We start from the raw sequence: 57095 nt of genomic DNA, 5'->3' as shown, positions 1-57095 counted from the left end.
GTTCGAGCCACTACTCGTCGAACCCCATCCCGATTTCCCCGGAAAGTTTCGCATCATCGATGGCGATCGCCGGTGGACGAATTCGCGGGCCTTGGTAGAACAGGGGAAAGAAGAATTCCGCCAGCTTCCCATCGAGGTTACCGACCGCACACTGAGTGACGAGGATCGGCTTCGCGCGTGGATCTATATCCATCGGCAGCGCAAGGAATGGGACGCCAAAGAGAAGGAAATGGTGGCCTACCGCCTTGTCGACCTGATGGGACGCGCCAGCGCCGCGAACATACTCGGAATCACCGTTCGGGAACTGGACAAACTGGTCGATATTTTCGAGCTGTCGGAGAAGTTCACCAGCCTTCGCGACCCAAGCGCCGCCATCACCTGGGCGCGTGAGATGATGGGCGTCAGCAAGAAGCTGTTCACTCCCAGCATCGTCGACGCCGTCGTCAAGAAGGTGAACGACAAGCGCATAACCAACTCCAAGGACCTGCGCAAACTACGATCGATCCTCCCCGATCCGGTGGCACGCGCGCATTTCCTCAGCGACGCGGGGGATCTCGATTCTGCAATGTTGCGTCTGGGACCCACCGAGAAGAAGCCAAAGGGCGGATTGTCCGGGGATCTGGAGGCCGCGGTTGAAGCGATGAAGGGGGTACCCTGGACCACGTTGCAGGATCTCAAGGGCGACCCCGACATCCTGAAAAAGATCGATGACGCCGAGGCGCTCCTTCGATCATTGCGCAAGGCGCTTTCGTGAGTCCCGATCAATCTGCAACACGCGTTACGCGGCGCCTATAGGAGGTCCGATGATCATCGGCAACGTACTGTTTCTCGAAGAGTCGCTCGACCGGTACCTGCGCGCACAGGAGGGCGCAGTCGGCAACCACGTCCGCCAGAAAGTCAGCAGGGTGGACTTGATCAAGTCTGACGCGGAGATCGTGCACGCCCTTTTGCCCGAGGCTCGTGTCGCCCCGCTAAAGGTGGACTTCGACAATCCACAAAAGGACGCGCAGGAGGCACGCGTGCGGGTCCACGACATGTTTGACGGGATGGTGGAGATCGACGGAGTTCGTGCAACTCGTAGCTTCGCGTTCTCCGGCGACCCTGGCCTGTTTAGGTTGCGGACCAATCCATACTCAACCACCCTGCCTCATGGCGAAATCAGCAACCGGCGGGTCATTATCGGCATGTCAGGTCGGAACGACGCCGAGACGTTGAAGCGGGAGATCGATCGCCAGGAGCAGCTCTTGCGCGAATATGTGGAAACCTCGACAAAGCAGATCGAGGCGTACAACGACAAGCTTGGGGCGCTGCTTGGCGAAGCCGTCGCCAGCAGGCGCCAGCAGCTTGCCAGCCTCGAAGATCTCAAGAACCGCATTTAGGTTTAGGGCGGGAAAGCGGGTTTCCATTCATGCCGCCTGGCGGGTCGCATGATCAGCCGCCCCTACCACAACGCCGGGACCGTCATCCGTGCTGGCGGCGAGATCGGCTTCGAGATCGGCCAACTGCTCCCGCTTCAGTTCAAGCTCGGCCTCGAAGGCGAAAGTTTCGCCAATACGTGGCTGATAGGAGGCTACACGCCGGCGGGCATCCTCCAGCCGACAGCGATAATTATCCTGCTCGCCCTCGAAGTTCGACAGAGCATGCTCGAGGCGAGCAATCGCGCCGAGCGGCGTGACCGTGACGGCAAGGTCGATCTCGTAGTCGGCGCCGGAGCGCATCAGCACCGTGGTGTAGCGATACCCGTCCCGGCCGAAGCGCTCGCCTGAGAACTCCAGGTCGAAGCCGCCAATCGCGGCTATGACGACCTCGCCCTCTTGGCTGAGCTGAACAAGGGTGAGGATCTCCTTCATCAAGGCGCGGCCGGCGAGCTTGCGTTCGGTGAAGGAGGTTCCGGTGACGGTCATTGTGAAGGCATCGCCAGCGGTCGACACCAGACGCGCGATGTCCGTTCCGATTTCGGCGATGCGCCGGCTCGAAAGCTCGATCTCGCGCTCCGCGTCGCGGACCTGGCGGCGGATGGCGTGCTGGTCGTCGATATGGGCGGCATGGAGCCGGTCGAGACGGGCGATCTCGGCCTCAAGCCCTGCCTTTTGCATCAGGCGCTGATCGCCCGATGCGATGGCCTTGGCCATGGCGAACTGGTTGGCCTGCCCCTCGCCCATATCCTCGAGGCGGCGAATGGACGTGTCGCCCGATAGAGCCGCCGCGATGAACCGGGCCTTGCGCTCATTGTTCTGCCACATGGTGGCGTCGAGTGAACCGAGCGTCGCATAGGCATAGAGTCCGATTTCGTCGTGCTGATTGCCCTGGCGGATGATGCGGCCTTCGCGCTGCTCGATCTGGGAGGGGAGCCAGGGAACGTCGAGATGGTGCAGCGCCTTCAGCCGCGCCTGCACATTGACGCCGGTGCCCATGGTTTCGGACGACCCGATCAGGATGCGGACCTTGCCGGCATTGAACTCGTTGAACAGCCGCTGCTTGGCCTCCGACTTCTTGAAGTCCTGCATGAAGGCGATTTCCGACGGCGGCACACCGAGGCGGACGAGCTCGTCGCGGATCCAGCGATAGGCCGAGAAGCCGCGGGAGGCTTCGACATTGATGGTGCCGAGATCGGAGAAGATGAGCTGGCCGGCGCCGGACTTGTCGAAGGGCTTGCCGTCCTTGCGGACATATTCGTTCTCGGCCGTCTCCTGCCAGATGCGGAAGGTGTTTCGGACAAGCGCGTTGAGCTTGTTGTCATCCTCATTGTCCATGGCCGGCATGACCAGGCGCAGGTCGATCGCGGCATGGCGGCCATCGGTGATGACCGAGAGCAGGATATCGTCGCCGGGCTGCGCCGGACCCTCGCGCTCTTCGATGGCCTTGATACGATCATCGAGGTGACGCTGATAGGCCTTGAAGGCAGTGGTCGGCTCCGCCGTGATGATCTGCCGCTTGCCGCCGGCGATCTCCGGAACTTTCACATATTTCCGCAGGTCGGCGGGCTGCACCACGTCCGCGAAGGACCGGAACATGGCGATCAGCTCGGGGACGTTGACGAACTGGGCAAAGCGCGTGACCGGCTTGTATTTGCCGGACGGCTGCAGCTCGAGTTCCGTCGAGGTGTCGCCGAAGGTGGACGCCCAGGCGTCGAACTCGTGCAGTCCGCGCGCTGCGAGAGCAGCATTGTCCATCAGCCGCTGCACGGTGAACATTTCGCCGAGCGTGTTGGTAATCGGCGTGCCGGAAGCGAGCACGAGCGTCCTGCCCGGATTTCTCGTCTCGACGAATCGGGATTTCACGTAGAGGTCCCAGGCCCGCTGCGAGCCGCTGGGATCGACGCCCTTCAGCGTCGACATGTTGGTGGCGAAGCTGAGCTTCCTGAACTCCTGCGCCTCATCGACGATGATCTGGTCGATGCCGATCTCGGAGATGGTGAGCAGATCGTCCTTGCGGCTCGACAGCGCCTCCAGCCGCTCCTTGTGCCCCTCCTTCATGCGCTCGATGCGCTTTCGGGAAAGCCGGTCCTCGCGGTCGACCTTGGTCAGCAACTCCTCGTAAGCCTCGAGCTCGTCCTGAATCATTTGCTGCTCGAAAGCCGAGGGAATCGAAATGAAGCGGAACGCCGAATGGGTGATGATGATCGCGTCCCAATTTGCGGTTGCCGCCCGCGACAGAAAGCGATGGCGCTTCTCCTTGACGAAATTGGTCTCGTCGGCGACCAGAATCCGGGCATTTGGATAGAGCGCCAGAAACTCGCGGGCCGCCTGCGCCAGGCAGTGGCCGGGAACGACCAGCATGGCTTTGTTGATCAGCCCGAGGCGGCGTTGCTCCATGATCGCCGCCGCGATCGAGAGCGTTTTGCCGGCGCCAACGGCGTGGGCGACATAGGTCGAGCCAGCCGAGATGATGCGCCAGATCGCCCGTTTCTGGTGCCCATAAAGAGAAAAGGCGCCGGAGGCGCCTGGAAGCAGGAGATGGTCGCCGTTGAATTTTCGCGGCGCGATGTTGTTGAAGGTGTCGTTGTAGAGCCGCGCCAATCGGTCAGTGCGATCCGGATCGCTCCAGATCCATTTCTGGAACGCCGTCTTGATCTTCTGCAGCTTTTCCTTGGCCGCTTCGGTCTCGACGGTATTGAGGACGCGCCGTTCGGTGTCGCCGTCCTTCACCGTGTCGAAGATCTGCGGGATGGAGGAATTGAGCGCGTCGGACAGCAGCTGCCCGGCATCGCGACGATGCGTGCCCCATTCGGTCGTGCCGGCGGCGCTCCAGCCGAGTTGGCGCGCACTGACCGTCCAGCATGCAAGTTCGGGCGTGTGATGGATGCTGATGTCGGCATCCATCGTCTGTTTGACAAATGTGACAATGTCGGTCGCCGGAATCCAGGGTGCGCCGAGGCGGGCGGTGATGTCGGAGGGCCTGAGATCGGCGGGCTGGACGCCCTTGAGCGCTTCGACATTGCGGGCAAAGGCTGGATCGAGCGCAGCGGCGGCCTCGGCGGCAGCGAGCTTGGAGCGAACGGCGCCGGAGAGATACGCATCGGCGGTTTGCCAGGAACCGGACGTCGGATCCCGGAAGATCGCCTGCCCCAACTCGTCAACGACATCGGCGACATCGCGATGCAGCAATTCCGCGATGTGATCGGCGTCGACATGGCCACGTTCGTTGAGCACGACGGCGAGGGCATCGGCGGCCGACGTGATGATCGGCGGCGGCGGCGGCGCGATGACGCGCTCGGTGAAGATCGGGCCGGACCGGGCGGTATTGGTCTCGAGGTCGTAGTCCTCGATGGATGCTACCAGCCAGCAGTCGGGGTCGTCGAGGAAGGGCTGGAGATTGGGACGGCGATGCGTCTCCCGCACTTCGCCGGTTTCTGAGTCTTCGGTGGTCGAGACGGTGGTGAAGTTGATCGGCCCGAATTCACGCACGAAGTTCGACCAGGCAATGCGCAGCTTGACCTGCGCCGGCTTCCACTGCCGGTCGAATTCCTGGAGTTTCAGCACCTCGCGCACGGCGTCGCGGATCGGGATCAGCTTGCGAATGATGCGGGCCTGCTTGTCGGAGACGCCGTCCCCTCCCCGTCCCTTCCTGACGGTGATGGTCACGGCCTCGCCGTCGACCATTTGCATCAGGGCGGCGTTCTTGCCTATGAAATAGCTGCCTTCACGAGCGGTCGCGCCGTTCGGCATAGTCGCAGTTGATGCCGGGTCGTCGCCACTGTCGTCTACGTCGGGACCGCAGTCTTCCGGCTTGCCGTCATAGATGGCTTCTGGAAGCGCCTGGATCGCGGTCGCGAGCGCGGCGTCGAGATCGACGTCCGGGCGCGGTAGGCAGGTATAGGTCTCGTCGGTACCGTAGATGCCGCGCCGCAGCGCATGTTCGCCAAGAACCATATCGGGGTGCTCGGCGAACCAGCGATTGACCCGGATACCCCCGTCGTCCTCGCTCAGTGGTCGCACCTCCGCCAGATCGAGCCAGCCTTGATCGCCCGCCACCTCTCCGTCCTTGCGCTTGCGGAAGAAGAGGACGTCGACGATGACATCGGTTCCGGCATCGGCACGGAAGCTGCCCCCTGGCAAACGTATGGCGCCGACAAGATCGGCCGCAGCCGCGATCGTCCCGCGTGCACGGCCATCGGCCTTGTCCATGGTGCCGCTCGAGGTCACGAAGGCGGCCAGCCCGCCGGGCTTCAACGCCCGAACCGCCTTCACGATGAAATAGTCATGCAGGCGCAGGCCGAGCGCGCGCAACGCGCGGTCGCTGCGCACGGTGCGGTCGGAGAAGGGAGGATTGCCGATCGCCAGGTCGAAATGCGCCGGCAGATCGACCCGCGCGAAATCCTGATTGAGTATTTTGGCGCGCGGCTGCAGCAGACGGGCGATCCGGGAGGTAACCGGATCGATCTCGACGCCCGTGAGATGGGTGACGGGATGTAGCGCCGCCGGCATCAGCGCCGGAAACAGTCCGGTGCCGACACCGGGCTCGAGCACACGGCCGCCGCGAAAGCCGAGCCGCTGCAGGCCCGACCAGATGGCCCGGACGATATATTCGGGGGTGAAGTGCGCATACTGGGTGCAGCGGGCGAGCGACGCGTAGTCGCCGCCGTCGATCGCGTCCTCGAGGTCGGCGCCGATGTCCGCCCAGCCCTCGCGAAACTCAAGCTCGCCTGGGAGACGAAACACGCCGTTGGCGAGCTCGGAAGCGCCGAAGCCGGTGAACCGGATCAGCGCGGCCTGCTCGTCGACCGAGGCCGGACGCTGCTCATCGACGATCGAGGCGGCGAGCCGGATCGCCGCGATGTTGTCGCGGGCGCGCTCCCGCCAGGATTTGGCGAGACCGCGCGTGCCGGCGAGATGGAAGTTCTCGCCATTGGGCGCCCGGCGCAAGAGTTGAGCATCCGCCGTGGCGGGCACGGCAGGCGTGGGAGAATGCGGGGCCGGGTCGTCATCGTCCGGATCGTTGGCCGCACTGTCGGAAAAGGCGGTCACGCCAAGGCCGAGACCTGAGGAAAGTGCGGTATTGCCGAACAGGTCGAGCGTGAAGGGGTCGTCGTGGGACACGGGATATCTCCTGGGATTATGGCGAGCGCGATCACGCGACCCGCGTGTGCGGCCGCGCGAAACGCTGACGGGGTTGTGGGATGGGCTAGCGGGCGATCAGCGACAGCGAGACGTCCGTCTCGGTCAGTTGCACGCGCAGATGCGTGCAGCGCGTGTTCCGGTCGAACAGCGGGATCAGTCTTTCAGCGTCGAGGAACTCGATGCCGTCGTCACCACCAAAATGCCGGTTCTTGTAGTGCCACCAGTCGGGATTGCCGACCGGGTGGCATTCATCCGAATAGATCACGAGGGCGCGCTCACCCTCGGCGAGCTTGCCGTTGGAGAGGAGATAGACGCCCTGATCGCCGACCAGCCAAAGTCCCGGCTTTTCATCCTTACCGGGCTTGATGCCGTAGTAGGGATTGCGAAATCCCCCATTGACGGCGGCATCGGCGATGCCGCGCTCGATGACCTTGCGAACGCCGAGAATAGGAAATGTGAACATGACAGCCTCCGATCAGGCTGCAATCGCGGCGGGCAGGTAGCGGAGATGGACCGGCAGCTTGGCGCTGATCTCGGGGGCGGTCAGATCGTCCAGAAGCTTCAGGACCGTCCCTTGGCCGCCGCCATAGACCAGCACGGTTCGCTTGTCCTGGTCGGCCTCGGGCCACCGCTCACCCGCATAACCGCGATAGTCGGCATGGGTCGTGCTCCAGATATGGTCGAGCCGCTCCGCGCGCGTCATGGCACGGACGGGGCGGGATTCCCGCTCGATGATCACATCGCGCATGCGCTCGGCCGAACCCTTGGCCGACATATCGCAATAGGCGTGGAAGTAGCGTGGCCGCCCATCGATCGAGAGTGCGAAGAAGACGCTGGTGATCGAGCCGGTCATGAACTCGCGCATTGCGAACATGTCGCCGCGAATCCAGAGCGGCGGCAGGATCTCGAACATGTAGTCGTGCTCGGCCCGGCCGATCTCGAACCACTCGCCGTCATAGAGGCGGCCGGTGAGGCGTGCCTTGCTCATCGGCGCCGGGCCATGGCGATCGAACATATGGAACATCTGTTGGCGCGTGGCGACGCCCTCGAAGACCTTGCGGAAGGAAGTTTGGGTGATCATGGCGGCTCCTGTCGTCCGTCGGCATCAAGCGCGATCCTGTCCATCCGACCGGATCATCACCTTCATGCCTTCTCATCACCCATTCCCGCGGCCGCCTCTCCGGTCCGGCGGGTCAAGGGCCGGCGCCAGCCGGGCGCAGCTTCCCTTGACGCGACGGCCGGGCATGCGGCAGCGATTCCGCTCTGATATCCCCTTCCACTCCCGGGTTTCCTTTCCCCTGTCCTTTCAGATCGCTGTTCCAGTCCTGCGTGGATGGCCGCAGCCGCTCGTACCGGCACCCAGTCTCACGCACGATCTCCTGCAAACGACGGGCATAGATCTCGCCCTGCCGATCGTTGTCGGTGGCTGCGGCCATCAATATGTCGGGGTTCGAGGCGATCGACCGGATCGCGTTATCGCTGACGGGCGACCACCCGCCCCCGGTGCTGACGTAGAGGGTGTCGGCACGCATGCCCTCGAGTGCGGCAAGGCTCATGGCGTCGATCGCCGCCTCGGTGACGCAGAGCCGAAGCGCAGCCTCGTTGCCGAGACGGAACAGTTGCTTGCTGCCGCCGGTGGAGAAGCCGCGCCACTGGGGGCCGCGTTCTTCCCAACCGATCAGTTGCCTGGTTTGGTCGACATGCGCCGTCCAGATGCTGCCGCTCGGCCCCTCGCGCAGCAGGCCTTGTGCGATAGCGGCCTGCAGAATGGATACTGGGATCGCACGCTCATCTGCCAGATATCGCCAGGCGCGAGACCCGATGGTTGGAGGTCGTCGGCGCCGCCATCGGTCGGTGATCGAAAGTGGAATGCCTGTGCGCTTCGGGCAATTCCAGGACGGCGTGGCCGGAACATAGCCGACGAGACTGCGAACCGCCTCGACGGCCGCCGGAAAGGCGATACCGGCCAGGTGACCGGCGAGGGTGAAGACGTCGCCCTTGGCATCCGAGAGTGGATCGAACCAGCCCCTGCCATTGTGGATGACGATGATGATCTCGCCTGCCCCGCGCCGGTACTTCACGGCGCGTGTGGTGCTCTCCTTGACGTCCACCGTCCAGCCCTCGCGCTCGAGCACGGCGGCGCAGGGCACCTTGTCTCGCAATGTCTCGATTTCATGCTGCTCCATGGGTCAATCCCGCCGGCGCCGCGGGGCGTCCGGCCCTTTCCTTGTCCAGATCTGTTTGTCTACCTTTCCGGCAGGCCTCGAGGTCGGCCGCGAAGCCGGAAGGCCGCAGGGGCGCACCGGCTTGCCGGGGCGGCGCAGCCTCCCTTGCGGGCTTCCCGGCGCAAGCGGCAAAACCTCGTCCCAATAAGGGCTCGTGGCGTCCCGCCACCAGCAGGGAAAGGACGATGCGACGCGCAACCCGGCCTTCAGACGGCCGGGCGCTTGGCGCGCGAGGAAGGCCGGCTCAATGAGCCGGCCGACCGCCCTGGTAGGGATCGTATTCGAAGAGCGGCTCGATTTCGGCGTCGTCGAGTTCGTCGGCGGGCATGACGCCGTTATCCTGACTCTGTGTTCTGTCTTACCGCTGTGACGTTCGCAGCACACGATCAACGTTGACGACATTCCCCTTCGCTTGAGGTGAGGCGATGCGATTTTCCCGCCGGGACGGGCTCGAGCCCGTCCCGGCGGGAAAATCGCGGCCGAGGAGAACAGGATGCCCCAGCTCTTCTTCACGGATCTTTCGACGCTGCGGCAGTCTGTTACGGTTGATGGCGTCGTCCACAGGCTGTCGGTGGATGAAGTCGCAGCCGCCGAGAAGCTGAACCTCGTGGACGGCATGCCGTTCATTCTTGGCGATGACGACAGCTACGATCACGACCTGAACCGGTTCTTTCGAGCTTGCCCCACGTTGGGGGTTCGTTCGCCCAACAGCTTGCGCGCCTATGGTTGGGATATCCTGATCTGGATGCGCTTTCTTGCCGAGCGCCGAGACAACAGAGCCCTCTGGGCGGCTGATCGGCACGATGTCGCAGCCTTCCATGCGGCGCGACGTCTGGCGCTTCCTCCGGCGCGCATCTCGGCCGCGAGCTGGAACCGGTCGGTAGCAGCGCTCGACAAGCTTTACCGATGGGCTCTTGAAGAGGGAATGATCGCCAAATCGCCTTTCACCTATCGGCAATCATGGCGACGGACGAACGGCGGCGGGGCCATAGCGGTCGCTGCCAATGTTGCCACCGAGCGCGGCGCACGGACACGCGATATCCGGTTCCTTTCCCTGGATCGGTATCTCCTGTTTCGCGAGATCGGCTTGCGTGGTCGTCTTCCAGACGGGAGCGAGGATCCCACCTGGCAGGGCCGCAACAGCGAGCGCAATGCGTTGTTCGCCGAATTGCTCGTCACGACGGGCCTGCGGCTCCAGGAAGCGGCAAGTCTGCTCTGGATCGAGTTCCCGAGGACGGAGCCGGTCGGTGCATTGAGGAGCCGATCTTTCCGACTGGCGCCGGCCATTGCCAAGGGTAGCAAGGGGCGCGAGATCCGCTTGCCCGAGCGCGTGCTGAAGCGTCTGCATGAATACGCGGCGTTGGAACGGACCAATGTCCTCATGCGCCTTTCGCAACCGCGCAATAGGTCAATCGAACATCCGATCCGTGTCGTCAGCCACGATCGGGGAAGGCTCCTTCTGGAAAAGGACACAGTTCGAGCCAGAGTCGACGTGCTGGCGCCGCGCGAACGCAGCCGCTTGGTATGGGCGGAAACATCCGAACCATTGTGTCTTTGGCTGGCGGAAGGGGCGCGGCCCATGCCCCCGGCCGCTTGGGAGGTGGTCTTCCGGAGGGCAAGCGTACGGTGCAGGCGGTTCGGGATCGACCTCGACGTCACTCCGCACATGATGCGCCACACCTTTGCGGTTCATATGCTGTCGCTGCTCGTGCGTGAACAGATCGGATGGGTACTCGACGAACGCCGATCCCATATCGGCGCGGCGCACCGCCGCTTGATTGGCGATCCTCTTCTGAAGTTGCAGCGTTTGCTGGGCCATAGCCGCATCGAAAGCACTCACATCTACCTGGATTGCATGGAAGAAAGCCAGGAAATGATCGACGCTGCGGTCGAGGCCTGGGAACTGCGCGTTAATGCTGGTGGACCCCTGTGATGAAACGCGGTCGTCGTGCCACCTTCCCAGTTGGAATCGAATTGTTCGACACTCAAGAGGAAAATCCGCAAAATCCGCTCGTCTTCGTCCTTCGGACGGAAGATGCCGGGAGGATCGACGTCAATCTGTCTTCCTGGCCGCTGACGGCGCTGACCCATGAGGTTGCGCCATTCCTGCAGGAGTATCTCCACCGGATGGGGCCGGCACCACTCTGGAAAACCGCAGGCACCTTTATCCGCCGTCTGCGGCGGTTCTGGCTGTTCCTGGAAGGGGCGTCGGTAAAACCTCGTCGTCTCGACGACTTAACTCCGGCGGTAATCAATGCCTATGAGGACTGGCTGGAGCAGAACGGCGGCGAGCGACCCAATCAGCGCAATGTGCTCGGTGCTCTGATCGGGGTGCTGCGCGTCGCCGCCGAGCTCAATCCTGAAAGGCTTCCGCCCGAAACACTGTTGCGCCTGAAATACATCGGTCACGGCGAGCACGGCGTCTCAAAGCCGCGCGATGCCTACAGTGGGAGGATTGCCTCGACGTTGCTGCAGGCAGCGATGCGCCAGATCATCGAGGCTCGCGACCGGATAGCGACGGGCGAGGCTCTGCCTCCCCCACTTCTGGATGTAGGCCGTGATCCAGAATTGCGCCGTCGCTATGACCTAGTGGTCGAACAGATTGTGACGGCGGGAGTAGTCGCCGGGGAAGGCGCGCTGTTCGACAATCTGCGCTACCACGCTCATAGATGCGGGCTCGAGCCGCCTCCGGTCGAGGAACTGCATGCCGGCTTCCATCTGACCCGGTACGATGTCGTCGGCTTCCTCGTCTGGCTGTCCTTGACGACCGGCATGGAGATCGAAGCGCTGCGTGGGCTTGAGGCTGACTGCTTGCGCAATCCCAACCGGGGTTATGTCGAGATCGAGTATCGAAAGCGGCGCGCGCATCATGCCCAGTGGAAGCGCTTGCGTGTCCGCGATGGCGGACGGGAGACGCCCGGAGCCGTCCTGCGGCTGGCGATCAAGCTGACGGAAAAGGCTCGGCAGCACACTGGATCGAGCAAGCTCTGGATCACCTGGAAGCCGGGGCGCCTGTCGTCGCCGAAAAAGCTGGGGACCTGCGTGGCCGCGTTTGTCGAGAAGTACGGAATCGTCGATGACGCCGGAAAATCGCTGGCGCTCAATCTCTCCAGGCTGCGCAAGACCCAGAAGGCTGACTGGTATAAGCGGACCGGAGGGCAGTTGGAGAACTTTGCCGTCGGCCACACGGTAGCGGTGGCGGCCAACCATTATGCCGACATCCCCGCCCTTCGGCATCTGCATGAGCAGACGATAGTCGAGGCACTGACCGACGCGATGGCGCCGGCTCTGCGACCTTGGATCGTTGTGCCCGCGGATGAAGCCCGGCTGCGAACCTCAGCCGACGCGACCGGGCTGCCGGTGCCGTCGGAAAAGATCGGCCCGCTCCTGGACGGAGAGCAGGATCTTTGGCTGGCGGCGTGCAGCAACTTCCGCGTCAGCCCTTTCGGTCGGGAAGGCGAAGCCTGTCCGACGCCGTTCTGGGGGTGCCTGGAATGCTCCAACGCGGTCATTACCGCACGGAAACTACCGGCGCTGATCGCGTTCCAGGCGTTCATGGACGAGCTGCGGGAGGCGTTGCCTTCTGGCGACTGGAACGAGAAATTCGATCGGCCATACCGCAGGATCACGGAGCAAATTCTGCCGATGTTCCCGTCCTCCGTCGTCGGAGGCGCACGGGTTGAGGCGGCAGAATCCTCGGCGCGGTTGCTCTATCTTCCGCCGGAGGCTTACGGCTCATGACCACTACCTCTCCTTTGAACGATGAGCGTGCCGTCTCACGCCTCAGGGTCGATGACGACATCGTTTTGGCTTCGATGCCTCTCAGGGATGGTACCGACCGAGCGGCGCTCTCGCGGTTCGGCGATGATGTCTGGGATATGGCGCCGGCGATGTTCAACATGGCCAGAAAGGCCTTTCGAACGGTCGACTTCGGCGTGATCCCCTGCGCGGCAGAGCGGTTGCTTGCGAAGGAATACATCTATGCCTGGATGAATGAACGGCGCGCCGACGGTGAGCCGCGGTTGCGGCCAGTCTCCGGCCATACTGCGCTTGCGACGCTGCGCCGGTTCCTGGACTTCGTGCGCTCGCGGATCGGCAAGCTCGATCTGGCAAACGTCGATCAGGATTTGATCGATGCATACGCGACCCATCACCGGGCGCGGCCGATCACGCCGGGGCGCGTGGGTGTGTGCCTCAGGCCCATCGTCCAGCTTCATCGCCTGGCGCCCTATCTGACGTGCGGTGGCATCACCTTCACCCCGTGGCGCGGCCGACCGGTCTATCGGGCAACCGGCCAGGGAACGCGCTGTTCGGAAAACCGGACCGCGCGCATCCCGGAGCCGGTCATCGGCGCAATGCTGCGATGGGCCTTGAAATATGTCGAGCACCTCTGCGACGACATCTTCACTGCCCGGGCTGAAGCCGATGCACTGAACAGCCGGTTCGCAGCACGCTCGCGCGCCCGCCACACGCGGCCCGCGGTAATGCTGGCCTCCTGGATCGACAAGCGTCGCGAGGAAGGAAGAGGCATTCCTGTCTGGGAAAGACCTCTTTCGATCGGGGGGCTGACCGGCAGATTGTCGCGGGGCGGCAGGTTTGATGGCGAGGTCATCAATCTGAAGCTCCTGACGATGCAATGCGGGCTGCATCTCACCACCGTCCACAAAGATCCGGCCCTGTTGTCGATGGTTCATGATGCTGTCGACGAGCTTGGGTTCGAGGTGGGCGGGATGGACACGCCGATCTCCCCGGATCCCGACACGGGGCGACCGTGGCGGGAGCGCTTCGATGCCATCAGCCTGGCGCGGGAAGAACGGCACCTGCAGACGGCCGCCTATATCGTGTGTTGCTATCTGACGGGCATGCGCGACGGTGAGGTGCAGTCGCTGCGATCCGGCTGCCTGAAACGGAATCTCGACCGGGACGGGCGAACAGAAAGGCTGGCGATCGAGGGCGTGACCTGGAAGGATCGCGGCGCTCGCGGCGAACAGGTCGAATGGATCACCATCGAGGCCGCCGTCCAGGCGATCCGGGTTGCCGAGCGTCTTTCGGAACGATTCCGCCGGAATGCGGGGACAGAGCGGCTATGGCTTGCCCTTGACGACCGCGAGACGAACAATGCCGAGACGCCGATACTCATCGCCAAGAAGATCAACCAATTCCGAGAACATCTCGATGAGCGATATGGCGCGGACGATAGTCCTGTGATCCCCCGAGTGGGAGAAGACGTCTGGCGCTTCAACACCCGTCAGTTCAGGCGAACGCTGGCCTGGTACATCGCGAACCGGCCCTTCGGGGTTGTCGCCGGCAAAATCCAGTACAAGCACGCCTCCGTGGCCATGTTCAACGGCTATGCCGGCTCGTCCGCATCCGGCTTCAGGCAGGAGGTCGAACAGGAACTGGCGCTCGGACAACTCGACGACATCATCGACTACTTCGAAAACCATCGACGCGGTCACGGTCCAGGCGGACCCGCCGGTAAGCGCGTCGGCGTGGAACTGGAGCGGGTCGGCCGCGAACTCGGCCCGCTTCCGGGGCAACTGGCCGATCGCAAGCGCCTGAAGGCGATGCTGGCGCATCTGGCGCGCACGCTGCATGTCGGATATCTGAACGACTGCTTCTTCGACCCATTGACGGCGCTCTGCCTGCGGGAGTCTGAGAAACCTTCAGCCTCGGTGCCGGTCCTGTCGCGATGCGCGCCCGACCGATGTCCCAACGCCTGCCTCGTCGAGCGACATCTCCCGCCATGGGAAGCCTCCATTGCACAGGCGGAGGATCTTCTCGCCGACAAGCGTCTCTCCCCGCTGCAACGCGAAGCGCTGCGCCTGGACAACGACAGAAAACGCAGGCTCATCGCGCCGTTGAAGGAACGCACATCATGAAGCCGGTCAGTGCAGCCACGGAACAGGCGCTTCGTGAGGCGATGGCGCGCCTCCTTTATGGGTGCCCCCGCGTGGCTGATGGCAGGCTGACGGTTGTGAATCTGGCCATCGAGGCAGGTGTCAGTCGCGCGACCGCGAACCGCGCTTCCGAGGTGCTGGAAGCCTTCCGCCATGCAGTTGCCGAGTCGAGAGCCCGGCGCAACGCGACGGATCGGCCGGCGGGGACGGCCCGGGCCGAACAGGAGCGGCGCGCCGTCGAAACCGTGCTCGCCCAGCATCGTCAAGTCCGCGCGCTGTGCCAGCTTATGGAACGGCGGCGCGATAACCGCACCGCCGACGTCATACCGATCATCGGCAGGAAACGCCCTTGACGCCGATTGTGCTCACCCGGCGCAGCAGGAGAGTTTGGCGATGTCCTTGCCGAACGAAAGTGCTGCGAGCTTCAGCCCCTCGACCGTGGTGAGGTAAGGAAAGATCGTGTCCGCGAGGTCATCGACGGTGAGACCCTGGCGGATCGCGAGAGCCGCGGTCTGAATGCTGTCGGCACCTTCCGGCGCGAGGATGTGGGCGCCGAGCAAACGACCGCCAGCAGCATCGGCCACGAGCTTGATAAGCCCACGAGTGTCGCGGGCGGCGAGTGCGCGCGGCACCTGATCGAGACCGATCGTCGAAACGCGGATCTCATGCCCCGCCGCACGCGCCGCCGCCTCGGTGAGACCTACGCTTGCGACCTGCGGATCGGTGAAGACGATAGCGGGCATGGCGCTGTTATCGTAGCGCAGGCTGTCGCCATTGAGGGCGTTCTTGGCGGCGAGCTTGGCGCCATAGGCGGCCATGTAGACGAACTGGTCGCGGCCGGTGACGTCGCCGGCGGCATAGACGCCAGCCTTGGTCGTGCGCATGCGGTCGTCGACCACGATGCCGCCCTTCGCCGAGACGGTGATCCCGTGCTCGGCCAGCCCAAGGCCTTCGATGTTGGGCGTGCGGCCCGTGGTGATCAGCACCTGATCGGCGTCGATCTGGACATCGTGACCGTCACGCGTGACGGTCAGTGACGCTCGGCCCTCGGTTTTGCGGATCGCGCGGTAAGCGATGCCGGAGATAACGGTGATGCCTTCATCCTCGAAATACCCCGTGAGCGCCGCGCCGATCTCGGGCTCGGCCTCGGGGAGCAGTCGGGACCGGCAGACGAGGGTCACCTTGACGCCGGCACGGGCGAACATCTGGGCGAGCTCCGCGCCGATATAACCGCCGCCGATCACCAGCAGCGATCGCGGCAGTTCCTCGAGGTCGAGCGCCGTCGTACTGGTGAGATACGGTACGGTCTCGAGGCCAGGAATAGCAGGAACTGCCGGCCGCGCGCCGGTTGCGATAATGATCTTGCCAGCGGCAATACGCGCGCCGTCAACTTCGACACCGCCGTCGAGGAGGCGAGCCGGCCCGTCGCGATAGGCGATACCATTGTACGCGGGGAGCAGGTCCGCGTATTTGGCCTGGCGCAGCCCAGACACGAGCGTGTCCTTCTGACGAACGGTTCCGCGCCAGTCTGTCAGTTCGGCTTCAGCAGTAATGCCGGCAAAACGTGCCGCCACGCGAGCGTTATGAAGCGTCTCGGCCGCGCGGATCAGGGTCTTCGACGGCACGCAGCCGACATTGACGCAGGTGCCGCCGATGGTGCCACTGCCGATGAGCGCCACCTGTGCGCCCTGATCGGCGGCCGTGATCGAGGCCGAGAAGCCGGCCGAGCCGGCGCCGATGACGACGAGATCGTAAGCGCCTCCATTGCGACCGTTTGTGCGCAAGGGTCGGTTGGCGACCACCAGGCTCTTCGACGCCACATCGAGACCAGCGAGGCTCGGCCCGAACAGAGCACGGCCGGCTTCCAGTCCTTCCTCGATCGACAGCCGGAAACCTGGCTCGTCGGTGGAACGTTCGTCGCGCCAGGCGGAAAGATGCTCGTCCGAGCAGAAAAAAGCGGTCGTCGCGCAGAGCGAGCTCGCGGCGCAGCCGCCTTCATAACGGACGCTCTGCCACATGACGGCCGACTGTGGCTCGACGTCGGCGAGTGCCCGCCCTCGGTCCTGCGTGGTGATCCGGATCAGTGCGCCGCAATGGCCGCAGGGCGAGGCGATCGCGGTGTCGCGATCGGTCATGGCACCGATGCCCAGCGCGTCGACCGCGCACATTGCATTCAGCGTGCGTCCGTCCAGAGTGACCCGATGGCCGGTGTTATGATCGCTGAACGGATAGGCGCCGACGATCAGCTCGCCATCGAGAACGACGAGGTCGCGCCGGCGGAGCTCGTCGAGCAGTGGCCGGATGACCATCTCACTGAGTTTTGTACGCTCCGCAAGCGCGCTTATGGTCGGGGCACCCCCGTGGTCGGCGTAGAGTCGGAGCAACGCAACACGCACCCTGTCGGTGGCGGGATCGTAACCGCTCCAGCGATTGAGCACGTGGTCGGACCCGACCATCGCCTGCAGAGCGTTCTTGACCACAGGCGACGTGACCGCCGACCAATCCGGAAACGTTACGCCCGGTCGAACGGCAAAGCTCGCCAGTGTCGCGGGCTGAGAAACGGCCGGGTTGTCCCGGGAGGAGGTTGCACAGCAATCGTTCATGGCTTCACGCCTTCCTTGCGAATCTTCGTCTCATAGGCCGTGGCTCTTGCCCGGCGATGATGGGGCCCCCACGCGCCGAAGCCGAAGCCCGCGACGATCAGGGGAAGCACCACTGCACCCACACCTGTCAGCCACGTGCCAAGACCCGCCAGAGACAGGCCGACGGCGAGGAGCGGCGCCGCGCAGCAGATCGCGGCGAGGACGGCGCCAACGGCACCTGCGCGGATTACGGCGCGATCAGTCATCTAGCTGCCTTGCTGCGTCGGGTGGGCCGGATAACCAGCATTCATGCTGGCGGCTGCGATGGCATCGGTGCTCGTCTTAGCGTCGTCGAAGGTCACGGTCGCGGACTTCGCCTCGAAGGAGACGGTCACCTTCGCGACACCGGGGATTGCCGCCATCGTGGTCTTCACGATGTAGGGGCACGAGGCGCAGGTCATGTTGTCGACGGCAAACGTCACAGTGCGTTCGGCGGCGAAGGCGGCAGGCGCAGTCATCACCGACGCGATCAAAGTGAAAGCGCTCAAACTCTTCCTCATGGGGTAGTCTCCTCTTGGTGTCAGGCGGAAAGCAGCAGCGGCGCGACGTAGTCGAAGGCGAAAGCAGCGGCGACGAGTACGGTCGCGAACCAGAGCGCGATCTGAACGAGGCGGCTGGGGACGGCGCGCGTGCAGGCAGCCCCATCGGCACAGGCCTGTCGCGGCTTCCAGTAGACAAGGTAGAAGCCGTAGCCGAGCATGCCCGCCGTTGCGGCGACAAACAGTGGCTTGTAGGGCGCAAGCGCCGTCAGATTGCCGATCCAGGCGCCGCCGATGCCGAGGCTGAACAGGACGAGCGGAATGATGCAACAGGACGAGGCGGCGATGGCGCCGAGTATGCCGCCGACGGCGACCAGGCGCTGTCGCCCGGCCTCGCTTCGCTCTGGCGTCGTCAGGTTTGCCGCAGTCGGTGCAACGTCTGCTGGTCCGTGTCGGGATGCATTCATGTTCGACCTCGCTCTTCTTGTCGAAAACCTATCCAGGCGCTAATGTGCGGTCTGTAGCAACTACAGGGTCAAGGGGTATTTTTGGATGCGCGATCACGCTGGCGTGAAAGGCCTCAAGCGCGCCGAACTCGCACAGCGCACAGGGTGCAATCTGGAGACGGTCCGCTATTACGAGAAGGTCGGCCTCCTGCCGGAGCCGCCGCGCACGGCGAGCGGCTATCGCAGCTACGACAGCACCCACGAGCGACGGCTTCGCTTCGTCTTGCGGGCGCGCGAGCTCGGCTTCTCCCTCGATGAAGTCCGTGAACTGCTGCGCCTCGTCGACGAGCGCGACCAGCCCTGCGCCGAGGCAAGCGCCGTTGCCGCCGCGCATCTCGACGACGTGCGTGAAAAGATCGCCGACCTGAAACGCATGGAGCGAGTGCTGAAGGACGTGGTGGCCCAATGCACAGAAGGCAATCGGCGGGAATGTCCGCTGATCGAGACGCTGTTCCGGGAGCCGGCGAGCTCAGCGAAATGCCAGTGAGACAGCTTGACTGTTCAGATAAACGCCGTATTCGTCGTCGACCTTGAAGAGAATAACCGGCACCATCAGGGTGCGGGCGAGGTTCCAGGCATGGTTCTGTGCGAGTGAAAGATCGTGCGACATTGAAGGGCTCCGTCCATGGGCGGGGCCGATCCCCGCTCTGGTGCCCGTCGGGTCCGGGGCCCGGCCGCAATCACCGCGCAGGCGAAGCCGCAGCGGCCGCACGCTCGCGTAGCGGACCCCTTGTGGGTTGATTGGAGGAGGACGGACCTGGACCAGGAAGCCAGCACAGCAAGCGGGGGCGGACCTGCGCGTGGATGGATCCGCACCCAGTCGCATCCTTCCCGGTAGCAGAGAGCCATTGCAGAGACCGGGCTTGACGTGCCCTCAGTATTGTCGCGGCGACCCGCCTCTTCGTGTCATGGCTCAGGATCCGAATGAACTCGATGACGAAGTTCGTGATCGACAATCGACCGGACGACGTCGATATCCATCTCGGCCGACGGTTCTATCCGCGCCACCTCGGCAGCTACCTTTGCCCAGTGGAGGAACTGGCCGTCTTCGATCGCGCGGGATGTTGCGGCAAGCCGTTGTGCCTCATAATAGGCAGTCGGGCCGTGGAGACGGACGAGGCGCCTGGCGTCTTCCCGCCATCGGCGACGGATCGCACGCCGCCTCTCTACCCACGCCAAAATCGCCCTCAGCATCTCAGAAGCACTCCCCCCAACTGCACGAATGCCCCTGCCCGCGTCAGGGATGGACGCCCGGAGGGTGAAGACCCGCACCGCGGGGCTTCAGCTTCGCCGACAGTCCGGTTCCGGAGGAAGACGCCCCACCCCTCGAAAGATTTTGAAGTTCACGCTATCCTTACCGGATGTGCAATGCCTATGAGCAACACGTTCGCTGGGTTGAATACTGCCAGATGATGCAGGCGTTGGAGCTGGAGATACCAACGCAACAGACAGAACTCGATCTGCCCCAGGCGGACGATATCAGGATCAACGATATGGGACCGGTCATGCGTGCGGCCGGCGACATGATCGAACTCGTCCAGATGAACTTCAGCTTCCCGCCATCGGGGCCCAGGGGTGGGCCGGTCTTCAATTTTAGATCGGAAGGGCGAGACTTCGCCGACAGCAAGCGCTGCCTGATCCCGGCATCGGGATTCTACGAATTCACCGGCAAGAAGTACCCCAAAACCAAACATCGCTTCAGCCTGATCGGAGCCCCCTTCATGGCCATCGCCGGGCTATGGCGTGAGGCCCAGGGCAATCACCCAGCCTCCTTCACGATGCTGACGACGAGTCCAGGGCCGGACGTCGCGCCCTACCATGATCGTCAGGTGGTCGTGCTCCAGCCAGATAACTGGGCGGACTGGCTCCGTTTAACCAAGCCGCAGGGCGAACTGCTCAAGCCCACCGGCCGAGGCCTTCCCTGCAATTGCAGTTAATTTGAGAATCCCGCAGCCCATATTCTCATGATTAAATGGTCAACCCGAACCAAACCGGCGCATTCTTTCGGTTAACTGCTAAGCGACAGCAGGGGAACAACTTCGACATTGTCGATCAGTCGTGTGTTGCCGAGCCAGGCGGCCACCAGCAGACGCGCGGGACAGTAAAGTGCGTTCAAAGGCCGAAGATCGGCGTCTGCTCGCAATTCCAGATATTCCACCTCCCGGTAGCCTGCCGAAAGGATGGCAGCGCGCGCCTCAGCCAGTGTCAGGCTGACCGGCGCTCCGTTGGCGATCTGTCCGGCTGCTGTGTGCAGAATCGACGCGAGCTTCGGTGCAGCCAGTCGCTCCGCCAGTGAGAGCCGGACGTTGCGCGAAGAGAGCGCCAGCCCGTCTTCTTCGCGGACTGTCGGACAGCCGATGACGGTGATCGGAATGTCCAGATCCCGCGCCATGCGGCGAACCACATGAAGCTGCTGGAAATCCTTCTCGCCGAAAAACGCGAGATCGGCTCCGGTCTGCAGGAACAGTTTGGCGACGACGGTGGCGACGCCATCGAAATGACCCGGCCGAAACGCGCCGCACAGGCCCTCGCTGACGCCGCCGACCGAAACCGCGGTGGCAAAACCCTCCGGATAGATTTCAGCAGCGTCCGGCGCGTAAAGCAGATGCGCACCCAGTGGCGCCAGCTTTGCAGCGTCCTCCACCTCGGTACGCGGATAGGCGGCAAGATCGGCTGCGCTGTTGAACTGCTTTGGATTGACGAACAGCGTCACGATCACCCGGTCGGCCTTTTCGAGCGCGGCACGCACCAGGCTGAGATGCCCTTCATGCAAGGCACCCATAGTGGGCACCACAGCAATGCTGGCTGCTTCGCGACGCCATCCCGCAACGATCGTGCGAAGATCCGCCACGGCCCTGACAATCGGAACATTCATGCCGCTTCTCCACCCTTGATCGTTTTGGGCTGATCGCGAAAGACATGCTCTGCACCTGGAAAGCGCCGCTCGCGCACTTCGTTTGCGTAGGCTGCGATCGCGGCTTGTGCCCGCTCCCCGAGTTCAGCGTAGCGCTTGACGAATTTCGGCCGGAAGTCCGTGAACATGCCAAGCATGTCGTCGACCACCAGGATTTGGCCGTCACAGGCTGACGAGGCGCCGATACCGATGGTGGGGATGGCAATGTCGGCGGTAATCCTGCGAGCGAGCGCTTCCGGCACCTTCTCCAGCACAACGGCAAACGCGCCGGCTTTTGAAACCGCGTCGGCATCGCGCAAGATGCGTTCCGCATCGTTGCCACGCCCCTGCACCTTGTAGCCGCCAAAAGTATTGACTGCCTGTGGTGTCAGGCCGACATGCGCCATCACCGGAATGCCGCGCGCGACCAGGAACTGGATCGTCTCCGCCATACTCTCGCCGCCCTCGAGCTTGACGGCGGCGCAGCCGGTCTCGGCCATCAGCCGGGCGGCATTGCGAAAGGCCTGTTCGGGCCCTTCCTCATAGGACCCGAACGGCATGTCCACAACCATCAGTGCCCGCTCGATGCCACGGCGCACCGCTTGTGCGTGCATGATCATCATGTCGAGCGTGACGCCCAGCGTGGACGGCAAGCCGTGCAGCACCATGCCAACGCTGTCACCGACAAGCACGATATCGCAGGTGGTATCGACAAGCCTCGCCATCGGTGTCGTGTAGGCAGTGAGACAAACCAGCGGCGTCCCACCCTTGTGTGACACGATATCGGGGGGCGTCAGGGCCTTCACTTCACCTGTCGCGCTCATGGCATTCCTTCCCTTACGTTAACCGCCTGAGGGCGTTTGGCACAATTTTGTGCAGATGCGAAGAACAAAAACTTCATGTCGCCGGAGACGTTGACGGCTGGTCGGGGGCAGTCCACGTTCGTCGGAAGTTGAACCAATCAGCCTCGACGGAGGCTTCGGACACAAGCCGTACGCAATGGAAGATACTCCCTCCAAAAACACTGAGGAGAACCAGAAAACGGGACCAGGGCCACGAAGTGAACGTGGATCTGATTGCGGTGCTTGTTCTGACCCCTACAACAGCGCCATTCCGGGTAAACTGGAGCGTGGGGTAGCTTCTGCGATTGCTGGGCCCGGGGACGGCAAGCAGACTGATTGCTGACAAGCTGACGGCGTCTTGGAGATGTCTCCCTGGTGCCGGTATTCTGACCGCACAGTGAGGAGCGTTGCCGACCTCCTTCCCTAGCTAGACGTGGACGAAGAAGCCTTCAGCGCGGCGATCTCTTCTTCATTCCGAAACAGGGCAACCTCATAGCGAACGGAGGACGTTCCGAGCCTGGCGACGCGGATACCGGCCGTTACCTTATCGGGGAAAGCAAGTTCAGAAAAATAGCGGCACCCGGTTTCGACGACGAGCCCAATCTGGTCGCCGCCATGGATGTCCAGCAGGCCCTCGCCGATCAGCCAGCCATTCACCGCAGTGTCGAACAGCGAATAATGCACCGCATTTGTTCATGTCACCATAGATGTCGTTATCCATCCAGCCGTGGTGATTGTGCGAAACGCGTTGTAGGCATTGCGCGACGTGGGTGAAGACCGCTCGCTCATCGTCTCACCATGCCGCGCGATAGATGGCGAGCGCATCCGGCTCCGAGACATTGCGCGGATTGTTGACCAACAACCGCTGCTGCTTCATCGCATCCGCCGCCATCTTTTTCAGATGCTCTTCGCCGATGCCGACATCCCGCAGGCGCGGCTGCAGGCCAAGTCTTTTCGATAGCGAGGCCAGTTCCTCAATGAACGCCGCGCAGCGCCCCTGCACACCTTCCTCTTGTGCGAGACGTGGGAAAGCGTCCGTGGCGATCTCGGCGTAGAGATGGGCGGCGTCGGGCGCGTTGAAGCACAGGACATGCGGCAGGACAAGTGCGTTCGAGAGGCCGTGCGGGACATGGAACGTCCCCCCGATCGGATAGGCAAGCGCGTGGACGGCGGCCACCGGCGAATTGGCGAAGGCTTGACCGGCGAGCATGGAGCCGAGCAACATCGCCCCCCTCGCCTCGACATCCTTACCGTCAAGCACCGCTTTTTCGATGCTGGCGCCGATGAGTTGCAGGGCCTGTCTGGCCAGCATCTTCGACAGCGGATTGTTGTTGGCGTTCTTCGAGGCATAGGCTTCGATTGCGTGCACCATCGCGTCGACGCCGGTGGCTGCGGTGATTGCCGGCGGCAGGCCCAGCGTTAGTTCCGGATCGAGCACCGCAATGTCCGGCAGGATGATAGCGCTGGACACGCCGCGCTTCTCCTCGTCACCGACGGTAATGATTGAAACCGGGGTGACTTCCGAGCCTGTTCCTGCCGTGGTGGGCGCCAGCACCAGAGGCAGGCGCGGTCCCTTCGCCTGCGCCACGCCCCAGGCGCCGTCGATGTCTTCGCCGGAGCCGAGAAGAAGTGCGGCCACTTTCGCCACGTCGAGCGACGAGCCGCCGCCGAAGCCTGCGACGCCGGTCGCGCCGGCTGAACGACCATTTTCCACCGCCTTCATCACGGTCGCCAGCGAAGGATCGGCTTCAACGGAATCGAAAATCGCAACCGACGCTCCGACGCTTTCCAGTGAGGCGATGGCTGCGTCGCACAGGCCGAGTTTGCGCAGGCCGGGATCGGTCACGAACAGCACCGTCGGGCCCAGCCGTTTGCCTGCGATCGCGCCGAAGCGCTTGGCCGAACCGGCTTCGAAGACGATCGAGGGGGTCGTATTGAAGGTGAAGGCTTGCATCGGGCGAATTCCTCTAGAGTCAGACGGCCGGAACGACTGGCTTTTCGACCAGATCACGCGTGTTCAAACTGATGCCGCCGCAGTTTACGCTGCTGCAGTTGCAGCAGCGCGCGGTGGAGGCGCATGCCGGCCGTCTGGTCCACAAGCAGAATTTTCGCCGGCTGATCGAACAGCAGGAACTGGTGGTTGATCCGCTATCACGGCTTCCTAGGAGGCCCGTGGGAACATCTCTTGCTCTAGTTCAGGCGCCGACCTCGTAGTATCGCAGAGTGCATTATTTGGCAGATCCCGAGCATGCTTCGACCTCACGAAGCGTTCCGGCTGCACGAGCTGCTTCTTCCCTGAGTAATTGGCGCCGCCAGTACCTGCCTGGCAATCGCGGCAGGTGTTATTCGACTCTCGCGCGGCCGAGCGAGGCAAGGTCGCCCCGGCGGGATCGTTCCAGCGGCCTGCGCCATGGGCGAAGCCGTCACGGCGCGGGCACCTCGGGGCTGGTAAGCGGACCGGCATTAGCCCGTCAGGCCAGCGTATAGGCCGTTTTGACGGTCGTGTAGAACTCGGCGGCGTAGCGGCCCTGTTCGCGAGGGCCGAAGCTCGATGCCTTGCGGCCGCCGAACGGCACATGGAAGTCGACGCCGCCAGTGGGCAGATTGACAAAAATCATGCCGGCGTCGGCATTGCGCTTATAGTGCGTCGCATGTTTCAGGCTGGCCGTGCAGATCCCCGAGGACAGGCCGAATGCCGTATCGTTCGCGGTCTCCAGCGCCTCTTCATAATTCTTGACACGAATTACCGCCGCGACGGGACCAAAAATCTCTTCGCGGCTGATGCGCATATTATTGGTTGCCTCGGTGAACAAGGCAGGCTGCAAGAAGAAGCCGGGCGTCTCACGGTTCAGCCTTTCGCCTCCACACACCAGCTTAGCGCCCTCCTCACGGCCAATGGCGATATACTTCTCGTCCTGACTGAGTTGGTTCTCGTCCACCACCGGACCGATCTGCGTTCCCGGCTTGAGCGCGTCGTCGACGACGAGGCTCCTAAGCTTTTCGGTAACTGCCGAGACAAAACGATCGTGGATGCCTTCGGTGACGATCAGCCGTGAGGAAGCCGTGCAGCGCTGGCCAGTTAAGAAGTATGCACCGTTGACGGCGCAGTCGACCGCCACGTTGAGGTCCGCATCATCGAGCACGACCAGCGGATTCTTACCGCCCATCTCGAGTTGGAACTTCCTGCCGTGTTCGACGCAGGAGGCCGCCACACGCCGGCCGGTCTCCACTGAGCCTGTGAAGCTTATCGCATCTACGTCGGGGCTATCGAGCATGGTCTGGCCGACGACCGAACCACGGCCCATTACGAGATTGAGTACGCCCTTTGGCAGCCCGGCGCGGTGGAGAATGTCAACCAGCTCCCAAGCGCAGCCAGGGGTGAGATCAGCCGGCTTGAATACCACAGTGTTGCCGTAGCAGAGCGCCGGCGCAATTTTCCACGCCGGAATGGCGATTGGGAAGTTCCACGGCGTGATGATAGCGATCACGCCGACCGGCTCACGCGTCACATCCACCACGACACCCCGACGCACAGAGGGCAACGTTTCGCCGGCCAGCCGTAGCGTTTCGCCCGCGAAGTAATCGAAAACCTGGGCCGCACGAATCGTTTCGCCGACTGCTTCGGCCAACGATTTGCCTTCCTCGCGCGACAAAAGTCGGCCGAGTTCGTCCTTGCGGGCGAGAATTTCGTCTGCCGCCTTGCGCAACACCGCGTGACGCTCCAAAGGGCTCGTGCGCGACCATGTCGGGAACGTACGTTTAGCGGCGGCGATCGCGGCTTGGGAGTCAGCTCGAGTAGCACGCGCATAGGTGCCGACGACTTCGTTGGTGTTGGAGGGGTTAATGTTCGGCGCGGCTTCGCCTTCGACCCAAGCTCCATCGATCAGGTTAGCATGCAAGGTTGTCATGGCGAGGCGGGTTCTCCATATCGAGTTTTTTGCGGGATTGCGGACCTTGTCGGAGATACTATATGGGTCGGACTCATGGTCCAGAGCGCTTCGGAAGGAAGTGTCGAACCGACAGCTCAAACTATCTAGAGATATTTCTTCAAGTCGTTCTTCTTTATCTTTCCATTCGGAGCGACCGGCAAATCGTGCATAACGATAATCTGTTGCGGCAGCTTATACTGGGCAAGGCGGCTCTTCAGAAAGGACTTAATCTCATCCACCTCGCACTGCCGTTCAGGCAACATTTCAACGAAGGCAATAATTTCCTCATTTCCCTCAACAGGACGTCCGAGCACGGCGGAATTTAGAATGCTGGGATGTGCATTCAGGGCGGCTTCGACTTCCGGAGGATAGACATTGAAGCCGGAGCGAATGATCAATTCCTTTGATCGGCCTTGAATAACCAGTTCGCCGCGTTCGTTGCGACTGACGATATCGCCTGTGTGAAGATAGCCATCCTCGTCGATAACTTCGGCGGTCGCTTTCGGCTGGCGATAGTATCCCAACATCACATTGGGGCCCCGGACCAGCAATTCTCCCGGCTTTCCCTCTGGGACATCGAGACCGTCAGGCCCGACGATCCGGATCTCGACCCCTTCTATCGGTGGACCAATATGGATGTCGTCGGTGCCAATCGAATAGTGAGACCGGCTGATCGTCGGCGACGTTTCAGTCAATCCGTATCCGTTCTGTAAGACCACGCCGAACAGCCGTTCGACATTTTTACGCAGTGACAGGTCGAGCGGCGCGGTGCCCGTGTAGACGTACCGGAGGTTATTTGGCGTGAGCTTTTCGCCCGTCTGTTCAACATGTGCCACCACCCGTGTCAGCATGGCTGGAACGGCGTTGAAAACCGTCAACTCTCCGCTGCGAACAGCATCTAGGGCCTCCTGTAGTGAAAATCGTGGCATAATTTTCATACGCGCGCCAGCGTACAACATGCCTTGCATCAACACGAGCCCGTACGAATGAGATATCGGCATGACACACAGGGCGACATCATCGGGAGCGAGAGACTGTGTTCGTCTTCCCCTGCTTGAGACGAAAATCAAATTGCGATGGCTAAGCATGACGCCCTTAGGGCGCCCCGTGGTCCCGGTAGTATAGATCAGAACGGCGACTTGCTCTGCGGATCCTTCGTGAACTTCTTCCGGCTGGCTGTTCTCATTTAACGGACCAACCGTTACGGCGCCGATATCAGTAAAGAGCCGAACATCAGCATTGCCGTCGTCCGCATTTTGTGCAGACAAGTTGGAATCGGTGCGAAATATACGCCGCGGCTGGCAATCCTCTTCAATAAGGGCAAGTTCATGCTTGCTGAGCCGGGCATTCGCTAGCACCGCCCATGCATCCAACCGGCTTGCTGCATACATTAGAACCACAGCCCTGATCGAGTTTTCGCAGATGATCATCACCCGATCACCCTGCCGAACCCCGAGTTGTCGCATTTCATCAGAGACAGCTGCGACCGTGTCGATCAGCCGGCGGAAGGACCAATCAATCCCGTTTTCATCTGTAAAGGCGATACGGGAGTCGCCGAACGTTGCCCCTTCCTCCAAGATCATATGAATGCGACGAGGCAGCTCGGCCAAAAAATCCATCTCAATTTCCCCAAATCCTGATAGCCTGCGCGGCAATTGGTATATCCAATTTGGTCATCCAATTTACTGGCTGTCAAGTAGATAGTGGATCCATCAGCCGAGTTCGTGGTCACGTATTGGGCGATTTCAAACGGCATTTCGGCCGCGCAAAATTTCCAAGATCCTGCGCCAGCCCCATAGGGACCGCCCTGCATCAACTGCCCCTACGCGGCCTCAGGCGCGACGAATAGACCGCCGCGCCTGAGGCCTGGGAGGATTTTGTGTGATTGTTACGAACTGCCGTTCTTTCCGAACATATTCTTCCAAGCGTCGGTGCCCGGCTTCGCTTCCCACTGCTTGCTGTCGGACAATGTGTCTATGCCCGCACGAACCCCCGGACGGTCTTTGATCGCCTGGTACCAACGATCAATGTTCGGGTACTCCGACAGGTCGCGTCGATGCAATTTCCGCGTGCGAACCCAAGGGAATGTGCTGATGTCAGCGATAGAATACTCGCCGGCGAGATATTCATATTCGGCAAGGCGCTTCTCGAGAATGTTGTATATTCGACCAACTTCCCGGTCGTAACGTTCGATGGCGTAATCGATCTTCTCAGTCGCATACACCATGAAATGATGTGCTTGGCCCAGCATTGGGCCCATCGTGGTATTCTGAAACACAAGCCACTTTAGCGTATCGTATCGTTTTTCCGGGTCCTGAGAAAGGAACTTTCCGGACTTTTCCGCAAGATAGAGTAGAACAACCGCCGATTCAAAAACAGCGTAAGGCTTGTTGTGCGGGCCATCGTGGTCAACGATGGCCGGCACTTTGTTGTTTGGATTGATCTTCAGGAATTCCGGCTCAAATTGCTTTCCTGCGGTTATATCAACCGGAATAACACGGTACTCCAAGTCCAGCTCTGCAAGCATTATAGCGGCTTTATACCCGTTGGGGGTTGGCCAGAAGTATAGATCAATCATCGCTGAAGAACCCCTATCCGACGATCTTGAGCCCTGTGGGCTTGTCGACGATCAGCCCAGGATTCAACATCCACTTCGGGTCCAGCTCGGTCTTGGCGGCTGCCAGCACACGGCGGAACAACGGATCGACTTCTTTGTCGTACCAAGGACGGAACGATTTGCCGACAGCATGATGGTGCGTGATGGTGGCGCCGAGCTCTATTAGGGCGTCCGACGCCACGTCGTGGAGCATCGAATAGGCTTCGAGGCTGTTGGCATGTGTCGAAGGAGCCATGATCGAGTAGTATGGAGCCGGACCGTCCGGATACAGGAAGGAGAACCTGCGGCAGACGATGCCACCGCCAAGATGTTCCTTCTGGGCCGTTCGCACGCGACGCATGATCTCGGTATCGACTTCTTCGAACCGATCCCAAGTATAGGCGGTTTCGAACGTGAAGCTCACGATTCCCATCGCAGCGCGCGTATGCATCAGCCGGGGCAGATACCTGAACTGGTGCCGCCAGTTACCCTGCGGCCCGCTGCGGCTGGTTTCCAGCGCGTTGTCTGCTGTTCCCGCGCGCTGCTTCACGACGCCACCGAAGTCCTTGCAGATTTCGAGACCACGCTCCAGCCATGCGTCCACCGGATGGTCGGCGGATTCGAAGCCCAGCAGCAAGACGGAATCGGTGCCGTCTCCAGCGCCGTAGAATTTGGCGTCCTGCTCGTCGAGATAGCGAGCGTTCGCCGGGAACAGTCCCGCTTGGGTGATTTGACGGACGGCCTTGGCACCCTCATAGAACGACTTGAAGGAGATCGATGCATTCGCACGGAATTTCACACGCCCCTGCAGACGCATCCATGCATCAGTGATGATGCCCATCGTGCCTTCAGACCCGATGAACATGCGATCCGGATTTGGTCCCGCACCTGAGGCAGGCAGCCGGCGATTCTGGATCGTCCCCGCTGGCGTGACGACGCGCAGGCTTTCCACCATGTCGTCGATATGCGTGAGATGGGTCGCATAGTGACCGGACGACCGGGTTGCGATCCAGCCGCCCAGCGATGAGAATTCCCACGATTGCGGAATATGGCGCAGGGTGAGGCCGTGCGGCTTCAGTTGTTCTTCCAGAGCCGGCCCGAGAATGCCTGCCTGGATCCGCGCGCAGCGTGACACAGGGTCGATTTCGAGAATCTGGTTGAGGTTGCCCAGGTCAATAACGACCACGCCGGGAAAGGCGTCGCGCTCGGGACCCCAGAAGCCTCCTGTGACGCTCGATCCACCGCCATACGGTATGCATGCATAGCCGTTTTCGCCACACCAGTCGAAGATGGCGGCAATATCTTCTTCGTCGCGCGGATAGGCCACGACGTCCGGAGCCTTCTTGAAATCGCGCCGGTAGATAAGGGTCATGTCCTTAAAACCCTTACCGTAGGTATGGACAACTCTGTCCCACTTTTCCGTGGTGCAGAAATCTTCCAGCGTTCGCGGGATCTTTATGCGCGACGGATAAAGTTCAATCTCATCAAGGGTCGGGTCCGAGAGAACTTCGATATCCTTAATCCCAAGCCGCTGCTCCACGCGGTCTCGCATGGTACGGATTTCGTCCTGGGAGTTATCTTCACCTTCATATCCCCACGACCAGAATTTCCTTCGCGTGCCATAGTAGCCGCTCTTTTCCTTCGCCACGGCGCTTCCTCCTTCGAGATTTTCGACGTCCAACCATCCAGGTGCGCATCGTTTGGGAAAACATCGCGATCTGGTTTGACCAATTTGGCATATCCAGTTTTCTCAGTCAATGGCTCTCGGAGCAGATCACGCTCCGAACTGCGCCACCGCTATAGTCGCGACCTCGCTTAAGGTCGCCATTGGGGGCGCACACGCTTCCACCGCCATGGCCGTGATCGGGCCAATTCCCGGCGTGGTCCGAAGGTGGGTGTATCCTCCCCGCGTGGGGCTTCACGGCGAAGGATTTCTCCAGCTCTCCAATCTTCGCGGCTCAACCGGTCGACCTGCTCGAGGTACGCGACCAAGGTCGAGGACCAGTTGGGGCATCGCTGGTTCGGCGGCATCAATCGCGGCAGCTAAGGTTTTCAGGTGAGCCGGACCTTGTGGTGCGATGATGCCGCGTTCGGCAAGATGCCCGCGCAAAGCGTCGATCAGCTGCGTCCGCTGGCGCACCTGCACCGACCAGACCAGATACGCCAGCTGAACGTACTCAAGCATCCCTTCGGGCGTGACGGTTTATGTTGCGAGCACGCCGGTCGACTTCCGCAAAGGGGCCGCGCTGTCGGTGAAGGCGGCCTGAATAGAAGCGGCCAATAACTAAAGGAGGTCCCACCCCGCCAATTGCAGCCAATGGCAGGAGATGGCGAAACGGTCACCCCGTCGCTTCCAGAACCTGATGTGTGGACCGGCATGGCGTTAACCAATGTCATCGGGGCTTTGAGGTGGAAGCGGCGAAAACCCATCAACCCATCGAGGCTCGCGGCGAAGACGTTGTCCAGCCGCATCACGCAGCCGGATATACATCAGCAGTTGTGACCATCGATCCTGATCCAGCCGACTGTTGCAATTGGGCGGGGTCCATATACATCCGCACATGGAGCCTCCGAGATCCTGTGGCTATTCAGAGTGCTGCGGTTGACTCAGAGCACTTCGATTAGGAAATGCGTGGCTCGACAGAGGCATGTGCTAATATGTCCTCGTGAATGCTGATCGACATAAATTGCTGATAAATCGACGAATTGTTCTCACGAGTGAAAATGGATGAGTTGAAGGCTGCTGGAAGTTGCCAGCAGCTGAGACGTCCAAATAGCTTATCGCAACGCCTTCGAATCCATCGTTGACTATTATCCACACGCGGTTAGAGGGGCTGTTCATGTGATTAGCCGTTATTAGCTTTCATGGTAGCAAAGATGAGAGCTGCGAGCACCCCTAAGACCGAAGTTCGACCGCCTCAGCATGGTCTTCCCAGCGCATTGAGGTGAAGCAAGAAGAGTCCGACTGACTACACAAATGCATTATCGAACGCAGCGCTTGGTCGGTGTCCGCATCGTGACAAGTTCTTCCGCCGCTGTTGGATGAAGAGCCATTGTTGCATCAAAGTCCTCCTTTACGGCTTTCATTCTTATCGCAATCGCAACTGCCTGGATGATCTCCGCCGCGCCTGATCCGACAATATGGCAGCCGACAACCCTCCCGGAATCTGCATCTACGACGAGCTTCATCATCATTCGTTCGGAGCTGTGGGAGAGGGCGACCTTCATGGGCCGAAAATCCGTTTTGTAGATGTCCACCCTTTCAAACAGGGCACAGGCTTGTGCCTCTGATAGCCCAACGGATCCGACTTCCGGACGCGAGAAAACCGCAGTCGGGATATCCGCATAGTCGACCTGCGTGGGACGCTCGCCAAATACCGAATCTGCAAAGGCCTGGCCCTCGCGCACCGCTACAGGGGTAAGGTTTACGCGGTTTGTCACGTCGCCGACCGCGTAGATATGGGGCACATTGGTCTGCGAGTTCTCGTTGACCGCGACGCCGCCGCTGTCAGGGCTTAGCGCAACGCCAGAATTCTGGAGATTTAGGTCCTGCGTGTTGGGCTTTCGTCCAATCGCAAACATGACTTGGTCTGCGACGAGCTGTTCAGCGTTTGAAAGACTAGCTTTCAATAGCCCGCTGCTTTCGTCAATCCTGTCAACCCTGTTGATCCAGCAGGAGGTGACGACCAGAATTCCCTGCTCCTCCAGAGCACGACGAACATGTGCCCTTACGTCTTCATCAAAACCGCGCAGGATGTTGTCGCTGCGACAAACCAAGGTCACTTTCGAACCGAGACCGGCGAATATGCATGCGAACTCAACCGCAATGTAGCCCCCTCCTTGAATTAGGATCCGCTGCGGCAGTTCACGAAGCTCAAAGACCTTGTCGGACGAGATGACATGCTCGATGCCAGGTATTGCCTCCCCGTGGTTCGGCGTGCTGCCAGTGGCAATAAGTATATTTCGAGCGCGCACCGTCTCCCCATTGGCAAGACGCAAGGTGCGTGCGTCTTGGAACGTTGCGCGCTCTTTCACTAGGCGCGCTCCCGAACGTTCGATCGTCGACGTATATGCCATCTCGAGACGGGCGACTTCCCTGTTTCTGTTTGCCGTCAATACTCCCCAATCGAATTTTGCTGGGGGGACCGACCATCCGAAGCCAGCCGCGTTCCCGATCTCTTTCTGGAGATCTGAAGCGTAGACCATAAGCTTTTTTGGTACGCAGCCACGGATAACGCAGGTGCCGCCGACCCGATCTCCTTCAGCAACGATGACCTTGGCTCCATAGCTAGCAGCGACCCGTGCGGCGCGGACCCCGCCTGAACCACCACCAATTACTGCCAAGTCAACATCAAAATCGGCCATCGTACCCTGCGAGTTCAAAAAATTTGCGAAAACAGCCTGGGCGCTTTTCGCACCGCTACAGCGTTCCTCGGACGATAAACGGAGGCTTTCAGGAGGAGGGCGCGTGGCGCCCGTGCGCAAGCATCTCCCCAGCGATCGGGTGATCACGCGAAACGCTTTCGCCGTGGATGAGTTCGTCAGCGATTTTTTCGGCGATCGCCATAATCGGCAGGTTCGTATTGCCGCTTAGAAGCGTTGGCATCACCGAACCGTCGATCACCCGTACACCATCAACACCGCGGACTTTCATGCTCGGGTCCACGACCGATGCATCGTCAGCGCCCATGCGACAGGTCCCTACGGGGTGATACACCGTCTCGGCCCGCGCTCGCAGGAAAGCCTCCTGCTCGGAGAGATTGCCGAACACTTCCGCATCCAACGGACGTTTTATGAAGTTCTTGAGTGGTCCGCGCATCATCATATCGCACATATCGCGCGTGCCATCTCTCAGGCTCTCGAGGTCTGCACGTTCGGAAGCAAGACGCGGGTCGATCGCCGGTGGAACGGCGGGGTCTCCGCTTCGCAATCTTACCGTACCGCGACTTTGTGGCCTGAGCTGACATACGCGAACAGCGAAACCGTGAGCGATACGCTCGCCGGCCGGCGGATTGCGGAGGACGTTGGCAAAGTGTGCCTGCCACTCCGGCAACGGAGATGATCGGTCAGGGCCCCAAAACGCTCCCGCCTCCACGGCCTGCGAAGCGGCCGGACCATCGCCTTTGAGAATATACCGAGCGCCGGCCATGCCGCCCCTCAGGAGGCCCATATAGGGGGTCAACGTCGTCGGTTGCGATGACTCGAAGCGAACCGCGAGGTCCAGGTGGTCCTGAAGATTCTCGCCCACGCCCGGAAGATCGTGAACGGGTTTGATGCCGAAAGACTTCATATGATCAGCAGGCCCAATACCAGACAGCATCAAAAGCTGCGGCGATCCGATCGCGCCTGCCGTCAGCAGAACCTCTCGATCGCAGTTGATCGTCTTCTCGCGGCCGTTCTGGACCAGGACGATGCCACGGGCACCACCTCTTTCAACGTTAATGCGACGAACATGACTATTGGAGAGGATGGTGAGGTTCGGGCGTCCCTTGGCGCGTTCCAGGTACTTGAATGAGCCGGACCGCTTTCCATTTGCTATCGTAAGTTCGTAGAAACCTGCGCCTATCTGCGAGGGTCCATTGAATCCATGGTTCTCTGGTAAACCGGCGGCGAGGAGGCTGTCGACAAACGCCTGGGCGGTCGGGCGCCGTGGCCCGTAGGAAAGCTTAATGGGCCCGGTGTGCCCACGCGTTCCATTATCAGGTTCAGCGACCAGGCTCGCATCCTCAATCCTGCGCAAATAGGGGAGCATCGCGGCAAAGCTCCACTGAGGCATGCCCCGAGACGCCCACGAATCGTAGTCCCACGGGTTGCAGCGCATAGCGATCATGGAATTGATCGATGACGACCCTCCTATGACCTTCCCTCTGGGGATATAGATCCGGCGATTGTCTAGATGTTGCTGCGGCTCAGTCCAAAACCGCCAGTTGTATCGACCGCTCGTATAGAGAACCTTGATTCCGGCGGGCATATCGACAAACATCGACTTCCCCCCGCCCGCCTCAATCAGCAATACGCTCACATTAGCGTCTTCACTCAGGCGAGTTGCCAGAACACATCCGGCCGAACCTGCACCAACGATAATATAGTCGTAGCTCGCCATAAACCTTCTCCCGATGGTGATGCTTTTGGAATCCAGATCAAAACGCGACCGATCTTCCGCCGCTTTTTGACGGGATCATCCCTTCACCGCACCCGCTGACAGCCCGGCGACGAAGTACCGATAGCAAAAGATAAATATTACAAACAAAGGCAGAGCTATCAGCGAAGCGCCGGCCAAGACTTCACCCCAACGCAAATCATGCGCGCCGAGCAACGACTGCAGAGCAACGGGGAGCGTCTTTCTTTGGTCGCTCATAATAAGTATCAGCGCGAACACATAGTCGGCCCAAGAGAGAAGGAACGAGAAGATGGCGACAGTGATGAGCCCGGGAGCGGACAATGGCAAGACGACCTTGATGAACGCTTCGAACTGAGAACAGCCGTCAACCATCGCAGCCTCCTCAAGGTCAAACGGCATTGACTTGAAGAAACCCCAGAGCAACCACACCGCCAGCGGCAGCGAAATTGCGAGATGGGCGATCAACAGCCCCCACAGTGTGTCGGTGAGGCCGATCGTTCGGAAAGCTGCCGCCATTGGGATGGCCAGCATGAGGGGTGGGAACATGTAGGCAAAAAGCATCGATGCAACGAGCATAGTCTTGCCCCGAAAGCGCAGCCGGGTGGCGCCGTAAGCGACAAATGCCGACAGCACGAGGGAGACGGTAATCGTCGCAACCGCCATCAGAGCGCTGTTCAGAAAATTGACGATATAATTCGTCTGCCGGAAGAGGGAGACGTAAGACGTCAGGTCCGGCGGCCAGAAAACGAGAGATGTATCGAGAAAAAGGCGTTCCGCGGGCCTTAGGCTCGAAATGATCATCCAGTATATCGGAAAGAGTGAATAAAGACAGATAACGAGTACGGTTGCATAAAGGGCAATTTTTGCCGATAGCTTTTTGAATGGTTTCCAGAAAGTGCTTTCCTGAACCTTGCTCCCGTGTTGCAGCGACGATCTCGGACGAATCGGTTCGCGCTCAGGTATCTGGCGACTGGAATCAACGGGCAATCGCTCTACATGGCTCTTCATTTCTTATCGCCCTTGCTTTGCATCATCGATGGGGAACAGGCGCAGATAGATGAGAATGACGCCTGAGAGCAGGAGGAAGGAGATCGTTGCCACAGCGGCGCCCCCGCCCAGGTTGTACTCAATAAACGACTTCCGATAGGCTAAGGTAGGCAAGGTCTCTGTCTGGTTGAGCGGCCCGCCTTTTGTCAAAAGCCATATCAGATCGAACTTGTTGAACATCCAGATGCCACGCAGAAGGATGACCACGATCAGAACCGAGCGTAAGCCTGGTATCGTGATGTGCCAGAATTGCGTCCAAGCACCGGCGCCATCGACGCGAGCAGCTTCGTAAAGTTGCGTTGGGATCGTCTGCAAACCAGCTAGAACGCAGGTTACGACAAAAGGTGTCCACAACCACACACTGACGAGTATGATTGTGCCTTTGGCCGTGAAGGCATGAGAACTCCAATCGAGCATTCCAACACCGATGGATGCCAGAGCGGTCTTTACCAATCCGTAGTTTGGCTCGAGAATCCATTGGGCCACTAGGCAGGCGACAACTGTCGGCAGGAAGTAGGGAAGAATAGCGATCGAACGTGCAATGGTCTGGCCAACAAAGCGCTTGTTAAGCACCATCGCTATTCCAACGCCCAGAACTACCTGCAGGACAATCGACGAAAGCGCGATTGTGAGGCCGTTCGTCAACGAATTCCAGAAAAGAGGATCTTGCAATACCTTGATGTAGTTGCTCAGGCCGACCCACTCGGGTTCGCTCATAAACGAACGGGCCGAATAGAATGATAGCATAACCGCGTAAATCAACGGGCCGCCAATAATAAATGCGAGCAAGGAGATACTGCCAATAAACAATGCAACAATTCGCCGGTCCTGAACCATAAGAATCATCCCTTGAACGAACGATCGGGGCGGCAGCGGAGGCCGCCCCGATCTGCAGTTAGATGACGGAGCGAATGCGTTGCGCAGTCGCGGCGACGCAATCAGCCGACGAGGCGTTGCCGAGGACTTTCTGCTGGAGCATTTCCGGCATGACATTCGCGTTGAATACGTTACAAGCACGCATGTCGATCGAAGGACCGCTGGTGTCGATTGCCATGATCTTGATGTTGTCGCCTTCAATGTAGGACTTCATCGTCATCATCGTATTCCAATGCTTCTTGATCATGGGATGGCTCTTCCAACGCTCGTTCTCATAGATGTCCAGGCGCGCCGGATGGTTGTTCATCCATGCTGAAAGCAGCCAATCGACGTAATGCTCTTCTGCAAACCACTGAAGGAACTTAATCGCCTCCTCGCTTTGGTTCGACTTCCCTACGCAGAAGCCGTCAAAAGCATATGAAAGTGCCTTTTGACCGGTACTACCAGGCGAGGGGAATATTCCGTACTTATCGGCGAGTTCTGGGTTAGTCGCTTCAAGCGCTTCGACCAACCGACCAGAATAGACACTGTGTGCCGCCTTTCCGGTGGCGAAGAGACTCATTAGTTGAGCATAACTCACGGCGTTCATGCCGGGCGGCATCGTCTTGTACAACTCGCCGTAGAAATCCAAGAAGCGCGTGGCACGATCAGCGTTCTCGCCCTGGTCGAAAACGACATTCCAGTCTTTGTCAAAGAGCTCCGCGCCTTCGGCGAACATATTGCCGAAGCTCGCCCAGTTGGTCGAGCTGTCGCTTGCAAGAGGTATGACACAGCCGCCGACGTCAACATTTCCACCATTAACGACTGTAAGCGCTTGGCAGTTCTTCAAGAAGTCGTCCCACGTCTCCGGTATCTTCAGACCTTTCTGGGCATAGAGGTCTTTCCGGTAATAATTTACGACGAGGTTGTAATCGAACGGATAGTACCAGTTCTCACCTTGATACTCCCATGCGGCCTTCTTGCCCCAGTCATACTTTTTGACCAGGTCGGTCACCGGGACGATGGCGCCGGCGTGAATATACTCCAAGATTCCGCCGATGAACCCGGAAGTCATGATGTCATAGGGCTGGCCGGCAGCGACCGCCGCCATCACTTTTTGCATCGTGCCGCTAATGGGGCTCGAATCGACGATTATCTTGACGCCGAATTTGCTTTCGTAGTCGTCGCACGCTTTTTTCAGGGCTGCCTGACTAGCGACCGAAGTTTCGTTGTTGAGAAACCGAAGCGTGACGCCGGACTGGGCCCGCACCACCGCAGGCGCCGCGAGGCTTGCTGCTCCGACGGCGGCAGCGGATTTAAGAAAGTTGCGGCGGGTCATGCCGGACAAGCCTACCGCCATTCTCACTCTACCTGGAATGTAAATGCTCATTTCCTGCTCCTCCCTTGTTAACTTGTCAGTTCAAGCCAAATGCCAAGAATTAACGTCGCCGGTATCGAGTATAGCGTTGACCCTCCTTTATGACGCTCCAGAGGTGCTATCGTTAGGACGCGACACAGAGCTCCTACTGAAGTCCGGTGACGCCCTCCACGGTCCAGGGGCGCAGTATCAGCCTGACCCGCCGCTCTCGCAGGGGGCCATTACGCATTTTCCATTACGCCGATTTTGCCGCCCGTTTGCGCCATCCGCAGCGACGCACCGCTAATGGAGTCGAACAGGTGAAGCCGCTCACTCGGGAAGGCGATAGGGAGTTTGTCACCGGCGCGGATTTCATCACGACGCTGGAGGACGGCACGCATCTTATGGCCGGCCAGCGTGCCCATGAGATAAGTCTGCGCTCCGATCTGCTCGACCAAGTTCACGGTCATCTCAAGCGGCGAGCCGTTAGAGATGACGAGGTGCTCGGGCCGGATTCCAAGCGTCACGTTCTGTCCGCTCCTGGCGAAGGTCTTTTCTGGTATGCCTACCGAAAGGTCTCCCGATCGCACCTCGAGCCGCCCGCTTGCGTCGGACAACTGCCCGTCGATCAGGTTCATTTCGGGCGAACCGATAAACCCGGCTACGAACGTGTTTGCAGGCCGATCGTAGAGTTCGAGAGGCTTCCCAGCCTGTTGGATCAGGCCATCGCGCATGATCACGATACGGTCTCCAAGCGTCATTGCTTCGACCTGGTCATGTGTCACGAAGATCATCGTTGCCCCGAGACGGGCATGGAGCGTCGCGATTTCTTCCCGCATCTTGACGCGCAGCTTCGCATCCAGATTGGAAAGCGGCTCGTCCAGAAGGAAAACATCGGGGTCCCGCACGAGCGCACGCCCGAGTGCCACACGCTGCATCTGCCCGCCCGACAGCTGTCGCGGTTTGCGGTGGAGCAGGGATTCGAGGTCTAGGCTGGCCGCTGCAGCCCTCACGCGCCGGTCGATCTCCTGCTTCGCTTCACCGCGCACCCGTAGGCCGAACGCCATGTTGTCGTAGACCGACTTCTGCGGATACAGCGCATAGTTCTGAAAGACCATCGCAACATTGCGATCTTTCGGTGGCAGACCGGTGACATCCCGCCCGCCGATCGTGATGGTGCCCGACGTGGTGTCGTCGAGGCCAGCGATCATCCGCAGTGTCGTCGATTTTCCGCATCCCGAAGGACCGACAAAAACAACGAGCTCGCCGTCTTCTACCTCTAGGGAGAATTTATTAACGGCCCAAGGGCCCTGGTCGCCACCAAACGACTTGGAGACATTTTGGAGCGATATTCGCGCCATGCAGCAAAACCTCCCTAAACGTGATCCCCAGTGCGGGCATCGCAGGCCGCCCTCCCGGCGGCCTTGTTGTAGACCAATTTGGATAGACCAGATTCGCAGTTTCGTCAATGTCTGCGACGTGGATTTGATATTGCCCCGGATGGGTGGGCGCCAAAATTGGATTGACCAATCTGGTAACTCCAGTTACGCATTACCCACAGCTTCTGTAAAGAAGCTATTAATCTCGAATGTGGGTTGTTGATATGGCAGGACCGTTAAGCGGATACCAAATTCTCGATTTATCGAGGATTCTTGCGGGCCCTTGGCTCGGGCAGCTCTTGGCCGATCTAGGGGCGACGGTTTGGAAAATCGAACGCCCGTTCACCGGCGACGACACTCGCCACTGGGGGCCACCGCATCTTGATGGAACAACCGAGAGTGCCTACTTCCTGAGCGCCAATCGCGGCAAGCACTCGATTTGCGTGGACATCGCCACGCAAGCAGGCGCGGACATCGTTCGATCTCTGGTCAGGAAGACCGACGTTCTCATAGAGAACTATAAAGTCGGCGACATGAAACGGTATGGGCTAGACTATGAAGCGCTCCGGCTCATAAAGCCGGACATCGTGTACTGCTCCATTACGGGATACGGCCAGACCGGCCCGATGAAAAACGTAGCCGGATACGACATGGCCATCCAAGCCATATCCGGGCTGATGAGCATCACGGGCGAGGCGGACGACAAGCCCGGCGGCGGCCCTCAGAAGGTCGGCGTCCCGATTTCCGATCTCCTCACTGGAATGTATAGCGCAACAGGTGTGCTGTCGGCGTTGTTGCATCGCGAGCGGACGGGCGAGGGCCAGCATATCGACATGGCGCTTCTTGATGTCCAGCTTGCCGCTCTGGCCAACCAGAACTTGAACTATCTGACCACGGGGAAGCCGCCGCGCCGATATGGAAACGCCCATCCGAACATCGTGCCCTATCAGGTGTTCAAATCGAGCAACGGATCATTCGTGCTTGCGGTGGGGAACGACCAGCAGTTCAGGAAGTTCTGCACGGCGTCCCGGCTGCAAGTGCTCTGCGACGACCCCCGTTTCACCACAAACACGGATCGCTTGGAAAACCGCGACGCTCTGATCCCGATCGTGGCCGAACGCCTTGCCCAGGAACCAACCGAGCACTGGATCGCGCTTCTCGAACCCATCGGCGTACCATGCGCATCGATCAACCGACTCGACCAGGCATTCGTGCATCCGCAGGTCGTCCATCGCGAATTGCAGATCAATCTTCCCCACACCACGGGCAAGACCGTGCCGCTCGTGGCCAATCCGATCAAATTCTCTCAGACAGAAATTGAGTACACCATCAGCCCCCCCATGCTTGGGGAGCATACGAAGCACATCCTCAATTCAATCCTCAACATCGGCGACGATGAAATATCGCGACTTGAGAAGGACAAGATTATCTATTGCGGATGATTCAGGGCCGGCTGCGTGCGCTCCGGATTCGGTCTCAGCCGTTCGACGCGCCAAGGTCATCGCGGGCGAGCCGCCGCAGCGAATATCGCGCTTCCCCTTCGCTCCGGATTCTCGCGCGGCGCGCGGGAAATAGCTGTGATGCTCGTGAGTCTGCTTGTCGCGAGCCTGCGCATCTCGTGTGCCTTCGATGAAGGCGAGCGCGAAGGAGCGTCCGGTTATTCACTGCTTTCGGTCAGACGGAATTGAGCCAATGTCCAGCATCGCCATGCCCGTTCCCGACGCCGCGATCATCGCCCATAAGCCCGAGATCGTCGCCGCGTTGAGTACCGTCCTGCCCGCGGACGCGATCGTCTCGGACCCGGAGGAAACCCAGGCATATGAATGCGACGCGTTTGACGGCGTACCGATGTCCGCTGCTCGCCGTGGTTCTGCCTCGCACCACCGAGGAGGTAGCGGCGGCGATGAGAATTTGCCACAATCTGCGGGTTCCGGTTATCCCGCGCGGTGCGGAGACATCGTTGGCAGGCGGCGCACTTCCGACGGCCGATAGCGTGGTGCGGGATGTTCGCGAGATTGATACCGCAAACCGATTCATCAGGGTTCAGACCGGCGTCACGAACCTTTCCGTCAGCGCAGAGCTGGAAGTGGAAGGGTTTTTCTATGCACCGAACCCGCGAAACGATACGCGCCTGTGGGGGCGCCATAACGGAGCTTTGGACATGGCAAATCGAATCGAAGTCGGCGGGTTGCAGGTCGATCGCGGGCTCTACGATTTCGTCAACAAGCGCGCGATGCCGGGCACCGGCATCAAGCTCGCAGAGTTCTGGGCCGGCTTCGCCAAGATCGTTCGCGACCTCGCTCCGAAGAACCGGGCGCTGCTCGAAAAGCGCGACGAGATTCAGGAGAAGATCGACGCCTGGCATCGCGAAAATGGCGCGCCGTCCGACATGGCGGCCTACAAGGCTTTCCTCAAGGAGATCGGCTACCTGCTGGACGAAGGTCCGGATTTCAAGGTCACCACCGAAAACGTCGATCCGGAGATCGCCACCGTCGCCGGTCCGCAACTCGTCGTGCCGGTGATGAATGCCCGTTATGCGCTGAATGCCGCCAACGCGCGCTGGGGTTCGCTCTATGATGCACTCTACGGCACCGATGCCATTCCCGAGACCGACGGCGCCGAAAAGGGCAATGGCTACAATCCCAAGCGCGGCGAGAAAGTCATCGCGTGGGCGCGAGCATTCTTAGATGACAGCGTGCCGTTGAAGACAGACAGCTGGTCAAACATGACCAGTTCTCAAATTAAAGATGGTCAGTTTCGACTGATGACGGGCTCCTCGGAGGGTGGGTTGCGCGATCCCTCACAATTCGCGGGGTACCTAGGTGACGTCGACAATCCGTCTTCGTTGCTCTTATCGAGAAACGGCCTTCACATCGAAATCATCCTTGATGATCAACACGTCATCGGAAGCCAAGACGAGGCTGGAATTTCAGACGTTATTCTGGAATCGGCCATTACCACCATCCAGGACTGCGAGGACTCGGTCGCCGCGGTCGACGCCGAGGATAAGGTCGCCGTCTACCGCAACTGGCTCGGCCTGATGAAGGGCGATTTAGAGGAAGAGGTCTCGAAGAGCGGCAAGACGTTCACGCGCAAGCTCAATCCTGACCGCGACTATACGGCACCCGACGGAAGCAAACTGACTCTGCCCGGCCGCTCGCTGATGCTGGTGCGCAATGTCGGCCACCTGATGACCAACCCGGCGATCCTCGACCGCGACGGCAATGAGGTTCCGGAAGGCATCATGGACGCGATGATCACCAGCCTGATCGCGCTGCACGATGTCGGCCCTAATGGCCGCCGCGCCAATTCGCGGACAGGCTCGGTCTATATCGTCAAGCCGAAGATGCACGGGCCGGAGGAGGTGTCGTTCGCTGTCGAGCTTTTCGGCCGCGTCGAACAGGCGCTCGGCATGCAGCCCAACACGCTGAAGATGGGCATCATGGATGAGGAACGCCGCACCACGGTCAACCTCAAGGAATGCATCCGTGCAGCCCGCGAACGCGTCGTCTTCATCAACACCGGCTTCCTCGACCGCACCGGCGACGAGATCCACACCTCGATGGAAGCCGGCCCGATGATCCGCAAGGGCGACATGAAGCAGGCGGCGTGGATTTCCGCCTATGAAGCGTGGAATGTCGACACCGGCCTGGAGTGCGGGCTTGCCGGTCATGCCCAGATCGGCAAGGGCATGTGGGCGATGCCCGACCTGATGGCGGCGATGCTGGTTGAGAAGATCGCTCACCCGAAGGCCGGCGCCAACACCGCCTGGGTGCCGTCGCCGACAGCCGCGACGCTGCATGCGACGCACTACCACAAGGTCGATGTGCACGCCGTGCAGGAAGGTTTCAAAAACCGCCCGAAGGCCAAGCTCGACGACATCCTGTCGATCCCCGTCGCCCTGCGGCCGAACTGGACGCCCGAAGAGATCCAGAAGGAACTCGACAACAACGCCCAGGGCATCCTGGGTTATGTCGTGCGCTGGATCGACCAGGGTGTCGGCTGCTCGAAAGTGCCGGACATCAACGATGTCGGCCTGATGGAGGATCGCGCCACGCTGCGCATCTCCTCGCAGCACATCGCCAATTGGCTGCATCATGGCGTTTGTACGCGCGATCAGGTGATGGAGACGATGAAGCGCATGGCGGCGGTCGTCGACCGGCAGAACGAGGGCGACCCGCTTTATCGGCCGATGGCCCCGGATTTCGAGAATTCGATCGCCTTCCAGGCCGCGTGTGATCTGGTGCTGCAGGGCCGCGCCCAGCCGAACGGCTATACCGAGCCGGTTCTGCACGCCCGCCGGTTGGAGCTGAAGGCCAGTGGGGCAGGCGAGAACGTTCTCGGAACGGGATAAAACAATGAATACCATCACGTTGAATGTCGCCAATCGCATCATCGAATCCGCGCTGGATCGGGGGCGGGAGCTCAACCTGAAGCCGCTCTCGGTCGCGGTGCTCGATGCAGGCGGCCACCTCATCGCATTCCAGAAGCAGGATGGTTCTTCCATGCTCCGCTTCGAGATCGCCTTTGGCAAAGCCTATGGCGCGCTGGCGGTCGGCTCGGGCTCCCGCTGGCTGAACGCGGCCGCCGCCGAGCGTGTTCATTTTGTCCAAGCCCTGTCCGGCGTTTCCGGCGGGAAGATCGTGCCGGTTCCCGGTGGTGTCCTGATACGCGGGGAAGCGGGCGAAACCCTCGGTGCTGTCGGAATCTCCGGCGATACATCGGACAACGACGAAATCTGCGCGGCGCACGCTGTCGAACAGGTAGGCCTGGCCGCGGACAAGGGCTAACCCCATTTCCAAGCAAAAGCGTGAAACGGCTTTTGCGTGCGGAATGTGCTTGGAAGCGGGTTTTGCCGATGAACTTTGCGGCAGGCTGGCCTCAAGTCGGTGAGCGGGCTGCACCTTCGCTCTACTCTTCGCAGGTGAGGAGAGAGACGCATGTTCACCCTCACTATAGACACCGCCGACATGTCATCGACATCGGCAAGGCCCCGCAGAACATGGTCATGGCAATGATCGACGCGGCGCTGGTCCCGGCGGGTATCCGCACGACCGAACTTTGACCCCTACTTCGAAGATAGATGGAGTTAATGATGCAGGCTTCGGGTGCTTTCTGGAACCGTTCGCCAGCGCCGGTCTACTTCACCGGTTCATAGAGCGCATCCAGATTTTGGCTGAAGCGCGCTTGACGAGAGCAAAGTAGTTGTCGCATGAATGGCAATGACACGTTCCTGATCGTGGACCTGTTCGGCACCGGTTAGCTGGTCATGGCGAGCACGACGCCGATCCCGGACAACGGCCAAGCCTGACGCACCGAAGCCCTTACGCTCCAACGATTTCGCTGATCTGCACGATGGGTGCGATGTCCGTATAGTTGGCGACGTCCGCGACGATCTCCGCGCGGTGTGGGCCGAACGCCTCCCGGAATGTCCCCAGGCTCGGTGAGTAGATGTGGCACGCTGCGACGAACTCCGGCGCGCTTCCAGGTTCGCGGCCCGTTAGGCCCTTCTCGATCTCGTAGCGCAGGCAGGCATCGCCCATTCGTTCTCTGATCAGTGGCAGGTGGCTGGCACAGTAGTAATCGTGGTCGAACTTCGAGCCGCCATGGGCCGGATAGTAGACGCTCATCTTGATCATGGTCGGGCTCCTACCTGAACGCCTCTCCGAGCGTTCCGGGGGCATTTATAGGTCACCGACCCATGAATTGCATCTAGATTTTAGCTGAAATGAGTTTGACGAGAGCAAGGTAGTTTCGACCTGCGTCTCGAGGGTGCGGTGGCGATAGAGGAAGGCCCTGAACGGCGGACGGCGTTTACGGCTAGGCCATCGGCTTGGTGTTGGCCGGGCGCCGCGCTTGGCCATCTCTACGCGCAAGGCATGCCGTGGGGAGTTTAATGAACGGGTGGCTTAACCATCGGGCATATGGCAGCTTCAGCGCGGAGCCGGATTAACCAATTTGGTAGACCGGCTAGGGTTTCACTGGTACTTTGGGTTCGAGTTGCCAAGCAACGCGTATGATTTATGACCCTTCCGTATCGGGATGGACCTGGTTGGGATGGACTGACGGCTGGAAAAAAGACCGAAAAATGCTTGAGAAGACGGAAAGCGATAGGATTGCCGGTGTCCCGAACGTTGTAGGGAAAATACTCTCATTCATTGATGAGCGTCGCTATGAGCCGAACGAACGATTGCCGTCGGAACGTGACTTTGCCGACAGGTTCAATGTCAGTCGCGGGGCGGTTCGCGAGGCTTTGGCCGCTCTCGAGTCGATGCGTGTGATTGAGCGAAGGCCTAACTCTGGGATCTATCTTAGAAATTCTGAGGAAAGTAGCATCGAGGCCCTCGTTCTTCGTGCGTCTTCTGGCCTGCCGTTTCAGCCTGAAGAGACTAAGGACGTGTTTGAAGTGCGAAGTATTCTGGAGCTGCAGGGCGTACGGATTTCCTGCGATAGAAGGCGGGATCAGGACGTAGATCGGCTGAGGGAAATCCTCTACAAAACGAAGCTTGCAATTGATAGCAAAAAGACAATTGAGGCTGAGGATGAAGCGTTCCATCTTGGAATCGTCGCTTCAACACAGAATAGAGTACTGCTTCGCACGGTGAAATTATTTTATGAATTCTCAAAACAGCGTCGCATAATATACTTTTCAGATTACTCACGGGGCACGCAAGCTTACGACGATCATTGTGAGATACTTGAAGCCATTGAGGCTCGTCGAACCGATTTGGCAGTGGGAATGATGGACCGACACTTGTCCCGAGCCCTGGCCACATGGCAGACTCTCCACGCGGCGCCGGAACAAACTACCAAATAGTGCAATCGACCCCAAGGTGCCGAAGCGTAATGAACCGAGGGACGATACCTCGATGCCGACCAGACCGACTGACTCAGTGCGCCTTCGAGCGCGTGAATCTGATTAGGCGATCGGCTGCGAAAATGCGCCGGCCAGTGACCCTAGGTACTGGAACATTCAAGAGTTTGATACAGCTGCTCTTTGTGAGATTCGCAGGGTCACAATCGTGCCTTCTGAGATCCCTAGGACAACACTCATCTTCGCAATGAAATCAGCACGACAAATCCTGCTCGACGCGGGGTCACTGGCCGGCGCATTTTCACACTCGGAGATCTCCCCCGGCGCGCCAGAGACCAGAGTGACGACCCCCGGCGGTCACGCCGGCATCGACGAAGGCGCCAAGGAGCTCGGCAGGCGCCGCCGGCGGCGGTGCCGGCGCCTTCGATGATCGAGCAGCCGGCGGCGAGCGCCGCGGAGAGCTTGCGCACTGTTTGATTGACGGGAAGTTCCAGGGCGTGAACGCGGCCACCGGACCGACCGGCAGCTTTGAGCGTCATCTGCATGGCTCTTCGCGCGCGCGCCGGAATCACCTGGCCGCAAGTGCGGCGCGCCTCCTCAGCGAACCAATCGATGATGTCGGCGCCGCCATCACTTCGCCCTTGGCCTCTGCCAAAGGTTTGCCTTGCTCGCGCGTCAGGAGCCAGGCGATGCGATCTCCGCGCTCTCGCAGCAAGCCGGCGGCCTTGCACATCAGCTTAGACCGATCAAACGCCGAGGTTGAGCTTCAGAGTTTGAAGCCGCGATCGGCGGCGGCCAGCGCGGCGTCGAGATCCGGCGCGCGGTATGTGCAACCGAGCCGATCGTCTCCTCGGTCGCCGGATCAATAACCGGAATAGTCCGGCATTCGCGACCCTCACGCCATTCGCCATCAATAAAGAGCTTCGTATCGGGATATACCAGCGCCGCATTGGGCATCTTTGATTGCTTTCGTTGTAAGGATGCCCGCGCCGCCGAAGCAGACACGGGCTGTCCTGGGGGACAAACTTGAAAGGCGACTAGAATCCCCGTCCGCGTCTGGTGGAGCGATTGTCACGTGCGTGTCTTGCGTTCCCTTATCTGTTTTGACGGCCTGCAGAACCGGGTGCGCCGGTGACGATGCTGCTCGACAGCCTTGTGCCTCACGCTGCTCGTTCGCGAAGTTGATAGATCGCGATGTGCTGGCAGTGGGCGATCAACTTCCGGCCGTTCGCAACAACAACGGCATCTACTTCCACGAAACGGTTGCCCTTCTTTTCGTAGTTCGCGGTAACGCGTGCCCGCGCGACCAACTCTTCATCGCAAGCAGCTGTGGACAGCATCTGCATGCGGCTGCCGAGATGAATCCACGGCCCCAGTAAAGCGTTCTCCATCAAGACCCGGTTCATAACCCGCTGCACCATACCGGGATGCACCAACCCTTCGCGAGCATAGATTGGATCGGTTTCGCGTACTTCCGCCCGATAGTCCGCTCCAGATTGGCCCGGCCAGGAGCGCGGCGCCGTTCCGAGCCATTTGCCGACCTGGTAAGACCTGAGATCGACCGGCCCCCGCACCGCAACCGGCGCAGTCTCGGGATAATCGCCAACGGAGATCGGGGGTGGCGCGTCCGGCAGCGAGGCACTGCCGGCAGCTCGAACGTCGCTGCCGTTGAGCGCAATCGCTAGGCCTTCGTCTGAAGGCTCGGACGTAACCACCACGGTTTCGCCATCGTAAACCGGCTTCGCGAAGCGCACCTCCATCAGGCCGCGCTCGAGGAAGGCTCGTCCCCACTTCGCCACCGGAACGTGGACCATATACGCAAAGACATCGACGCCTGGCACCAGGCCGCCGCTGAAGCCATATTTTTGCGCCACCGCATCATCGTGCATCCTGTTTTCGGAGTGCGTGGCGCTGTTGAACGCCTGGACGCGATAGGGCGGCTCAGCCATTTGACTTCCTAACATAGCATTGCTGACGGACATCAATACGGCGCTAAAAGCGTCTGATTGCCGGATGATCCCGGATGAGATCGAGAGTCGTTTTTGATCCATTGCTTCATGTCGGTCCCAAACTGCTTCAGGCAAATTTCCGGCAATTTGATGGCACCATCAGTCTCGCCCAGCAGCGAATAGGTGCAAGCGACATTGTAGCGGACAAGGTTGTCATCGAGGTGGCGCGGCCTTCACCTTTATCAGTTTCGCATACACGTTGTGAAATCGCGCCGAACAGTAACCCCAAGCACCAGCATGCTCAAGTGTCTGATTCAGCTGCTCTTTCCCAGATTTTCGAAGGGTTGCGATTTGCGCCTTCTTAGATCCTTGGACAATTCTAATTTTCGCAATGAAATCAGGTCGATAAATCCTGCTCGACGCGGGGTTACTGTTCGGTGCGATTTCACACTCAATCACCACGACCGAGCATTCGATGCCAAAGCGGGCAGCCGAAATCCTCGAATTCCGTAAGGTCGCTCAGCAGTCCTGGCGATCACACCGACATCTACTGTTCGCTTTCAGTTTCTGACAATCGAGCAGGCCATCCTGTCGTGTCCGTTCGACACGGGCATTGCCCTCGTGCCGCTGCATCCGCCCGACAAAGCGGCATGCTTCGGTGCTGATTCAAACGCAGTCTGTAATGCTATTTTAACCATAATCAGCGAGATTGGGATTCGCGCCAGGTAACGAGTACGCAAATCAGGCAACACGGCGGGCGGCATCCCGCTCCTGGCCGCCCGCGCGTTGCCCCTGAATCGATGCTTTATGAAAACTTCTTCGAATCCGTGGGATACCGACAGCGCCCATATCGAGGCGCTGATCAAGGTCGTCGAAAAAGACGGGCTGTCCCACAGTATGGCGATGGGAGAATTGCTGAGGGCGCTGCACAGTCTCTCCCAGACCCTCAGCGATCACCAAACCGCTCCAAAGCGAACTGCCCCGCCAGACGACGCATCGGCATAGACCGGCCTTGTTCGCACGAGCAAATTCGCTTTCGTGCTGGTCGTCAGGAAGACACGGGACAGCATCAGAATCTTCCTGGAAGCCCGCCGACCAGGTCAAGCAGCAGGGTTTCGTGACATCCTGTTCTCGCCGCGACGCTATGCCGGCGGCACCAAGTTGGTGCTATTTCCGGCCAGCCTGCTTGACGGCAACGCCATGTAGGTTCACCGGTCATCGCCTGTCGCACGATCAGTCGTCATGGTCATGAGTTCTCATCGGCGGGCGCAGGAAAACCAGGATGATCCGTTCATCACATCGCGTCGTCGACGAGACCGACGCTCGGCTGCTCGTCCTCGCCATCATCTTCACCGCCCGCAATCCCCATCGGAATATCCCCTGCCAGCAGCTTCTCCTTCGACAGCAACCCGGCGTCTTCGAGCGCCTCGAAATCCGGCAGGTCGCGCAGCGTGTCGAGGCCGAACTCCAACAGGAATTCTTTGGTCGTCACGTAGGTGTAGGGCGCGCCGGGCGTCGGGCTGCGCGGGCCGGACGCAATCAGCTTCGCGCCGCGCAGATGACCAATAAAATCACGACTGATCTCCTTGCCGAAGAAAGACGACAACTCGGCGCGGGTGATCGGCTGGAAATACGCCACGCACATCAGCACCAGCACCTCGGATTGCGTGAGATCCATCGCCTTCTCACTGCCGCCCATAGCGGCGCGGATGGCGTCGGCATAGGTCGGCCGGGTCAAATGTTTCCAGCCGCCGGCGACGGCGACCAGGTCGTAAGGCCGCCCGCGCAGCTCCTCGCGAATGTCGTCGATCAAGAGATCGAGGTTGCAATCCGCGCCAACCACCCGCGCGAGGACACTACGTGTCACCGGCTCGCTGGCGGCAAAAATGGTTGCCTCAACGCGCTGCATCCATTCGCGCCAGCGCGCCTCCGGCGGCAGGTGATCCAGCTCCCGGTCAAGCAACGGTCGTTGCCCATCCCCATTGTCTCGCCGAGTTTTGGTCGAACGAGCCGCCATCGTCACAGTCCGTAGGTGCGGAAGGTCGGGCGACCGGACAGCTCACGCACGGCACCCAGGACAAGAAGCCGGTCGAACAGGCGGCGTAGCCCCCGGTCACTCATCTTTTTGTCCATTTTTTTGTCCCCGCGCGAGGCCATGAGCGCGTCTTCGTTCAACAACCGGTCGACGATCGCGTCCGCTCCCTTGGCCCTGAGTTTCGGCGCGACGGCCAGCAGTTTTTCGGCACGGCGGCCGAGCTCAGCAAAAAGATCGATGGCGCGCAGCGCCGCCCGCGCCTGTGCCGCCAGCAGTTTTTTGGCACGCTCCGGCTCTGTCTCAGGGCCCGCTGCCGCCATACCGGTCGCCGCCCGACGTGAATGCCCGGCACGCATGCCAAAAAAAGCAGCTTCGGTGCCCAGCAGCGGTATTGCATGCGGCCACGCCAGCCGCTGCGCCAGCAGACCGTCGGCGAGCCAGGCGCCGAAAGCCGGCCCAAAACCATAGCGTTCGGCGGCCACAAAAGCACCGGTCAGCATCCCGACCGTCTCTGCCCCGCCGCCGATCTGACCGAGTTCCCCCACCAGAGCGCTGACCACCTCTTCATCCGGGGCGTAGCCGAGTTCTTCCAACACCGCGCCGATGCTCCGCTCGGTCAGCAGTTTCTCGGCAGGCGTGTCGACCAACCGGCGCCAGGCGAGCAGCAAAAGCCCGGCCGGGCCAACGGACAAAAAATCGCCGGGGCGTGTCAGCAGCACGGCGTCGCGCAATGCCAAAGAATCCTCGACGCGGCCGGCCTGTCGTGCCGTCACCGCGGCCGCGACAAGCGCCAGGCGCTGCCGCCAGACCCCGGCCCACCGTTCCTGCCGGCGGACTACCGCATCGAGGGCGCCGATAGCAGCACCGGCAGCAAGCGCGACCTCCTCAACTTCCTTTCCCGCAACGCTTTGCGCATCCGGGATTGCCCGGCGCAGCCAGGCCGGGACCAGGGCCCACGGAGCGACGGCCACCGCGTCAAGAAGCTTGCCGGGGTGGCGCGAGAGGAGTTTGGGCCGCAGAATCATCGAAAAGCAGGATGAATCACGGCGGCGCTTTTGACAACGATAATATGCCTAAAGCGCCCTGCCTGTCGGCAAACAATAATGAATGATAATCTTGCATTATCGCTCGTTTTGTGAGACCCCTTAAAAAATGGCCTTGTGGCTCGCTTTTCACCGGCGGACAGTCTCCTTTAGGCGTCAGATCGACGAGAATTCGCGTTCATTGAGCGGACCGGGTTTGCGCTTAATCCCCGGACAGCGGCAGCGGGCAGCCTCTCTCGTCGAGCAGAATGCCGATATCGACGTCAATCGGGCTTGCGGACGAAATCTCGTGCATCCTTGTACGGCCGGATGAATCGAAATTCGTGAGACTACGCCCCGCAGCACGCAGTCTCAGCATTTCTGAATCGCCTGCTCGTCGCTCGATAGTTTGGGCGACAACCATGCCCCGGGTGACGCCGGATTCCCGGCAAGCGCAGCATCGATCAGCCGAGCCCGGACACGCTCTCGCTTTCGCGGGGGCAGCTCTTCCGCTGCGGTCCAGTTCGGATCAGCCAGAATTTGACGTGCCAGGCGCTCGTACTCGGCCGCCGAGCGCTTCAGCAGCTGGACGTGCGGCCGTCGGCTTGGCCTTGAGAGGCGGATCGGTCGTGGCGCGGCCCGCCGGGCGAGATGAGCGGCGACAGGCGGCATTGCACCGTCCACGCGCGGATCGGTACCGAAAACGTCGTCCAGAGCCAGCAGCGTCAGGAAGCGCCAGCGCACCGGCAACTGGCCGAGCGGAGTTTTGGCGCCGACGGCATGCCTGGCTTCATAGGGACAGCGCCAGCCGGCTTCGTTGAACCACAGCGCCAGCACCGGCCGCGCTGCTGCCGGATGGTCGAGCGGCGCCCAGAGCACTGAGAGCGCCTTCTCGAGCCTGTCGCCCTCGGGATTTTCACCGTTGACGCTTGCCGTGATCCGCTGCTGGGTGGCCAGCGCCGTCGCCAGGAGGGCGGGATCCTGTGGCTGACCGCCCTCCCTCCCCTATCGGTGAGAAGCCGCGCGCAATGGCTGCAGACAGGCCGCGCGCTTCCGTCGTGCAGGTGGAAAGCCACGGAAAGACGCCAGTGGCACGATACGCAGTGATCGTGCAGCAACTCGCCATGAGTTGGGCAGATACAGCGTTCGGCGAGCATCCAGCCGGCTCGAAGATGCGCGTCGTGGCCCGCAGCGCGATCGGCAGCGAAGCAAGCGAGACAGACTGGGATAGACCCGGACATCGCCGACGGCGTCCATTCCGGTCCCCTGCTTACGTACCAGGCTCGAGCGCGTCGCGGGTAGCGCCAGCTCAGGGACAGGCGATGCAACCGATCGGGGTCGACACTGCAGATCTGTGCCCAAACCCTCGTCTGCCCGGCCGCCGGAGCCCCGTCGTCTATCGGCAGGGGTGACGACAGGCCACTGAAATAGCCGGCTAGTTGCTGCGCCGTAAGGCCGTAGCGGCATGCCACCCGCGCCATCCAGGAGGACAGCAATTCGTCGCGAAAGGGCCGCGGCGCCACGGGCAGACGATCCGGCTCCATCACCCGGCCGCCGGCTGCGGCATCCGCCGGCGTGCCGATTGCGTCATCGACACAAGCGGAAGGACAAGATCATCGCCGAAGCTCATCAGGTCGAGCCGTTCCTTCCCCGACCGGATCGCCTCCTCGGCTGCCGTCTCGATCAGCTGGAAAATCCTGAACGTGACGCCGCTGGTGAGCGTGTGGATCCTTTCACGAACCGCGTCCGTTTCGAGATCGGACGGAGCGCGCAGCGGCAGGATGCCAGCGAGGCTTTTCAAGAGCCGCGCAAAGGCGTGATCGTTCTTCCAGAGCTTGAGATGAAACGCCTCGAAGCGCTCGGCAAGCTGCGCGTCGGTGAGCAAGGCCTGGCGCGCCAGGTCGGTACCGGCGCAGACAAGCGGCACTCTGAGGTCGTTTGCGAGAAACCGCAGCGCATTCAGGAAAATCCGTTGCTGCCGATAGGTCCCCGCCAGCATGCCGTTGACCTCGTCGAGCACGATCATTCTGGCGCCGACGGTGCGCAGCAGCGAGCGGCAGATGTCTTTCTCCCGGGCAAGCGCGCCGCCGACGAGCGCTGGAGCCTGCAGGCTGGCCAGCAGTTCCCGATAGAGGTCGCGCTCGACCGGCTCCGAGGGTACTTGGGCCACGACGACCGGCCTGTTGGTCACGCCCGTCGACTGACACAATGTGGGCGGATGCGCCCGCTCGAATTTGCGGACGATCTTGGTCTTGCCCATGCCGGTGTCGCCATAGATCAGCAGGCAGGGCATACGGTCACGTGGGGGATAGGCAAGCAACGCGTTCAGGCGGACAAGTGCGGCTTGCGCCTGGTCGAAGCCGATCCAGCGGTCGGCCTTGATCCAGGCAATGCGCTCTTCGTCGGGCAAAGCGGCATAGCGGCGGTAGCGGTCGTCGAGGTGCTCGAAAGTCCCCTCCCCTCTCACGACCATTCCTCGACGGGAAAGACGGGGACCTTGCTCCAGTCGATCGGCCGCTCATCCTCGATTTGCGCCGGCTCGGCCGCAACCAGCGCGTTTGACGCGGCAGCCTCCAGCGCTCGGTCGCGCCTCTCCGCCAGCTGACGCGCTGCCTTGGTGCGCCTGGTCGCGTCCTCGACTAGTGCGCGCTGGGACTCAATGGTCTCGAAGATCAGCTGCTCGTCGACCAGCGAAAGACCGCGTTCCCGCAGGGCGGTCCGAGCGCGGCGATGTTCGCCAAGTGTGATCGGCGCGCGCCGCAGATCGGCAAAGCGGATCGGCCAGCGCGTACCATCCGGAGCGCGCACGAAAACCCTCGAAAGATCGCGTGGATCGTAGGAAACGCGCAACGCACGATCGAGCCGACCGGCCCATATGCTCAGCACGTCATCCCAGTAGCGGAGACCGAACAGGTGAATGCCGTCACGCCGCACCAGCCGGTCGGCGCTGGGCAGGAAATCGATCGTGAAGCCGGCGAGATCGTGGGGCTGACGCACAGGCCGAACGCGGCGGGCCGCAGCCTCGTGCCATGCCGCAAGCGGCGGAATCCCCAGCGTTCCATGGCGATCGGCGTGGTAGCGCGTGATTTCGAGCGCCATCCACCGCTCCAGTTCATCCAGAGTCATCGTCGCATGGGCGGCGGAATCATAGCTGCCACGCTCGTCGATGTCGCTGAACGTCGTGCCCGGCAGAAGATGGACGGCGCCCATCATGGTGCCGATCAGCCGCTCGATATGGCCGCCATAGTGGGGAGTGGCGATCGGACGATGGATGAGCTCGATGCCATATTCCTCAGCGCCCCGCTGCAGGGCGCGCGACCGGAATTCCTTGGCGTTATCGAGGTGGATGGCATCAGGGAACCCGCAGGCCGGCCACTTCGCATCGATGCCCAGTCCGGCAAGCCACACCTCTTTCGGCTGCACGACATGCTGGATTACGAGTGCGACCGAAACCGTCGACGGCGCCTCGAGCGTCAGGTAGAAGCCCGCGACCATGCGGCTTGCGATGTCGATGGCGAGCGTCAGCAACGGCCGCTGCAGGGGCCGCCGACATCGGCGATCGACGACAATGACATCGACCAGCGTGTGGTCGATCTGGACTACGTTGAACGCGCACTCGGCGGCATATTCTCCCGGAACTGGGTGGAAGCGATCACGCGCTGCCTTCGAGCCTTCCCGTGCCTTGGTCAGTTCGGCGGGGTCTATGACCTCGATCCGCGCCTTCAGCGCATGCCAGGACGGTACGCGCACGCCACGCGAGCGGCAGAGCCCGCGGATCTCCTTGTGCAGTCGATTGATGCTCGGCTTCTGGCGTGTCTTGTAAAAGTCCCGGAGCGCTTCGGCGATTACCGCTTCGGTCTCATCCGGCAACCGGCGGCTGCCCTGTCTCGTGCCGCCCGGGCGCGGCAGCAGCGAACTCGTGACCGGATGCTCCCGATAAGCCCTGATCAGTTCGTAAAGCCGGGTTCGCTTGAGGCCGAGTTCACGGCAAGCCCGGAAGAAATCGGACCGGCCGGGGCAGTCGAGCGAGACCAGTCTGCGGATCACGGCCTCCCTTGCAACCGCCTCATTCCAGGCGGCATCATCAACCGTCTCCTTGTCGGGCCCATGAACCACAGCCACCCTCGCTGTAAAGTTCGTCCGCTCGAATGTTACGAAAAATCCGCTGATTCGGCTAGAATCCGCCAATGAACTCCGAAGATGATTCGCGCCAGATCAGTAACTTGCCGTCCGTTGACCAAACGCGAGCGACAGCCCGAATCGTCGAGCAGAAGCCCGAAAATCGCCTCGCGCGACCCTCCGCACCGCCCCACAGCACGGGGGCGCAGGACGATGCTTTAGGTCTGCGGTCGTCGGCCGGGCTGGAGGCGAAAGCTGCGGACGATTTGCCCGACATCATCGATGTCGTCATGGAGATGGGTCGCGCCCCGGAAGAACTGTCAGCCGAAGCCCCCTCCCCTCTTCCGGCCGTCGCCAATCCGCGCCTGCCGGCGCATCTCGACGCGTTGGCCGATCGCGCGCGCGATTATGTCGAGGCGGCGAGCTCGGCCAACACCCGCCGCGCCTACGCTGCGGACTGGAAGCATTTTTGCGCCTGGGCGCGCCGCCAAGGTCTGGACGTGTTCCCGCCCGATCCGCAGTTGGTCGGCCTCTACATCACCGCCTGCGCCTCAGGAAAGGCGACCGGCGACAAGAAGCCGAACTCCGTATCCACGATCGAGCGGCGCCTCTCCTCGCTGACGTGGAACTATGCACAGCGTGGCCAGCCGCTGGACAGGAAAGACCGGCACATCGCCACCGTCATGGCCGGCATTCGCAACAGCCACGCAAAACCGCCAGTACAGAAGGAAGCCATCCTGCCCGAGAATCTCATGGCCATGCTGGAAACCCTCGATCGGGGTACCCTGCGCGGCTTGCGCGACCGTGCCATGCTGCTTCTCGGCTTTGCCGGCGGGCTGCGTCGTTCCGAAATCGTCGGCCTGGACGTCGGCCGCGACCAAACCGAGGACGGCCGCGGCTGGATCGAGGTCTTCGAAAAAGGCCTGCTCGTCACGTTGCGCGGCAAGACCGGCTGGCGGGAGGTCGAGATCGGCCGGGGCTCGTCCGACACGACCTGCCCGGTCGTGGCGCTGGAGACCTGGCTCAAGCTCGCGCGCATTGCCCACGGGCCGCTGTTCCGAAGGGTGACGGGGCAAGGCAAAAAGGTGGGCAGCGAGCGGCTCAACGACCAGGAGGTGGCACGCCTGGTCAAGCGGGCAGCGCTGGCGGCCGGCGTACGCGGCGATCTTTCCGAGGGCGAACGAGAACAAAAGTTCGCGGGGCATTCGCTGCGCGCCGGGCTTGCCTCGTCGGCCGAGGTCGACGAGCGCTACGTGCAAAAGCAGCTCGGCCACGCCTCCGCCGAGATGACCCGTAGATATCAGCGGCGCCGCGATCGGTTTCGAGTCAATCTCACCAAGGCAAGCGGGCTGTAGGGACAAAAAACCCCCTCCCCTGCCCTTCTCGCACATCTGGTGGGCGAATTCGGCGTGGCGCGCCAGCGGTTCAATAACTAGATAACGCGAGCGCCTTTCACTCTGACGTGGCATTCTCATGAAAAAGATCGGTTTTCTGTCGTTCGGACACTGGACGCCCTCGCCCCAGTCGCAGACACGGTCTGCATCCGATGCACTCCTGCAGTCCATCGATCTGGCCGTTGCTACCGAAGAGCTGGGCGCGGATGGGGCATATTTCCGCGTGCATCACTTCGCCCGCCAGCTTGGCTCGCCGTTCCCGCTGCTGGCGGCGATTGGCGCCAAGACCAGCCGCATCGAGATCGGCACGGCGGTCATCGACATGCGCTACGAGAACCCGCTCTACATGGCCGAAGACGCCGGCGCCGCCGACCTGATCGCCGGAGGGCGTTTGCAACTGGGCATCAGCCGCGGCTCGCCAGAGCAGGTGA

Annotated in this window: 49 protein-coding genes and 4 pseudogenes (2 of these 53 cut by a window edge); 19 read left to right on the top strand and 34 right to left on the bottom strand. The window is 61.0% G+C overall.

The window, feature by feature from the left end:
- A protein-coding gene (locus IG197_RS30930; RefSeq protein ID WP_185910476.1) for a ParB/RepB/Spo0J family partition protein crosses the window boundary here: on the top strand, nt 1–754 show its 3' portion. The gene continues 200 nt to the left of window position 1, outside the view; the window shows 754 of its 954 coding nt (coding positions 201–954); the start codon falls outside the window, past its left edge; its stop codon occupies nt 752–754.
- A 49-nt stretch (nt 755–803) separates the two neighbouring features.
- Nucleotides 804–1379 (top strand): hypothetical protein, encoded by a 576-nt coding sequence (locus IG197_RS30925; protein WP_154386600.1) that lies wholly within the window; start codon nt 804–806, stop codon nt 1377–1379.
- Nucleotides 1380–1406: 27 nt separating this feature from the next.
- Here the strand turns inward: IG197_RS30925 and IG197_RS30920 are convergent, their stop codons facing one another.
- The 4 genes from IG197_RS30920 to IG197_RS30905 all read right to left on the bottom strand — a co-directional run bounded on the left by IG197_RS30920 (nt 1407) and on the right by IG197_RS30905 (nt 8746).
- Nucleotides 1407–6539, bottom strand: coding sequence for a helicase-related protein (locus tag IG197_RS30920; RefSeq protein WP_185910475.1), 5133 nt, complete (start codon nt 6537–6539; stop codon nt 1407–1409).
- A gap of 85 nt (nt 6540–6624) precedes the next feature.
- Nucleotides 6625–7023 carry a DUF3085 domain-containing protein gene (locus tag IG197_RS30915; RefSeq protein WP_154386601.1) on the bottom strand — a complete coding sequence of 133 codons (399 nt, stop codon included), beginning with the start codon at nt 7021–7023 and terminating at the stop codon, nt 6625–6627.
- Between the two features lie 12 nt (nt 7024–7035).
- Nucleotides 7036–7638: a DUF1419 domain-containing protein gene (locus IG197_RS30910; RefSeq protein ID WP_185910483.1), complete on the bottom strand. Its 603-nt coding sequence runs from the start codon at nt 7636–7638 to the stop codon at nt 7036–7038.
- A 115-nt stretch (nt 7639–7753) separates the two neighbouring features.
- Nucleotides 7754–8746, bottom strand: a complete 993-nt coding sequence (locus IG197_RS30905; RefSeq protein ID WP_154386603.1) for a DUF3991 and toprim domain-containing protein — start codon at nt 8744–8746, stop codon at nt 7754–7756.
- A 286-nt stretch (nt 8747–9032) separates the two neighbouring features.
- Between IG197_RS30905 and IG197_RS36700 the strand changes: the two genes are divergently transcribed.
- From IG197_RS36700 to IG197_RS30885, 5 genes are all read left to right on the top strand, one after another.
- The gene (locus IG197_RS36700; RefSeq protein ID WP_256441280.1) at nt 9033–9155 is read left to right on the top strand and encodes a hypothetical protein; all 123 of its coding nucleotides are present in this window, start codon (nt 9033–9035) and stop codon (nt 9153–9155) included.
- 123 nt (nt 9156–9278) lie between these two features.
- The gene (locus tag IG197_RS30900) at nt 9279–10718 is read left to right on the top strand and encodes a tyrosine-type recombinase/integrase (RefSeq protein ID WP_192320717.1); all 1440 of its coding nucleotides are present in this window, start codon (nt 9279–9281) and stop codon (nt 10716–10718) included.
- Nucleotides 10718–12526 carry a hypothetical protein gene (locus tag IG197_RS30895; RefSeq protein WP_012092606.1) on the top strand — a complete coding sequence of 603 codons (1809 nt, stop codon included), beginning with the start codon at nt 10718–10720 and terminating at the stop codon, nt 12524–12526. The genes IG197_RS30900 and IG197_RS30895 overlap by 1 nt, the downstream gene beginning before the upstream one ends.
- On the top strand, nt 12523–14667 hold the full coding sequence (locus IG197_RS30890; protein WP_015647726.1) for a hypothetical protein: 2145 nt from the start codon (nt 12523–12525) through the stop codon (nt 14665–14667). The genes IG197_RS30895 and IG197_RS30890 overlap by 4 nt, the downstream gene beginning before the upstream one ends.
- Nucleotides 14664–15038 (top strand): hypothetical protein, encoded by a 375-nt coding sequence (locus tag IG197_RS30885; protein WP_012092604.1) that lies wholly within the window; start codon nt 14664–14666, stop codon nt 15036–15038. The genes IG197_RS30890 and IG197_RS30885 overlap by 4 nt, the downstream gene beginning before the upstream one ends.
- A gap of 12 nt (nt 15039–15050) precedes the next feature.
- Here IG197_RS30885 and merBA read toward each other — a convergent pair whose 3' ends face one another.
- The 4 genes from merBA to IG197_RS30865 are packed head-to-tail and all read right to left on the bottom strand — an operon-like array spanning nt 15051 to nt 18273.
- Nucleotides 15051–17288, bottom strand: a complete 2238-nt coding sequence (gene merBA / locus IG197_RS30880) for a bifunctional organomercurial lyase/mercury(II) reductase MerBA (protein WP_012092603.1) — start codon at nt 17286–17288, stop codon at nt 15051–15053.
- Nucleotides 17285–17533, bottom strand: coding sequence for a hypothetical protein (locus tag IG197_RS30875; RefSeq protein WP_012092602.1), 249 nt, complete (start codon nt 17531–17533; stop codon nt 17285–17287). The genes merBA and IG197_RS30875 overlap by 4 nt, the downstream gene beginning before the upstream one ends.
- Nucleotides 17534–17827: a heavy-metal-associated domain-containing protein gene (locus IG197_RS30870; protein ID WP_012092601.1), complete on the bottom strand. Its 294-nt coding sequence runs from the start codon at nt 17825–17827 to the stop codon at nt 17534–17536. It abuts the gene before it with no gap.
- A 20-nt stretch (nt 17828–17847) separates the two neighbouring features.
- Nucleotides 17848–18273, bottom strand: coding sequence for a mercuric transporter MerT family protein (locus tag IG197_RS30865; protein ID WP_012092600.1), 426 nt, complete (start codon nt 18271–18273; stop codon nt 17848–17850).
- Between the two features lie 85 nt (nt 18274–18358).
- Between IG197_RS30865 and IG197_RS30860 the strand changes: the two genes are divergently transcribed.
- Nucleotides 18359–18799, top strand: a complete 441-nt coding sequence (locus tag IG197_RS30860) for a helix-turn-helix domain-containing protein (RefSeq protein WP_012092599.1) — start codon at nt 18359–18361, stop codon at nt 18797–18799.
- Here IG197_RS30860 and IG197_RS30855 read toward each other — a convergent pair.
- The gene (locus tag IG197_RS30855; protein WP_192320715.1) at nt 18782–18922 is read right to left on the bottom strand and encodes a hypothetical protein; all 141 of its coding nucleotides are present in this window, start codon (nt 18920–18922) and stop codon (nt 18782–18784) included. The genes IG197_RS30860 and IG197_RS30855 overlap by 18 nt on opposite strands.
- Nucleotides 18923–19673: 751 nt before the next feature.
- Between IG197_RS30855 and IG197_RS30850 the strand changes: the two genes are divergently transcribed.
- A complete protein-coding gene (locus tag IG197_RS30850) occupies nt 19674–20249 on the top strand; it encodes an SOS response-associated peptidase family protein (protein WP_093037070.1) in 576 nt (191 codons plus the stop codon).
- A gap of 71 nt (nt 20250–20320) precedes the next feature.
- On the opposite strand, the gene panC is transcribed toward IG197_RS30850, so the two are convergent.
- The 4 genes from panC to IG197_RS30830 form a co-directional block, all read right to left on the bottom strand.
- Nucleotides 20321–21187 (bottom strand): pantoate--beta-alanine ligase, encoded by an 867-nt coding sequence (gene panC / locus IG197_RS30845; protein WP_093037067.1) that lies wholly within the window; start codon nt 21185–21187, stop codon nt 20321–20323.
- Complete coding sequence (panB, locus tag IG197_RS30840) at nt 21184–22029, bottom strand: 3-methyl-2-oxobutanoate hydroxymethyltransferase (RefSeq protein WP_093037064.1); 846 nt, start codon at nt 22027–22029, stop codon at nt 21184–21186. The genes panC and panB overlap by 4 nt, the downstream gene beginning before the upstream one ends.
- Before the next feature lie 441 nt (nt 22030–22470).
- Nucleotides 22471–22731, bottom strand: coding sequence for a thioesterase family protein (locus tag IG197_RS30835; RefSeq protein ID WP_334155710.1), 261 nt, complete (start codon nt 22729–22731; stop codon nt 22471–22473).
- A 109-nt stretch (nt 22732–22840) separates the two neighbouring features.
- Entirely contained in the window at nt 22841–24001 is a 1161-nt protein-coding gene (locus IG197_RS30830; RefSeq protein WP_093037061.1) for an iron-containing alcohol dehydrogenase, read from the bottom strand.
- A 50-nt stretch (nt 24002–24051) separates the two neighbouring features.
- On the opposite strand from IG197_RS30830, the pseudogene IG197_RS36950 reads away from it, so the two are divergent.
- Nucleotides 24052–24186, top strand: a pseudogene (locus IG197_RS36950) (hypothetical protein); the annotation flags it as partial.
- Between the two features lie 332 nt (nt 24187–24518).
- Here the strand turns inward: IG197_RS36950 and IG197_RS30820 are convergent.
- The 11 genes from IG197_RS30820 to IG197_RS30770 form a co-directional block, all read right to left on the bottom strand.
- A complete protein-coding gene (locus IG197_RS30820; protein WP_093037055.1) occupies nt 24519–25955 on the bottom strand; it encodes an aldehyde dehydrogenase family protein in 1437 nt (478 codons plus the stop codon).
- A 125-nt stretch (nt 25956–26080) separates the two neighbouring features.
- Nucleotides 26081–27595 carry a class I adenylate-forming enzyme family protein gene (locus IG197_RS30815; protein WP_093037052.1) on the bottom strand — a complete coding sequence of 505 codons (1515 nt, stop codon included), beginning with the start codon at nt 27593–27595 and terminating at the stop codon, nt 26081–26083.
- A 269-nt stretch (nt 27596–27864) separates the two neighbouring features.
- Entirely contained in the window at nt 27865–28554 is a 690-nt protein-coding gene (locus tag IG197_RS30810) for a glutathione S-transferase N-terminal domain-containing protein (protein ID WP_093037049.1), read from the bottom strand.
- A 13-nt stretch (nt 28555–28567) separates the two neighbouring features.
- Nucleotides 28568–30220 (bottom strand): FAD-binding oxidoreductase, encoded by a 1653-nt coding sequence (locus IG197_RS30805; protein WP_093037046.1) that lies wholly within the window; start codon nt 30218–30220, stop codon nt 28568–28570.
- 270 nt (nt 30221–30490) lie between these two features.
- The gene (locus IG197_RS30800; RefSeq protein WP_139274565.1) at nt 30491–30757 is read right to left on the bottom strand and encodes a hypothetical protein; all 267 of its coding nucleotides are present in this window, start codon (nt 30755–30757) and stop codon (nt 30491–30493) included.
- 797 nt (nt 30758–31554) lie between these two features.
- Nucleotides 31555–32937 (bottom strand): glutathione-disulfide reductase, encoded by a 1383-nt coding sequence (gene gorA / locus IG197_RS30795; protein ID WP_093037043.1) that lies wholly within the window; start codon nt 32935–32937, stop codon nt 31555–31557.
- Between the two features lie 88 nt (nt 32938–33025).
- Entirely contained in the window at nt 33026–34675 is a 1650-nt protein-coding gene (locus IG197_RS30790; RefSeq protein WP_093037040.1) for a GMC family oxidoreductase, read from the bottom strand.
- Between the two features lie 75 nt (nt 34676–34750).
- Entirely contained in the window at nt 34751–35701 is a 951-nt protein-coding gene (locus IG197_RS30785; protein ID WP_093037037.1) for a carbohydrate ABC transporter permease, read from the bottom strand.
- Nucleotides 35702–35704: 3 nt separating this feature from the next.
- Nucleotides 35705–36577, bottom strand: a complete 873-nt coding sequence (locus tag IG197_RS30780; protein WP_093037034.1) for a carbohydrate ABC transporter permease — start codon at nt 36575–36577, stop codon at nt 35705–35707.
- Nucleotides 36578–36635: 58 nt separating this feature from the next.
- Nucleotides 36636–37985, bottom strand: a complete 1350-nt coding sequence (locus IG197_RS30775) for an ABC transporter substrate-binding protein (protein WP_192320713.1) — start codon at nt 37983–37985, stop codon at nt 36636–36638.
- 209 nt (nt 37986–38194) lie between these two features.
- Nucleotides 38195–39313 carry an ABC transporter ATP-binding protein gene (locus IG197_RS30770; protein WP_093037028.1) on the bottom strand — a complete coding sequence of 373 codons (1119 nt, stop codon included), beginning with the start codon at nt 39311–39313 and terminating at the stop codon, nt 38195–38197.
- A 242-nt stretch (nt 39314–39555) separates the two neighbouring features.
- Here IG197_RS30770 and IG197_RS30765 point away from each other — a divergent pair, with 242 nt between their 5' ends.
- The 4 genes and pseudogenes from IG197_RS30765 (at nt 39556) to IG197_RS30750 (ending at nt 44121) form a co-directional block, all read left to right on the top strand.
- On the top strand, nt 39556–40773 hold the full coding sequence (locus tag IG197_RS30765) for a CaiB/BaiF CoA-transferase family protein (protein WP_093037338.1): 1218 nt from the start codon (nt 39556–39558) through the stop codon (nt 40771–40773).
- A gap of 250 nt (nt 40774–41023) precedes the next feature.
- Nucleotides 41024–41447, top strand: a pseudogene (locus tag IG197_RS30760) (FAD-binding oxidoreductase); the annotation flags it as partial.
- A 45-nt stretch (nt 41448–41492) separates the two neighbouring features.
- Nucleotides 41493–43685: a malate synthase G gene (locus IG197_RS30755; RefSeq protein WP_093037335.1), complete on the top strand. Its 2193-nt coding sequence runs from the start codon at nt 41493–41495 to the stop codon at nt 43683–43685.
- Between the two features lie 4 nt (nt 43686–43689).
- Nucleotides 43690–44121: a heme-binding protein gene (locus IG197_RS30750; RefSeq protein ID WP_093037026.1), complete on the top strand. Its 432-nt coding sequence runs from the start codon at nt 43690–43692 to the stop codon at nt 44119–44121.
- Nucleotides 44122–44655: 534 nt separating this feature from the next.
- Here the strand turns inward: IG197_RS30750 and IG197_RS30745 are convergent.
- Complete coding sequence (locus IG197_RS30745; protein ID WP_093037020.1) at nt 44656–44970, bottom strand: EthD family reductase; 315 nt, start codon at nt 44968–44970, stop codon at nt 44656–44658.
- A 449-nt stretch (nt 44971–45419) separates the two neighbouring features.
- On the opposite strand from IG197_RS30745, the gene IG197_RS30740 reads away from it, so the two are divergent.
- On the top strand, nt 45420–46148 hold the full coding sequence (locus IG197_RS30740) for a FadR/GntR family transcriptional regulator (protein WP_093037017.1): 729 nt from the start codon (nt 45420–45422) through the stop codon (nt 46146–46148).
- A 233-nt stretch (nt 46149–46381) separates the two neighbouring features.
- On the opposite strand, the pseudogene IG197_RS30735 reads toward IG197_RS30740, so the two are convergent.
- The 3 genes and pseudogenes from IG197_RS30735 to IG197_RS30730 all read right to left on the bottom strand — a co-directional run bounded on the left by IG197_RS30735 (nt 46382) and on the right by IG197_RS30730 (nt 48094).
- Nucleotides 46382–46878, bottom strand: a pseudogene (locus IG197_RS30735) (aldehyde dehydrogenase family protein).
- Nucleotides 46878–47150, bottom strand: a complete 273-nt coding sequence (locus IG197_RS36945; RefSeq protein WP_245414195.1) for a hypothetical protein — start codon at nt 47148–47150, stop codon at nt 46878–46880. Before IG197_RS36945 ends, IG197_RS30735 begins: the two are co-directional and overlap by 1 nt.
- 155 nt (nt 47151–47305) lie before the next feature.
- Entirely contained in the window at nt 47306–48094 is a 789-nt protein-coding gene (locus IG197_RS30730) for a MaoC family dehydratase (protein WP_093037332.1), read from the bottom strand.
- Nucleotides 48095–48168: 74 nt separating this feature from the next.
- On the opposite strand from IG197_RS30730, the gene IG197_RS30725 reads away from it, so the two are divergent.
- Together IG197_RS30725 and IG197_RS30720 are read left to right on the top strand one after the other, a co-directional pair.
- On the top strand, nt 48169–48459 hold the full coding sequence (locus IG197_RS30725) for a hypothetical protein (protein ID WP_139274564.1): 291 nt from the start codon (nt 48169–48171) through the stop codon (nt 48457–48459).
- A 442-nt stretch (nt 48460–48901) separates the two neighbouring features.
- Nucleotides 48902–49099 (top strand): hypothetical protein, encoded by a 198-nt coding sequence (locus IG197_RS30720; protein WP_093037015.1) that lies wholly within the window; start codon nt 48902–48904, stop codon nt 49097–49099.
- Between the two features lie 289 nt (nt 49100–49388).
- Here the strand turns inward: IG197_RS30720 and IG197_RS30715 are convergent, their stop codons facing one another.
- The 6 genes and pseudogenes from IG197_RS30715 to IG197_RS30695 form a co-directional block, all read right to left on the bottom strand.
- Nucleotides 49389–50111, bottom strand: a complete 723-nt coding sequence (locus IG197_RS30715) for an SMC-Scp complex subunit ScpB (protein WP_093037012.1) — start codon at nt 50109–50111, stop codon at nt 49389–49391.
- Nucleotides 50112–50113: 2 nt separating this feature from the next.
- Nucleotides 50114–51154 (bottom strand): DUF1403 family protein, encoded by a 1041-nt coding sequence (locus tag IG197_RS30710; protein WP_154386543.1) that lies wholly within the window; start codon nt 51152–51154, stop codon nt 50114–50116.
- A 369-nt stretch (nt 51155–51523) separates the two neighbouring features.
- Nucleotides 51524–52030, bottom strand: coding sequence for a hypothetical protein (locus IG197_RS36375; protein WP_246670852.1), 507 nt, complete (start codon nt 52028–52030; stop codon nt 51524–51526).
- A gap of 245 nt (nt 52031–52275) precedes the next feature.
- Nucleotides 52276–52695 (bottom strand): annotated as a pseudogene (locus tag IG197_RS36940) (TniQ family protein); the annotation flags it as partial.
- On the bottom strand, nt 52695–53624 hold the full coding sequence (locus tag IG197_RS30700) for a TniB family NTP-binding protein (protein ID WP_154386546.1): 930 nt from the start codon (nt 53622–53624) through the stop codon (nt 52695–52697). The gene IG197_RS30700 and the pseudogene IG197_RS36940, both read right to left, overlap by 1 nt.
- On the bottom strand, nt 53615–55198 hold the full coding sequence (locus IG197_RS30695) for a Mu transposase C-terminal domain-containing protein (protein WP_246765472.1): 1584 nt from the start codon (nt 55196–55198) through the stop codon (nt 53615–53617). Before IG197_RS30695 ends, IG197_RS30700 begins: the two co-directional genes overlap by 10 nt.
- 362 nt (nt 55199–55560) lie before the next feature.
- On the opposite strand from IG197_RS30695, the gene IG197_RS30690 reads away from it, so the two are divergent.
- The gene (locus IG197_RS30690; protein WP_154386606.1) at nt 55561–56625 is read left to right on the top strand and encodes a site-specific integrase; all 1065 of its coding nucleotides are present in this window, start codon (nt 55561–55563) and stop codon (nt 56623–56625) included.
- 118 nt (nt 56626–56743) lie between these two features.
- Nucleotides 56744–57095, top strand: the 5' portion of a protein-coding gene (locus tag IG197_RS30685; protein WP_154386547.1) for an LLM class flavin-dependent oxidoreductase. The gene runs 668 nt beyond the window's last position; only the first 352 of its 1020 coding nucleotides appear in the window; its start codon is at nt 56744–56746; its stop codon lies off the right edge, out of view.

The sequence above is a fragment of the Aminobacter sp. SR38 genome (genome assembly GCF_014843375.1).
In the GTDB taxonomy this organism is placed as follows: Bacteria; Pseudomonadota; Alphaproteobacteria; order Rhizobiales; family Rhizobiaceae; genus Aminobacter; species Aminobacter ciceronei.
Note: the sequence above shows the minus strand (reverse complement) of the source record. Positions and strands in the feature narration are given on the sequence as shown.

Bases quoted from the DNA above. Each gene is read 5' to 3' on its own strand.
- IG197_RS30925 (WP_154386600.1), top strand. From the start codon at position 804: ATGATCATCGGCAACGTACTGTTTCTCGAAGAGTCGCTCGACCGGTAC.
- IG197_RS30915 (WP_154386601.1), bottom strand. From the start codon at position 7,023: ATGTTCACATTTCCTATTCTCGGCGTTCGCAAGGTCATCGAGCGCGGC.
- IG197_RS30905 (WP_154386603.1), bottom strand. From the start codon at position 8,746: ATGGAGCAGCATGAAATCGAGACATTGCGAGACAAGGTGCCCTGCGCC.
- IG197_RS36700 (WP_256441280.1), top strand. From the start codon at position 9,033: ATGAGCCGGCCGACCGCCCTGGTAGGGATCGTATTCGAAGAGCGGCTC.
- IG197_RS30900 (WP_192320717.1), top strand. From the start codon at position 9,279: ATGCCCCAGCTCTTCTTCACGGATCTTTCGACGCTGCGGCAGTCTGTT.
- IG197_RS30895 (WP_012092606.1), top strand. From the start codon at position 10,718: ATGAAACGCGGTCGTCGTGCCACCTTCCCAGTTGGAATCGAATTGTTC.
- IG197_RS30890 (WP_015647726.1), top strand. From the start codon at position 12,523: ATGACCACTACCTCTCCTTTGAACGATGAGCGTGCCGTCTCACGCCTC.
- IG197_RS30885 (WP_012092604.1), top strand. From the start codon at position 14,664: ATGAAGCCGGTCAGTGCAGCCACGGAACAGGCGCTTCGTGAGGCGATG.
- merBA (WP_012092603.1), bottom strand. From the start codon at position 17,288: ATGAACGATTGCTGTGCAACCTCCTCCCGGGACAACCCGGCCGTTTCT.
- IG197_RS30875 (WP_012092602.1), bottom strand. From the start codon at position 17,533: ATGACTGATCGCGCCGTAATCCGCGCAGGTGCCGTTGGCGCCGTCCTC.
- IG197_RS30870 (WP_012092601.1), bottom strand. From the start codon at position 17,827: ATGAGGAAGAGTTTGAGCGCTTTCACTTTGATCGCGTCGGTGATGACT.
- IG197_RS30865 (WP_012092600.1), bottom strand. From the start codon at position 18,273: ATGAATGCATCCCGACACGGACCAGCAGACGTTGCACCGACTGCGGCA.
- IG197_RS30860 (WP_012092599.1), top strand. From the start codon at position 18,359: ATGCGCGATCACGCTGGCGTGAAAGGCCTCAAGCGCGCCGAACTCGCA.
- IG197_RS30855 (WP_192320715.1), bottom strand. From the start codon at position 18,922: ATGTCGCACGATCTTTCACTCGCACAGAACCATGCCTGGAACCTCGCC.
- IG197_RS30850 (WP_093037070.1), top strand. From the start codon at position 19,674: ATGTGCAATGCCTATGAGCAACACGTTCGCTGGGTTGAATACTGCCAG.
- panC (WP_093037067.1), bottom strand. From the start codon at position 21,187: ATGAATGTTCCGATTGTCAGGGCCGTGGCGGATCTTCGCACGATCGTT.
- panB (WP_093037064.1), bottom strand. From the start codon at position 22,029: ATGAGCGCGACAGGTGAAGTGAAGGCCCTGACGCCCCCCGATATCGTG.
- IG197_RS30830 (WP_093037061.1), bottom strand. From the start codon at position 24,001: ATGCAAGCCTTCACCTTCAATACGACCCCCTCGATCGTCTTCGAAGCC.
- IG197_RS30820 (WP_093037055.1), bottom strand. From the start codon at position 25,955: ATGACAACCTTGCATGCTAACCTGATCGATGGAGCTTGGGTCGAAGGC.
- IG197_RS30815 (WP_093037052.1), bottom strand. From the start codon at position 27,595: ATGGATTTTTTGGCCGAGCTGCCTCGTCGCATTCATATGATCTTGGAG.
- IG197_RS30810 (WP_093037049.1), bottom strand. From the start codon at position 28,554: ATGATTGATCTATACTTCTGGCCAACCCCCAACGGGTATAAAGCCGCT.
- IG197_RS30800 (WP_139274565.1), bottom strand. From the start codon at position 30,757: ATGCTTGAGTACGTTCAGCTGGCGTATCTGGTCTGGTCGGTGCAGGTG.
- gorA (WP_093037043.1), bottom strand. From the start codon at position 32,937: ATGGCCGATTTTGATGTTGACTTGGCAGTAATTGGTGGTGGTTCAGGC.
- IG197_RS30790 (WP_093037040.1), bottom strand. From the start codon at position 34,675: ATGGCGAGCTACGACTATATTATCGTTGGTGCAGGTTCGGCCGGATGT.
- IG197_RS30785 (WP_093037037.1), bottom strand. From the start codon at position 35,701: ATGAAGAGCCATGTAGAGCGATTGCCCGTTGATTCCAGTCGCCAGATA.
- IG197_RS30780 (WP_093037034.1), bottom strand. From the start codon at position 36,577: ATGGTTCAGGACCGGCGAATTGTTGCATTGTTTATTGGCAGTATCTCC.
- IG197_RS30775 (WP_192320713.1), bottom strand. From the start codon at position 37,985: ATGAGCATTTACATTCCAGGTAGAGTGAGAATGGCGGTAGGCTTGTCC.
- IG197_RS30770 (WP_093037028.1), bottom strand. From the start codon at position 39,313: ATGGCGCGAATATCGCTCCAAAATGTCTCCAAGTCGTTTGGTGGCGAC.
- IG197_RS30765 (WP_093037338.1), top strand. From the start codon at position 39,556: ATGGCAGGACCGTTAAGCGGATACCAAATTCTCGATTTATCGAGGATT.
- IG197_RS30755 (WP_093037335.1), top strand. From the start codon at position 41,493: ATGGCAAATCGAATCGAAGTCGGCGGGTTGCAGGTCGATCGCGGGCTC.
- IG197_RS30750 (WP_093037026.1), top strand. From the start codon at position 43,690: ATGAATACCATCACGTTGAATGTCGCCAATCGCATCATCGAATCCGCG.
- IG197_RS30745 (WP_093037020.1), bottom strand. From the start codon at position 44,970: ATGATCAAGATGAGCGTCTACTATCCGGCCCATGGCGGCTCGAAGTTC.
- IG197_RS30740 (WP_093037017.1), top strand. From the start codon at position 45,420: ATGCTTGAGAAGACGGAAAGCGATAGGATTGCCGGTGTCCCGAACGTT.
- IG197_RS30730 (WP_093037332.1), bottom strand. From the start codon at position 48,094: ATGGCTGAGCCGCCCTATCGCGTCCAGGCGTTCAACAGCGCCACGCAC.
- IG197_RS30725 (WP_139274564.1), top strand. From the start codon at position 48,169: ATGAGATCGAGAGTCGTTTTTGATCCATTGCTTCATGTCGGTCCCAAA.
- IG197_RS30720 (WP_093037015.1), top strand. From the start codon at position 48,902: ATGAAAACTTCTTCGAATCCGTGGGATACCGACAGCGCCCATATCGAG.
- IG197_RS30715 (WP_093037012.1), bottom strand. From the start codon at position 50,111: ATGGCGGCTCGTTCGACCAAAACTCGGCGAGACAATGGGGATGGGCAA.
- IG197_RS30710 (WP_154386543.1), bottom strand. From the start codon at position 51,154: ATGATTCTGCGGCCCAAACTCCTCTCGCGCCACCCCGGCAAGCTTCTT.
- IG197_RS30700 (WP_154386546.1), bottom strand. From the start codon at position 53,624: ATGGTCGTGAGAGGGGAGGGGACTTTCGAGCACCTCGACGACCGCTAC.
- IG197_RS30690 (WP_154386606.1), top strand. From the start codon at position 55,561: ATGGAGATGGGTCGCGCCCCGGAAGAACTGTCAGCCGAAGCCCCCTCC.